We start from the raw sequence: 41,244 nt of genomic DNA, 5'->3' as shown, positions 1-41,244 counted from the left end.
AAGCCTCGGCCTTTAGGCCGAGGTAGTTGACACGGAATCATGTTTCTCATCTTGCTGAGTTCTTCTCGGATCAGCTTTGCAATCTTGAGCGTGGTTTTCTCCGGAAACTGAGTCGTGACGATCTGAATGAAACACTTCCGCGGTGTCTCTTTGTTCATCCAGTAAACCGGCATGAAGGTGTCTTTTCTGCAACAGTCGACCTTAACTAATCCTCCGCCGATTCGGAAAAATCCTGCTCTCGCAATCTCAGCTTGGATTGAGTAACCCATCTGGTTCATACGAGGAACAAGGGTTTCTGCAAAAAATTCCGCTGTCGGAGCTTGCGGCGTATATGTTCCGCCGGCGACAGAAATGTGAGATTTCATTTTCTGTACTGCTAACGGAAGAAGCACGCTTTGAAGGACCAGCGAGACACTCCCTCCTGTGTCCACAGCAAACTGATAAGTTCCTGCTTTAATCTTTTTAGGGATAAAGAGAAGATCCTCTGAACCGAGTTCAGCACCTTCAAGTTTTGCTCCGCAAATTTCGGCAGTAGCTAAAACACCGCAAAGATGCTGTCTGCGCAGACCGGATTGGTTGCGATCCTTTCGAATGGAGTGCATTTCGAATGGTTTTCCGAGAATGGCAGAAAGCGCTAAAGCGGAACGAAGAATCTGGCCGCCCCCGTGGCCGATGCTTCCGTCGATTTTTAAAGTTTCCATTTTGTTTTTTCCTTTTTACTATCTGCCATTCTTACTGCAAGAGCCGTGCCAAGTTTTCAATATTTCGATAAATCAAATAATTATCGATAAAGAGAAAATCAAACGTAATTCTAGCCTTATTAAAAACTATAATTTTATATAACTTTATATAAAAATTTATAGTCCAATGAAAAAGAAAATTGTCGTATTAGGCTTTCTGGGAACGAATCTAGATCTAGGCGGAAAGGCTCGCTGGGGACGTTGGCGTCCGACGATTTCTTTAGCTCAACAGGACGACCTTCTTGTAGATAGGTTCGAATTGTTTTATGAAAAGAACTTCTTGGACCTAGCTCAGCTGGTTCAGAAAGACTTTCAGCAAGTCTCGCCCGAAACCGAATTCAATCTCCGCGAAGTTGTTCTAAAGGATCCCTGGGATTTTCAGACAGTCTACAGCGGGATCTTCGACAATTTAAAAGACTATAAATTTGATACGGACAATGAAGAGTATTTGGTTCACATCACGACAGGTACTCATGTCATTCAGATCTGTCTCTTCCTTCTGACCGAATCACGCCATATTCCGGGAAAACTTCTCCAAACACACATGCAGAAATCTCGGAATCCGAACGGAACCTATACGATCATCGATCTTGATCTTTCCAAGTATGACAAGATTGCCGAACGATTCCATCAGGAGCAGAAAGACGGTATTCGATTTTTGAAGTCAGGGATTGAAACTCGGAATGCCAAATTCAATGAGATGATTCGTGAATTGGCAACGGTCAGCGTCAAATCTAAGGCACCTATTCTCCTTACCGGCAAAACCGGCGTCGGCAAAACCAAGATGGCTCGCCTCGTTTACGAGTGGAAGAAGCAAAAACGCATGGTTAGTGGCAATTTTGTAGAACTCAACTGCGCCACTTTAAGAGGCGACGCCTGTATGTCTGCACTCTTCGGCCATGTCAAAGGTGCATTTACCGGCGCCGTTGAAAATCGTAAGGGCCTGCTCAAAGCCGCTGACGGTGGCCTTCTCTTCCTCGATGAAATCGGTGAGCTCGGACTGGATGAACAGGCGATGCTGCTTGGAGCCCTGGAAGAAAAGCGGTTTTTCCCGTTGGGTTCCGACAGCGAGGTCACGAGCGACTTCCAGCTGATTTGCGGTACCAACAAAAATCTTTCCCTGATGGTTAAAGAGAAAAAGTTCCGTGAAGACCTTCTCGCCCGTATTCAGCTTTGGTCATTCAACATTCCTTCGCTGAAAGACAGACACGAGGACATTGAACCGAACCTGGATTATGAACTTCAGCAGGTTTCATTAACTACCGGAAATCTGTTTAGTTTTAACAAGGAAGCTAGAGAAAAATTTCTTTCTTTATCCAATTCCTCTGAAGCCTTATGGAAGTCGAACTTCCGGGACTTGTCCGGTGCGGTCACGAGAATGTCTACGCTTTCGGAAGGCGGGCGAATTACCGAAAGTGATGTCGAATCCGAATGGAATCGACTGCTCAGGCAGTGGTACCCGGAAGGACAAACAGAAAGTGAGAAACCTTCTCTGCCGCCGGTTCTTTCCGAGGAGCAATGGAAAGAACTCGATCTCTTTGACCGTTGCCAGTTAGAAAAAGTCATCGAAGTTTGCCAATCCTCCAAGAATCTCGCTGATGCCAGCCGTAAACTTTTCGCTCACTCACTTTCAGAAAAGAAGTCAACGAATAACTCAGATCGACTGAGAAAGTACTTAGCTAAATTCGGTTTGAGCTGGACTGATTTACATAAGGATTGATTTACCGAGTTAGGAGAGGACAAAGACTTATCGACTTAGATCCTAAACCACGGAAAATTTACTCAATCTGGCTTTCCTCCGGCTCAGATTCGTTTCTTCAAGTCCATACTTGAAAAATCGCAATGAAAGAACGACCTGCCATTGGTTCGTTCAAGGGAGTCAATGAAATGCCAGTACTCGCTGCCGTCGCCGTACCTCATCCGCCGCTTATTATTCCTGAAGTCGGCAGAGGCGAAGAAAAAAGAATTCAGCACACCATCAATGCCTACCAACAGGCTATGCGGTTTTTAGCCCGCTTTAAACCGGACACTGTGGTTCTGACGACTCCGCACACCGTGATGTATGCGGATTATTTTCATATTTCTCCGGGCAAGAGCGCCTGCGGCGATTTATCTCGCTTTAATGCTCCTCAAGCAAAAGTCGAAATTCCCTACGACGAAGATTTCGTTCATCAGCTTGAAAGCTACTGCCAGGAGCATCATATGCACGCAGGCACTTTAGGCGAACGCGATCCTTCTTTGGACCATGCCACCGTGGTTCCGCTTCTCTTCTTAGAAGATTATCTGAATGATTTTGAGTTGGTCAGAGTCGGTCTGTCCGGCCTTTCAATTGCCGATCACTATCGTTTAGGCGAAGCGATTTCTGCTGTTGCCGATAAAACCGACAAGCGTGTCGTGATGATTGCAAGCGGTGACTTGTCTCATAAACTCACCGCCGAAGGTCCCTACGGATTCTCGCCGGAAGGCCCTAAGTTCGATAAAGAACTGATGGAATGTTTTGAAGACGCCGACTTCCTGCGCATGATGACCATCAAGCCGGAAATCTGCGAATCGGCTGCCGAATGCGGCCATCGTTCCTTTGTCATTATGGCCGGTGCCTTTGACCGCAGAAACGTTGACGCTCACGTTCTGTCTTATGAAGGTCCGTTCGGTGTTGGTTACGGCGTTGCCACCTTTGAAGGCGAAGGTTCTGATTCGGATCGCGATTTCTTGGACAAGCTCGAAGCTATTGAGGATAAGGAATATCACGAGAGACTCGACAAAGAAGATCCGTATGTAAAACTGGCTCGTTTGAGCGTTGAAACTTTTGTGAAGACCGGCCAATACGCTCCTCTTCCGAATAATCTTCCGGCCGACATGATGGATAAAAGAGCCGGTGTGTTTGTATCTCTGCACGAACACGGACGTCTGAGGGGATGCATCGGTACAACAGAACCGACTCAAGCCAATATCGCGCTCGAAATCATCGCCAACGGTGTTTCTGCCTGCTCTCGAGACCCGCGCTTCCCGCCTGTCCAGCCTGAAGAGCTGAAATATCTTGTTTACAAGGTTGATGTCCTGGAACCGGCTGAAAAGATCTCGTCTGAAGACGAACTCGATCCGAAAGTTTACGGCGTCATCGTTGAAAAAGGAAGCCGCCGCGGCTTGCTCCTGCCGGATCTCGAAGGCGTGGACTCGGTTGCTCAGCAAGTCAGCATCGCCAAACAAAAGGCCGGTATTGCTGAAAACGAATCCGTTCAGCTTTATCGCTTCAAAGTCGTAAGACATTCCTGATATGAACCGTGAACAAGTTCTTTGTGACGTTTGTCCTAAGTTCTGTAAGCTGAGAGAAGGTCAGATCGGCTTCTGCAGAGCAAGATCCAATATCGGCGGGAAGATTGTTCCTATCAATTACGGACAGGCGACTTCCCTAGCCTTGGATCCCATCGAAAAGAAGCCGCTGATGCGTTTCTGCTCCGGAACTTATATCCTTTCTTACGGCAGCTACGGCTGCAACCTGCGTTGCCCGTACTGCCAGAATGCGTCGATTTCGATGGCGGGACCCGACAACTGCCCTCACCGCTTGATTACGCCTGAAGGCCTGACGGATCTTGCCGTTGACTTGAGCAAGCAGGAACCCAGAAATATAGGCGTTGCATTTACTTATAACGAACCGACGGTGTGTTTTGAATTTATCCGGGACACATCGAAACTTCTCCATGAAGCCGGACTGAAATCCGTGGTTGTAACCAACGGAGGCCTCGTTAGGAAGTATGCCGATGAACTTTTGCCGCACGTCGATGCTTTGAATATCGATTTGAAAGGATTTTCAAACGAGTTTTATCGGTACGTTAAGGGCGAATTCGACACCGTTAAGGAATTTATCAAAGCTGCGGTCGAACACAAATGTCATGTAGAGCTCACCACACTCGTGATCCCGACAAAGAACGACGATCCGGAAGAAATAGGACGGGAGGTTGAATGGATCGCTTCCATATCGCCTGAGATTCCTCTGCATTTGAGTCGGTTTTTCCCGCGATATAAGGTCGATGATCTGCCGCCTACTCCTGCTGAAACCATCTATCGGCTGAAGGATATTGCTGAGAAGAAGCTGAAATACGTATACACCGGAAATCTCTAACAGCTGTCGGGGGTTTTTGTTCAAGCCGTCCAAAGAAGCATTAGCAATACTTGTCCAGAGATAATTCTCAAGAACATGGCTAACGGATACACAGTTGAATAAGAAATTAGAGCTATACCTTTGTCCGACAAACTGGAAGCAAATCCTAACAGGGAGGTATTGGTTGAACATCCGGCTAAAAGACCCGCAATCGAATGGAAATTCATGTGGTAGCGGGTTCTTGCCAAAATACCGACCGTTGCCAACGGAATGATGGTGATCGGCAGGCCCAAAGCGACGTAAAAGAAGCCGCTTCCATTGAGAAACGAATTGAAGAAAGGCTCCCCGGCCGCCAACCCTACGCTGGCGAGGAAAAATGCCTGTCCCCACTCTCTAAGCATGAGATTGGCGGAATGAGTCGTGTAAGTGACTAAATGGAACCTCGGTCCGAAGTAACCGAGAAGAATGGCAGCGATCAGAGGGCCGCCCGCTAAACCCAACTGAATCGTGACCGGCATATAGGGAAAAGCAATCGGAAAGGCTCCGATAATCACACCGAAAGCCAAACCGGCAAAAATTGCCACCACGTTGGGTTTTTCCAGCTGCTTCTCTCGATTACCCATCAATGCTGCCAAACGGGCAATGGCATTTTTAGGACCTACGCAGCTTAAAGTGTCCCCCAATTGGAGGCGAAGCGTGTTGTAAGGAAAAAATGTGACGCCTGCTCTCGTTACTCGAGTGATGTTGACTCCGTCAAATCTGGACAGATGGAGATCCTCAATCATCACTCCGTTCATTTTGCTGTCAGTCACTCTGATTCTTTCGTTACGTATCGGCGAATGAGCGGTGGCAAGGTCAATGGATGGATCTTCTTCTCCGCAAAAGGCACAAACCGCAGTCTTATGTTCTGCATTGGAAACAATTCGCAGACGATCACCCAAATAAATATAGCTGTCGGCGGTAGGACTGGTAATCGTGCCGTTATGCATAACTCTTGAACAGATGAAGGGACGGCCGATTATTTCCCTGATTTCTCTCAAGGTAATGCCTTGAAGCGCTTTATTTGTTGTTTTAACGTGATAGTAAATCGGAGCTCTGTTCTTAACCTGCTGAGCTTCCTCCCAGTATTTGTCCTCCTGGGCTAAATTAACCTCAAATAACTTCTTCAGACCAAGAATGACGCCTATCACAGAAAGGATCGCAAACGGATAAGCGCAGGCATACCCGACAGTAATATCCTGCTTGGAGCCTAATGACTGAAGAGCCTCTTGTGTTGCACCGAGGCCGGGCGTGCTAGTGACAGCCCCAAACATGATGCCTAAGATCTCGGGAAGAGAAATACTGCTCGAAAATATGAAATACAGTGAGATCGTAATCAAAAGACTTAATCCGACAGCGAGCAACATCAAGCCGGTCAGCTCGAATCCGCTGCTCTTAAACGTCGCAAAGAAAGACGGACCAACCTGCAGTCCGATAAAGAAAACAAAAAGAACCAGTCCGAAATTTCTAAAGAATGCCATCATTCCCGGGTCCACTTTGACACCGGCATAACCCACGATCAAACCGACAAACAAAACACAAGTTGCGCCCAATGAAAGCCCGAAGATTTTTTTGCGCCCAAGACAAATGCCCAAGGAAATGATGACACTGTAGACAAGGAATCCGTGCGCGAAGGATGAAGTATCAAAAATGAGCGACAGCAGCCAATTCATGACGGTTGATTTTTATGGAATTTGAGGTTTCCAAAATCATAAAAAAGTTAATCTCCAAAAACAGAACCAAAACTTAGGATTTCCCTTACATTGCTCTGATTTAAATCAGCCGCCTAATGTTCTTTCTTATGGCTGCAAGCTTCGTTGTCCAACGAGATGACTCGATTTCGAAGAATCTCTTAACACCCCCTCTAATTTTGAATTCCTGTTAAGAGAGTTTCGCAATTACATTCGCTCGAAAGTAATTCATTATTTACTTTTAATAATAAGTAAAAAAGTGATGTTGTGATAATCATGGGGATAAAAATTACTAAAATTTTTATCTTATTGATTTTTAGTATTTAATACTTGAAATTGATACGAGTGATATATATCAATTTTGTTGATACATAATTGATACTAAGAAAATCATTAAAGGATCAGCATCTATTCAAGGATTTTTTGGACTTCTTCTCCTCTAACCTCTGTCTTAAAGCCACGACCAACTTCTTCTCTTCAGTTTCCGGCTTTTAGCCTCAAAAAGCGTTAACCACTTAACTAAATTGACGGCAATCACTTCCTTTCCTTTGAAAGTGTTTCCCATTGAACACTTCATTTTTTCTGCTTTTGTTAACCTGCAATCATCTCAAGGAATCTACAAGGAGCATCAAAAATGAGTTCACCCGCAATCAAGTTATTGACTGCCTCCGTCGTCCTTTGCTTCGGCTGCGCTTCTTTTGCCGCCAATCAAACGATCAATACGGACTTAGTCGTTGTCGGCGCCGGTTCTGCCGGCCTCTCTGCTGCCGTTCAAGGCGCAGAACTCGGCAAAAAAGTCGTTCTTCTTGAAAAAAATCCGTACGTCGGCGGCAACTCCCAGCACGCCGAAGGCTTGTTTGCCGTAGATTCCGAATGGAACCGCTTACGCAGCGATCCTTTGACACGCCAGCAGGCTTATGAAGCCTTTATTAAAAAACAGAACCATTTAGTCGATCCCTACAAGAACAAGGATTTCGTCGAAGGTTCCGGTGAAAACATCTCCTGGCTCGCCTCTCACGGAATTGAATTTGAAGTCCGCCGCGAAACACCGGACAAAGACAACACCTGGCACATCATCAAGAACTACAAAGGCACCAACCACGGCGCCGGCCTGATCAAAGGCATGAAAGATGCCGCCGATAAATTAGGCGTCACAACGATGGTTTCTACGCCTGCAACCGACCTCATTACCAAGGACGGTAAAGTCGTCGGCGTTGTTGCCAAAGATGCCAAAGGCAATACTTATACCATCAACAGCAAAGCCGTAATCTTGGCTTCCGGAAGCTTCGGTGACGATCCGCAGAAGGTTAAAGAATGGGGGCATCGAGATCCTGAAGGCTGGAAGAGTTCCGTGCCTATCAACAAGACCGGTGACGGAATTGTGATGGCCACTAAGATCGGTGCAGAAAGAGGCCCGGTCAGCTTCATCGGCCACCTTGGTACAGAAGGTAAAGGCATTAAGTTCCTCAGCAACCTTTATGCCGTTTCTTGGCAGCCCTTCAACCTCTGGGTCAACTCCGACGGCCAGAGATTCACAGACGAATCTACCAGCAACGCTTTCAGCGAAGCCGCCAACGGCATTTATGCTCAACACGACCATTATGGCTGGGCCATCTTCGATACCAATACAATCGACTACTGCATGACCAAGGGTATTGATTCGGGCATCGGCGTTTTGGTACCGGTCGGCACACAGCTCAAGAACCTCCAGCAGGACATCAAAGATGCATTAGCAGTAGACAGCGACGGTTTCAAAGAAGCCGACAGTATTGCTGAATTGGCTAAGAAGATCAACGTTCCTGCCAAGAACCTTGAAGCAACGGTCGCCGAGTACAACAAGACCTGCGAACTTCAGCACGATCCGATGTTCTTGAAAGATCGCCGCTATCTGAAACCGATCAACGGCAAGAAGTACTACGCTCTGAAGCTTAAGTCTTACTTCTTCAGCGCCTACGGCGGCTTGGTCACGAACAGACAGCATCAAGTTCTGGATACACATCACAAACCGATACCCGGACTCTATGCTGCCGGCTTGGAAGTCTCCAATATGGTCGGACCGACCTACCCTGACTTCTTCTCCGGCCACGCATTTGGATTTGCTTCTTATTCCGGACGCCATGCCGCAATCAATGCTGCAGAAACAATGAAATAGTCTCTTTATTCTCCTTTTGAATCGATAATTGTCTGCCCCGGGTTTCTCTATGAAATCCGGGCTTTTTTGTCTTACAACAATCTATGAAGCTATTTTCCATCCTGTTTTCCGTCCAATAGAAGCGATCGAATAGATCAAAGCTATAGAAAACCAGAGCTTCTTTGCCTATATTTGGTTACAACCATTGACATTTAACCTCCTCTGACAAACAATTGTTAGTAAAACCATGGAGGAGTTATATGTCAGGTTATCCTTTCCTCACCTTGACCGGTACCGCTAGAGAACGCGGTTATCAATACGGAAGTCAAGTCCCAGAACTCATCAAAAAGAATATTGCTTTCTATCGAACCATGTTCGAAGGATTCGGCGTACCTTGGGAAACCGCCGGGAAAATCTCTAAAAAATTTGAACCGTTTATTCGAGATTACTATCCGGAAGCTTTAGAAGAGATTTCAGGCGTCGCTGAAGGAGCCAACCTCTCTTACGAAGATATTCTGACTATCAACTGCAGAAGCGAGATTTTGTTTGCGAAACCCGACGGCTGCACGACCTTCGGAATCTTGCCGGAACAATCCTGCGACGGCCATACTTATCTCGGTCAAACTTGGGACTGGCTCAAACCGGCTCGCGACACGACGGTCATTTTGGAAGTTCATGTTGAAGGACAGCCGAAGATTTTGATTGCAGTTGAAGCCGGCATTATCGGCGGCAAAGGCTTGAACTCCGAAGGTGTTGGTGTCTGCCTTAACGCTTTAAGTACTGGCAAAGGCGGATTGGGCGTTCCGCTTCACATCCTTTATCGGGCTATCCTTGCCCAAACAAATACCAGTAATGCTTTAGAAGCAGTGACTCAGCCTCAGCGCGCAGGCTGCGGCAACTTTGCCATCGGCTCTGCTCAAGGCTTCCTGATGTGCGTCGAATACACTCCGGAAAACTTTGACGTACTGATGCCGATTGACAAGCCGATGTGCCACACCAACCACTATCTGTCTCCGCTCTTTAGACCGCAGGATACGTTCAAACGGGATTTGACGGAAACATTTGTCCGCTTGAATCGTCTGGAAAGACTCGCTTATGGTCTTAAACGCCCCTTCACTCAGAAGGATATGTGGAGAATCTTGTCCGACCACGCTAACTATCCGGATTCCATCTGCAGTCATCAGGATCCGAAGGATCCGGTCACAAGGAGATTCTGCACGATTTACACATTGGTGATGGACTTGAACGAAAGGACATTCTGCATTACCGAAGGCGAACCTTGCGATCAAAAGATCTCTAGCTATGTATTGAAGTAGAAAAGAATAACTAAGAATTATTCGAAAATTCTGATTCTTTCCAAACCGCCGGAAGAAATTTTCGCAGTTTCCTTTTTTCACAAGAAAAAATCAGCCTCCGAAGATCTCTCCTCAGAGGCTTTTGTTCAGTTAGCTTTGAAAGCTTCTACTAGAACTGGTGGTTGATACCGACGAAGATCTGCTGAACATTTTTACCAAGATAATCCGTACCGTAGCCCGTTATCAACTTGTTCGCATCGAAGTTGAAGTGCAGAGAGCTGTCGGGGCCGGCTTCAATTGCATAACCTGCATTGCTGTCATTGAAGACCGCTTCGACACCAGCATAGAGGCGAGTGCGTTTAGAAAGCGGATAGGCATACTTCGTTCCAAGAGACCAGGCGTTGGCATCATCTTTTGTCTGATTCTTCATGTAGGAAGCTGAAACCATCCACTTGCCTCCCCAGAGGGGAGTAGATGTTCCTAACTGAGCCATCCAGAACTTATCTTGAACTGCTTCATTGCTGGCAAATTTCTTAGTGAACTGGAAGACTGGTTTTGTTACACCGAAGTCATAGCTAACTGCGAAGTTCAGGTACTGGTTATGAGAAGCGTCCTTTGTCGGGCCCATCGCAACGTTGCGGTACAAATAGCTGCCCATGATGGAGAAATTGCCGTTGTCATACTTGGCAGCGTAGTTGTAAATATTGCCGAGCTTATTGGAGTCTTGTGTTCCGGCAGCATTCTGATGTTCGCCGAGCGCAACATAGAAGAAATTGGTCAGACCGAAAGATGTCGGAAGAACATACTGAATAGAATTGTCAGCACGAACCAGGCCGCCGTCCCAGCCGGTTACAGCAGCAGGTCCGGGGAAGAAGTACGGAGAGTCAGAAGAACCTAAACTCAGTTCCGTCGGATCGTACATAGCAAATACCAGGAAATGCGGCGTGTACTGACGGCCGAAAGACAATTGACCGTATTTACCGCGGATACCGACGTTTGCTTCACGGCTGAAAGCCTTACCTTCATTTCCGAAAGTCTTGCTGCCGTTATCAGCTAAGAAAGCCTGGTCTAAATTGAAGAATACCTGTGTGCCGCCGCCGAGGTCTTCGGTTCCTTTCAAACCGATATGGGAAGCTGTCAAGCCGCCGGACTGAAGACCGGTTCTCCATTCGCCGCCGGCATTGTTCACGCCGACATACATATCAACGGCACCGAAAATATCAACTTGAGCTGCTTGTGCTGCGGTACCTAAAAAAGCTGCACAAATGAGCGCGGGAAGAGTCTTTTTCATGGTTTTCTCCTTGAGGGATTGGGATATGCCTCCATCATAAAAAAGACCATCACGCCAACTTGTTAAGAGCTTAACGAAAACCGCGATTACCACCGCACAATGTTAAGTGCTTAACACTTTCCAAATCACACAAAATCTAATATGACCTTATGGCAACAGACCTCAATCATCCCAAGGAGGCAGCATGAATACTCTCAAACAACTTCCGGAATTGACGGCGTTAGTCGAAGCCGGAAAAAATCCCTTCAATCAAGTTCTCATGAATTACGTCGACCAAGGTGGAAAAACCGTCGGATTCATGTATCAGGACACACCTGAAGAAATTATCACTGCGGCTGGCGCAGCTCCCATTTACCTTCGCGGTACGACTTCGGAGGGCACGGAAATGGCAGAAGCATTCTTCCGCCAGCTCACCTGCAATTACACGAAACACACTTATAACGAAATCCTGGACGGTAAATGGGATTTCTTGGATGGCGCTGTCTTATACAACCTTTGCGACCACTCCAGACGAATCTACGACAACTGGAAGACCATCCCCGGCAATCCGGCTTATCATTTCATGTATGTCCCAAAGAAACGCAGTGAGCTCTCCAAAGATTTCTATCGTGAAGAAATCAATAAACTGATCAAAGCTACCGAAGAACACTTCGGTGTCGAAATCACGAAAGAAAAATTAGCTGAAGCCATCAAACTTCACAATGAAACACGCCGTCTGCAGCAGGAAATCTATGAAATGCAGAAAGGCGAAGAAGTTTATCTGACGGGTTTGGAACTTCTGATGGTTATGCTCGCCGGCGTCTCTCTTCCCCGTCCTGAATACAATAAGATGATGAAGGATCTGATTGCTGCGTTGAAAGCCAACGGCCCCAGAATCAAACCCAAAGTCCGTCTGCTCTATACCGGCGGACATGCCGACAATCCCGAGTTCTTCGAACTTCTGCAGCAGAATGATGCTCACGTCGTTTCTGACAACACCGGATTCGGTACCCGCGCAGCCGACGTTGTAATCTGTGAGGACGGTGATCCGCTCGAAGCCATCATCAATTACTACTTTGAAGAAAAACCGGCTGCAACCCGCCAGATGGGCACACAGGTCGAACGTATGGAACGCCTGCTTGACCTCGTCAAACAATACAAGGCTGACGGCGTTGTCGCCTCCCGACTCTACATGTGCGACCTTTGGGCATTCGAACATTTCCTGATGCGCAAGCGCCTGCATGAAAACAATGTTCCTTTCCTCGAACTCGAGGTAGATTACACGCCGGAAGGCCAAGGCCAGATCAAGACTCGCGTTCAGGCCTTTGTTGAAAGCCTCGCCGACCGTCAAACCGCTTAATAAGAAGGAAAAGAATCATGGCTGAATATGTTACCGGTCTTGAAAGAACTCAAGAATATATCGATCGTCTGCAAGGTGTGCTGCAGTTCTTTGAAACCCTTCCTCAGGAAAAACGCAATCCCGTTCAAGAAGCCGTCGTCGGTTTGATGCTCGATCATTCCAAGAACGTCTTAGATGCCGCTAAGAATCATAAGCCTTTGATGTGCACTTGGTACGGCAACTGTCAGGAAATCCTGGCCGCGATGGGTGTCGTTTATTACAACCCGGTTTTTGACCTGATGTTCCATTTGGGTCTCACTGATTATGCCGACGCCAAAGAATGCGATCGTTTTAACCTTGACGACAAAATGTGCTCGCTCGTGCGCTACGCCGTTTACTCCATGGTCAACCGCCTGCATCCTCGTCCTGACTGCTTCGTTGCTATGGCCGAACCCTGCGACGGACAGCTGATGCTGCATCAGGCTTTTGCCGAATGCGATTACCTCAAGGGCGTTCCGGTTTACACCATCGACCCGAGCTACGGACATACCGACAAGGACTTTGAGTATGTTGCCAAGCAGCTCAAGGAAATGATCTCCTTTATTGAAAAGAATACCGGCGCAAAGTACGACGTCAACAAACTGCGTGAAATCGTTGATGAAACGAACAAACAGTACGAGATTTGGGCAGAAGTTAATGAACTGATGCGCGCATCCCCGGCTCCTATGCCCTCCTTTGCAGTCGGTGACGCCTTCTGGGCTCTAACTCAGCATCTGCCTTGCGGCGATCCTCGCGCCACAGCTTTGATGGGTGCCGTTCGTGACTTTGCCAAGGCCAACGTAGAAAAAGGCGTGGGGCCCGTCATGAATGAACAAATCCGCGTCTTCTGGCCTGATCTCAATCCGCTATGGGGGGACAAACTCGGTCAGTGGCTTGCTGAAGAATGGAATGCCGTCGTTGTCAGTTCCTTCCAGCAAATGACACCTTACGAAAAGATCGATACCTCCACAGAAGAAAGCATGCTCTTCGGCTTAGCGCGCAGAGCTATTGCCGAAGTTCCGATGATTCGTCAGGGCCGCGGCTGGGTCGATGTCGTTGTCGAAGACCTTCGTAATGAAATTCAGAACAACTCGATTGACGCGGTTCTGTTCTCCGGTCATCAGGGCCATAAAGACCAGTCCGGCATCAACCAGTTCATGAAGAAGGCCTGCCGCGATATGAACGTTCCTCTGCTCTCGCTGACAACGAGCCTCTTTGACGAGCGCTATACACCGTTGGATAAAGTTAAGAGCGATATCTCCAACTTCTTCAGCGCCAACGGCTTCAAGAGAAACGTCCATTAAAATTCGAGCATTTTGGAGTGAAAACACATGATTTTTGTCGGATGCGATTTAGGTTCTACGACCGGAAAAATCGTTGTATTAGATGAGAACCTCAGCGTTCTCGGCTCCTCCATTGTTCGCTCTTCCCACGGTCCGATTAAAACTTTTGAAAAGGCCGTGGAGAAGACCGCGGAATCCATGGGTATCTCTGCCGAAGAACTGTTGACTAAATTTAAGAATGAAGGCCGTGTCGTCACTACCGGTTACGGCCGCAGCAACCTTCCCGGTTACACGGATGAAGTCTCTGAAATTTCCTGCCACGCCAAAGGCGCCAGTCATCTTTGCCCCTCTGTCCGCACGATTATTGATATCGGCGGTCAGGACTGTAAAGTTATCTCTGTTGGGCCACAAGGGAAAGTTCTGGACTTCCAGATGAATGACAAGTGCTCTGCGGGCACGGGACGTTTTTTTGAAGTTATGTCCCGTGTACTCGACATTGATCTGACACATTTAGCCGAAGAAGCCCTGAAATCCAAAAAGCCCTGCTCGATTTCTAAACAGTGCAGCGTCTTTGCCGAGTCGGAAGTCATTTCGCTCGTCAATAACAGCGTTCCGCTGCCGGATATTGCCGCAGGCATCCATGAATCTATCGCCAGACGTATTCATGGAATGGCCTTTAAGGTGGGTGTGGAAGAAGATGTTGCGCTGACCGGCGGCTGCTCAAGCAACAAGGCGCTCAGAAAAGCTTTGGAAAAACGTCTTCATCTGCCCTTAGCTGAACTCACCATGGATCCTCAGCTGATGGGCGCTCTTGGCGCAGCACTTTTTGCTAAGGAACATTTCGAAGAAGAGAAAGCTCAGGCTTCTTAAAGAGTTAAACGGGGATTCATTATGACCGACTTTAAGACAACTTTATTAGAACTCGCAGAGCCATCCGAAAAGACATATGCTTCGGAGGATCTAAAAGCATTGGAATCGAAATCCAACTTCGTCTTAAAGTCGGATGCTGTTGAAGACCTCGGGGGCCCTGAAGGTTCAGCGGTCTTTCTGGAGTATTCCGCCTCCTCAAACCAACCCTCCTTTGCCGGAATGCTCTGCGAAGACGCATCATCGAACTCTTTAGGGCTTTTTCTTCATTTTTACGGTTCAAAACTTAACGATGAACTTTTTTACCTGGTTCTGCAGAATTTTCGATCCATGCTTCGTCTTCCCGGCGTCATGGTCAAAGGTGCAGGTAAAGATCTTTGGATCCGAATCGGTAAAAAAGCTCAGGCGCAAGGCATCGGCTTAAAGGAACTTGCTGCGGTTCTTTCCGCACGCATTCAAGAAGAATTTCCTGAAATTGAATCGGTTCAAGCCTGCTTCCTTCGAGGGCAAGGACCGATTTATAAACAGCTGGACCAGGTTTCGGAAGTTTTTTATCAGAATTCTGAAAAATTAAAGGCAAAAGTCTGGGAAGACCGCGGCTTTAACTTTAAGGATTGTCACGTCCTCGGACACTGCGGCAAGTGTGCTGATAAGAAACTTTGTGCCAATGTCCGTAGAATCGGACGCTTAAGTGAAGCCCACAGAATCAGTCAATAGGGGATTAAAATATGAATAATCATAGAGTTATTGCCGTTTGCGGCAAAGGCGGTGTAGGTAAGACCGCCTTTACGACGCTTTTGACGAAAGTCATGATCGAAGATCCGCAGGCCGGTAAATTGCTGGTGGTCGATGCCGACCCTGCTTTAGGTCTTCACTATGCCCTAGGTCGCAAAGAGATCAAAACCATTGGTACGGTTCGCGATGAAATCCTCAGAGTCGCCGAAGAAGGCGATCGCCAGGCGCAGGAAGAGTTGGCCGACAAGGTTGACTATTTGACCGCCAGAGTACTCGACGAAGGCAAAGACTTTTCTTTCCTTGCCATGGGCCATATGGAATCCAAGGGCTGCTTCTGCTCGGTTAATGATTTGCTCCAGCAGGCCATCAGTTACTTAACGGATGAATTCAACACGGTCCTTATTGACGGCGAAGCAGGTATCGAGCAGATCAACCGCCAAGTCGTTGAAAAGATCGACACTCTTATCGTCCTGACTGACTCATCTTTCCGCGGCATGAAGACAATTTCTCATATCAAAGAAATGAGAGACGAAGGCCTTCTGCCTTTCTGCAAAAAGATCGGCGTAGTCTTTAACCGTACCCGCAACGATGTTTCTAAATTAGAAGCATTCGCTAAAGAGTTGGGCCTGGAGATTTTTGGGGCGGTTCCGATGGACGAAGAAGTGGAAGCTTACGATAGCGAAGGCAAATCGCTCTTAGAACTTCCGGAAAACAATCCGGCACTTGTAGCCGTTCGGCAGGTTTACAAAAAACTTTAATTGATTGATTCAAAAGCAATTCGGCCTCCTTTCGGAGGCCGTTGTCATTTAGGGATTATTTCATCTTAGCAATGTCTTCAGCTGCTGTGTCTGCAGCAAGTTTACCTAAGATCACGCCGATGGAAACGCCTTGACCGTACTGAGAAGCTGCTTCGCCGCTAACGTAAAGTCCGGGAATGACTTTACCGGTTTCGGTGACAGCACGAGCCTTCAGATCAATCTTGACGCCGCCATAGGTTGTCTGGCTTGCCGGACTGATCTTGGCGCCATAGTACGGAGCCTTGTCGATACGGCTGAAGCGGGAATCTTTGCGACCGAATTCGTGGTCGACACCGTCATCCATGCCTTTCTGATAGGCTGCAACGGTCTTAGAGAGGTTCTCGGCATTGATACCGAGTTTCTTAGCCAATGCATCTAGTGTCGGAGCTTCAACGAAGTAACCGGCTTCCTTGTATTTCTTCATCAGAGCGGCACGATCCACGGAAGCCTGATCGAAGATCAGGTAAGCATGTCCGTCCTTCTGATCTTTAATCGCTTTGCCTAAGATCGGCGTCAGGGCTAATTCGTTGACGAAGCGGTTGCCGTCTTCATTCACTAAAATTGCACCGTTGTAGCGAACGTTCGTCAAAGAGACAGCGCCGTTACCGGTTTGGTAGGCAACCGTCTGAGGTCCGGACCGATCCATTTGACCCAGCGCTGCGCCTACCTTAGTCGCCATCGCTAATGCATCGCCTGTGGCGCCGCGGCTGGCAGTTGACGGGTAACCTGCCCACATCGGCGTGTATTTAGCGACAAGTTCAGGATTTGAAGCAAAACCGCCGGTAGCCAGAATCACGCCTTTGGCATGAATGACATACTTACCGTTGTCGTGGCTGACGTGAACACCGGCAACTCGACCGTCTTTAACGTAAAGACCTTCAGCCTTTGTGGATGTGCGAGGTTCGATTCCAAGTTTGTCGAGCTGCTTCTTCATGACAGGAACCAGCATGGAGCCAAGTGCTCCGCCGTCTTTCGGTGTGTGCTGGGAGCCGTTAATCACGCGTCCTAAGTCAGCACCCATATCTACGAGCCAATCAGTTGTAGGACCGGAAAGGTCTGCTAGGTTTCGCAAGGAAGCATCATCCGGACCTTTGCCTTTGAGTTTGAGGTAGTAGTCGTCAGCGGTGTACGGTTTCTTCAAGGCCATCTGGATCTTGCTGCCGCCGGCATTAAATGCTGTGGAAGACAAAGCTGTGGTGCCGCCGATCATCGGAAGCTTTTCGATCAGTATAACGTTTAGACCTTTACGTTTGGCTTCGATGGCCGCGGCCATACCGCTGCCGCCCGCACCGACTACGACTACGTCGGTATCGGCATCTTTCAATACAGCGGCTTGATCCTTCTTCTGAGCTACAGCTTTAAGGTCGGCTTTAGAACCGCCGGCTTTCTTCAAAGCTTCTCCGACAGCCGTCAGAATAGCGTTGCTGCTGTTGGTGGCGCCGGCGACTTTATCAATGTCCAAAGACTGACGGTCAACGATTTTTGTGGGAAGCAGCTTAATAGCGGTCTCTCCGATCATCGGTGTTTCGGAGTTCTTCAAGACACGGATTTTAGTGATCGCACCATTTTCGATGGTAGTTTCGACAACGACATGACCGTTATTGCCCTTTCCTTCTGTGACATACGTTCTGGATGTCAGCGCGGCTTGAGCTAAACCGCAGGAAACCAAGCCCATGGCGAGCAATACAGCTTTAATTCTCATTTTTTCTCCTTTGATTTGAAGTGGTTGGGGCGTTTAATGCCGCTCGTTTGATAGAGAAATAGTAAAGCTGTGTGTTACACACAGGTCAAGGAAGTCAGATAATTAATCAGAGATTCGGACGCGAATCAGAATAGAAAACAGCGGTCCATCCGGTGTTTCTTCAATTGCCAGCAGACGACCAGACGAGCTGTGGGTAAAACTCATATTTAAGCTTAGGACCTTATCCAACAGAGGCTTGAGATCTTTAGGGCCGAGATTGAGGATATCGTACGTTTTGAGATAAATAATCAGGAATCGGCCTTCCGGAATTGTTTCAACTGGCGGGGTGGATTGAAGATGAAATTCCTCTAAATACTTGTGCACGATGCCGAGACCCAGCTCAACCGAATACGGGCCTCCAAAGTTCGGATCGTTCAATTCTTCTTTTGGAATTTTGACCGAAAAATGGACGAACGGAAACAACTTCGACCATTGCTGAACAATAGCAAACCGGTCCGTATGCGATTTCTTCAAGCCGAACGTATAAACGCTGTGAATCGGATCTCGACGAACGTCTTTGACGACGCCCTCCTTCCTGCACATTTCTGCTTGAGCAAGAAAGTTTTCAACTTCGGTGAGTCTTTTCTGGAGCTTTTGAAGTTTTTCGATTTCGGCACAAAGCTGCCGACTGCGCTCAGTTAACAAATGTCGTTGCTCTTTTACAGAACCGGACTGAAAGTCCTGAGCCTGAGGCAAAGAAAGTCCGAGACTTCGATTCACACGAATATTGGCCAGATACAGCAAATCCTGTTCGTCATAGTATTTGTAATTGTTTCCGGAATTCACGACGGGTTTCAGGATGCCCATATGCGTGTAATGCCGAATGACTTCGGGCGACAAACCTAACAGATCGGCTAATTTCTTAACAGTCAGCATGATCCAAATGTTGAACTCAATCTCTGCAAGAAAGAAATAGTTATTTATAAACTTAGGTAGATAGGAATATCTGAGTTAAGCGCCGGGCGCCCACCAGTCCTTCAGATTAGTAAAGATCGACCCATGGAACAGGGCGATGTTGCCATCTTTTTTCATCCAGCCTTTTTCAGTCCAATCGCTTAACGTCAATGAAACGGATGTGCGGCTGGCGGAAATAATCGAGGCGATCAAAGTTGCCGTCAGTCGCACCGGCATCGGATTCCATCCTGCGTAGTTGGGTTTGTAGTAAGACTTGATCAAAGAATGCAGAAATGCGCGAAGGCGGCTGTCGATATCTAACGTAAAACAGGCGAGCAGCGCTTCGATGTGACTTTCCTGCTTAAATGTAATGTTTTGGGCCACCTTTTCGTAGACATTAATGTCTTTTCTAATCTCTTTGTGCCAGACATCGTAAGGCAAGACCAACCCTGTACTGTTTTTGATTGTGTAAGCACTGACGTTGGCCATGGTCCCGGTCAGTCCGTCTATGTCCCCCATAGTTCTATTCGGGAGGATGAGACTTAATACGTGCTCTTTGTCCTGAGTATCCCAAAACCGATAAAGGCACAAACCTGTCAGCAGAAGGGTAATTTCTCCGTCAGGCGCTCCGTGTTTAAGCTCCTCTCCTTTCTTGAAAGTACGTTTTCTGCCCAAGCGATTGAAGATTTCGACAACCTCTGCCGGAGCTTCGGGATGGAACCATTGTTCACCAAATAGTATCTGTCTCATTTTCGTCTTTTTTCTTTTTATCGAGATAACTATAACCCCGTATATCAACATGAGATATAAGCGATTCTCCTAAATATCCGCCGTAGTCGCAGTTTAGGATAGGCTCGAAGTTCAAACACCCCACTTAAAATGATACCTGCCACCACCTCAGTGAGTTGTATGCAACCTTCAGCGCCACTCTAGCTCAGTCTGGGAGAACGGCAAACAACCCGTTTTCCTTCTCTTTTAACATGAATAAGGGACTCTCTCCTTGGGTCTGTTGGAAGGATAGAAAACTATATGCCAAATAATTTGCCTCGATTAGAAAAGGCTATTAAGCGAATCATTTGGGAACAGAAGCATAAAGCGCCCAATGAATCTCAAAATTACGTTCAATGGCTGCAGAAAATAGATGTATTCTTTACTGGCCTAACGGCGATCGCTTCTGTCGGCTCCCTGCTTGGGATCGCATTCTATTACGGTCTTAATAATTCAACGAACGAAGCGTCCGGTTTCTTGGTTGGGCTCCACGCAGCTTTATTCTTATTTACGGTAAATATTCTTCTAGGAATCTGTTTTGCTTTTAATCGATTCGTTCTCCATGCCGGTATCCTAAAGTGGATCGTAAATCTCTTAATCCTTATTAGCGCTGCGGCTTATTTCTTTCCGGCGGCTTCAAACTGGTTCGGATACATTAGCTCCAAGGAATTTCTCTTTTTTTCCTTGGCCTCATATTCGTTGGTCTTCCTCAGCGCGAAAGCCCTTGATCTAGCCAATAGCTATCGCATGAATCCTTCTCTGATTCTTGCCTCCAGTTTCATCGTTGTGATTTTCATCGGGACATTCCTTCTCATGCTCCCGAAAAGTACCAAGGAACCCATAGATCTTATCGACGCTTTTTTTATATCTACCAGTGCTGTCTGTGTCACCGGTCTGTCGCCGATCGACATCTCGCAAATATTTACGAATTTCGGCCTTCTCGTTCTCTCGGTCCTAATTCAGATTGGCGGCTTAGGATTAATCGCGTTTACCAGCGTTTTTGCTATTTTTTATGCTGGCTCTACCTCTGTCTACAACCAGCTGCTCATCCGAGACATGATTTACTCCAAATCCATGGATGCCCTTTTGCCTACTCTCCTCTATATTCTCGGCTTTACACTAAGTATTGAAACGATTGGGGCATTTTTGATTTATGTAACTGTCCCCTCCTCCCTATTTACAACGCTATCGGATAAATTAATTTTTTCTGCCTTCCATTCAATGTCCGCCTTTTGTAATGCGGGGTTTTCAAACTTAAAAGACGGGCTAAGTAATGAAGTTCTTCTTAAAGGAAACCAATTTTTCTACTTGGTTATCTGTGCGTTGATGTTTTTAGGATCCATCGGTTTTCCTATTCTCATCAATCTAAAAGATAAATTATTTTGGAAATTAAAAAATCAGCTTTTCCTTTCTACAGAAGAACAGACAAATTTCATTCGCTTTGATTTAAATACGAAGCTGGTTTTAATTACCTCTTCCATCCTGGTCGCGGCAGGAACGGTGCTTTTCCTAATTTTCGAGTATGACGGGACACTCAAAGACATGAGTTTCTTCACAAAAATTGTCCAGTCATTGTTTAATGCTATTCTTCCAAGAACTACGGGTTTTGCTTCCGTCAATCCGGCAGATTTCCAGCCTTCCACAATTCTTCTCGTCTGCCTTTTGATGTGGATCGGCGGATCCTCCCAATCCATGGCCGGAGGTGTAAAAGTCAACACGGTAGCAGTTCTATTCTTAAACCTTAAAGGCATTATCACAGGCAGCGATCAAACCGGAGCTTTTCATAGAGCTATTTCCGAAAAGGCTGTTCTGCGCGCATACGCCGTAGCATTCATCGCCACCGTTTGTGTATTTGTATTTTCTTTTATCCTGATTCTCCTTGAACCCGGACAGCCGATCAGAAGCATCATTTTTGAAGTTATGTCGGCTCTATTTACTGTTGGTTCATCCCTCGGATTAACACCGGTACTTTCAGGAGAGTCGAAGTTTGTTCTTTGTATTGCAATGTTTTTAGGGCGTGTCGGACTACTTTCTATCCTTATAGGATTATTAGGCCACCGCGGAGCAAAGGGCTGTTCTTTCCCAAACGAACACATCATCATTAATTAACTGTGAAATCCATATGAAATATCTTGTTATCGGTTTAGGCACCTACGGACGTGAGCTGGCTATCAATTTATCTTTACAAGGCAATGAAGTTATCGGTGTAGATCATCGATCGGAAAACATTGAGGCAGTGAAAGAACAACTCATGACCGTTTACGAACTTGACGCCAAGGATGAGAATTCTTTGAAGCTGCTTCCTCTTAAAAACATGGACATTGTTATCGTTGCTATCGGAGAGGATTTCGGCGCAAGTTTAAAAACGGTTGCCCTCTTGAAAAAGAACGGTGTCAAGCACATTTATGCCAGAGCCATCGACAACCTTCACCAGTCTATTCTTGAAGCATTTAATCTTGAACGCATCTTGACGCCGGAAAAAAGAGCTGCAAACGATTTAACGCTGGAACTCAGTCTGAACACCCAGTGCAGTACTTTTAACATCACAAAAGACTTCATGGTGTTGAAATTTACAGCGCCGGAAAAATTCGTCGGACACAGCTATCGGAGCATTAATTTCTCTCGGTTTGGCTTAGTCCTTATTTCTGCTGTTAGAAAAGTTACCGAAAATAATTTACTTGGACTTTCTTCTTCAAGAGAGGAAATCTTAGATTTGGAGCGCAAATCGATGGAAGAAAAAATCGCCTCCCGTGACGAAATCATCGTAATGGGGACAAGAAAAAATATCACAGACTTTCTTTCTTCGGTTCAAACAAACTGAGAAAATGGCGGGTTCACGATTTTTTTTCGAAAACGGAACAGGGGGCGGCAGCGAGAGTGTTCAGTAGTTAACGAGCCAATTTTTGGAATTAGCGTAACTTTAGGAACATAAAGCGTTAATCCTAAGGAGACATTCGTTATGTATGCAAAACTCACTCTTTCCGCCGCTTTTGTTGCACTTGCCTTTAGTCACAACGCATTAGCGGCCGACCATAACCTTTCTGCCGATATATTAGTTGTCGGAGCAGGCTCGGCTGGCTTAACGGCAGCCGTGCAAGCTGCAGAAAAAGGCAAGAAAGTTATCCTTTTGGAGAAAAATCTCGGAGTCGGAGGCAGCTCGCAGTTTGCTGAAGGATTGTTTGCAGTCGGCTCAGAATGGAATCGTCTGAGAAGCGATCCTCTTACCAAAGAAGAAGCTTTCAAAACCTTAATGGAAAAACACGGCTATGTGATTGATGCCGCTAAAACCAAAGACTATGTTGAAGGCAGCGCTGAAAACATCTCCTGGCTCGCCGGTCACGGCATCAAATTTGAAGTTGTGCGCATGACGCCGTGGGAGGCCGCAACCTGGCACGTCATCAGTGATTACAAAGGCACAAATCACGGCGCAGGCTTAATCAAAGGGCTCAAAGATGCTGCCGACAAGGCCGGCGTAGAAACCAAGCTAGGAACACCTGCCACTGAACTAATCCTGAATAAGGAAGGCGCAGTCGTCGGTGCGAAAGCTGCAGATAAGAAAGGCAATACCTACACCATCAGCGCAAAAGCCGTCATTCTTGCGACCGGCGGCTTCGGCGACGATCCGCAGAAAGTCAAAAACTGGGCTCATCGCGATCCTGAAGGCTGGAAGAGCTCTGTACCTATCGGGAAAACCGGTGACGGCATTGTCATGGCAACGAAAGCCGGTGCAGCCATGGGCAATGTTTCCTTTGTTCAGCACCTCGGCACGGAGGGTAAAGGCATTAAGTTCCTGGGAAACCTCTATGCCACATCCTGGCAGCCTTCAGCTCTTTGGGTAAATTGTGACGGCAACCGTTTCAGCAACGAAGATGTCGCCTTCTCCTTTGCTCAGGCTGCCAACGCGATCTATGCTCAGCCTCATCACTACGGCTGGTCAATTTTTGACGACAGCCAAGTCCAATACATGATGAAAAAAGGCGTGGACTCCGGCATCGGCGTATTGGTACCGGTCGGTCAGAAACTGCCGAATCTGCAGAAAGAGATTGATGATGCAGTCACTGTTAAGAGCGATGGATTTAAGACCGCTGATTCCGTTGCTCAGCTTGCCAAAGAACTCGGAGTTCCGGAGGCCAACCTTCAGAAAGCTGTGGAACAATACAACAAGGCTTGTGAGGTCGGTCATGACGGTGAGTATTACAAAGAAAAGACTTATCTTCGTCCGTTGAACACCAAGAAACTTTATGCCATCAAACTGAAAGCCTATTTCTTCAGCTCCTACGGCGGTCTGAACACCAACCGCAAACATCAAGTTCTGGATAAGAACAATAAACCGATCAAAGGGCTTTACGCCACAGGTCTTGAAGTGTCTGATATGGTCGGACCGACTTATTCCACTTGGTCTTCGGGACATGCCTTCGGATTTGCTTCTTACTCCGGCAGACACGCTGCCTTAAATGCGATAGACGAAATGAAGTAATCCGAAAAATTTAAGCGCCGAAATCAGCGCCCAAAATCGAAAAGGTCCGAGGCGAAAAACCCGGACCTTTTCTCCACCCGTTAATGAAAGCTATTTAGTGACAGCCGCATCCACAGCTTCCGCCGTGTTCTTCATGACCATGACCGCTGCATCCGCAGCCACCCTCGTGTTCTTCATGACCGTGGCCGCCGCATCCGCAGCCGCCAGCATGTTCTTCATGATGATGGCCTCCACAGCCGCAGCCACAGCCGCCGGTACCTTCAGGCTGAAGGGTTCCTGCAATCAGAGCCTCAATGACTTCGTCAGGGTTGCCAGTGACGCCGGGAAGTACATCAATACCGCTCTGAGCCAAAGAAACCAAAGCGCCTTGACCAATGCCACCGCAAATAACAGCCTGTACACCTTGAGCGGCTAAGAATTCAGCCAGCGCTTCATGACCGGAAGCTTCGCTGTCAATCACAACACTTTCAACAACGCCCTGGGGCTGTACGTCAAAAATCTTGAACTGAGGAGCTTTGCCAAAATGCTGGCAAACAACGCCGTCTTCGTAAGGGATGGCAATACGCATTTTTAATTCTCCAAAAAAAAATTGTTCGGGAATTGTATCAAGGTTATCCATTTAGATTAAATGGTGACAACCCGATGAAAATTCAAGAACGGAAAATGCAAAAAAGTTTGTCTACGCCGAAAATGGTGCTTAGCAATGAGTCGTTACGTCTGAATAGAACAATAATTCATAGAATTACGGCTCACAAAATTGATCCTTAAATCATGTCTCTCACCGAAAAGCTTTTTAAAGTCAAAGAGCGGGGCTCGTCGACTAAGACAGAATTCTTAGGTGCCGTCTCAGCCTATCTCGCAGTTTGTTATCTTTTTATCGTGGTTCCCGGCATGCTTGCTGACGCAGGAATGCCTATCGGAGACGCAACGGTGGCAACCATTTGGGCAGCCGTTCTCGGCACCCTAATGATTGCTTTTATCGCGAACTATCCCGTCGTTGTAGCTCCGGGGCTCGGGATTTCAGCGTATTTTGCGTATTACGTCTGCGGGGCCATGGGACTCTCTTGGCAAGCTGCGTGTGCAGCCGTAGTAATTTCCGGTTTTGTTTTCTTTATCTTGACGGTCACACGGGTTCGACAAGCCATCATTAAAGCAATCCCGCTGGACCTAAAACTCGCCATCGTTGCGGGTATCGGCGCCTTTATCACCATCATCGGTCTCAAGAACGCCGGTATCGTCGTTGCAACGCCTTCTACAATGATCGGACTCGGCAATATGATGCAGCCTCAGGCTTATTTGACGATTCTCGGTGTTGTGCTCGCAGGTTGGATGATGGCCAAAGGCATTCGTTTAGCAATGCTGATCACGATTCTGATCGTTGCGGCCTTAGGTATTGTTACAGGTGTCACTCCGACAGACGGAATTCACAATCTTTTCTCAGGCAGCTTCAAGATCTTCCCGACGGAAACGATTTTCCAAGTGGATTTCAAACAGATGCTAACCGTCGGTATTGTGGGCGTACTCTTCTCTATCACGATGGTGGACTTGTTTGACAATATGTCGACCCTGATCGGCTTGTCCTACCGCGCCGGCTTCATGGATAAGCAAGGCAATATTCCCGGCCTCGACCGAGCCCTGATTTCCGACTCCATCGCCACCATGGGCGCCGGTCTTATCGGTACTCCGACTTCTACCGCCATCCTTGAAAGCGCTGTCGGCATTGAAGCCGGTGCAAGAACCGGCCTCTGCGCCCTCTTCCTGGCAGGCTTCTTTGCTCTGACGCTGTTCGTCGCTCCTTTGCTGACCTTAGTTCCGGCTTTTGCGACTGCCTGCGTTCTGATCATCGTGGGTTACATGATGCTTCAAGGAACGGCTTCGAGAATTAATTTCTCGGATATCACCACGGGTCTGCCCTGCTTCTTAACCATCTTCATGATGCCGTTTACCTTCAATATTGCCACCGGCTTGGCTTTCGGCGTCATCAGCTTCGTGCTTCTGAAGCTCTTAGCGGGTAAGAAAGAAGAAATTACGCTGACCATGGCAGTTTTGGCAGTAGTTTTTGTGGGTATTTTGATCTCCCACTAAGATGCGGAAACTAACCGTTTCGAACAAAAGTTTTCAACCGATCGGACAGGAATGCCTTATCCTTGTCCGATCTGTTTTTATATGATTTCAAAAATTAAAGATGAACAGCATGCAGGAAACAAAAGCTGAACTGACTCTCGACCACTTCGGTAGTGATCCGATCACCCGTGTTGAAAACGCCCTTGCCGGTTTAAGAGAAGGCAAAGGCGTCGTCGTTCTTGACGACGAAAGCCGCGAAAACGAAGCCGACTTAATCTACTCTTCCGATCATCTGACAGAAAAGCAAATGGCTCTGATGATCCGTGAATGCTCCGGCATCGTCTGCGTCTGCCTTCGTGACGAAGACTGCAAACGCTTAGAACTTCCTCAGATGGTTGCTTCTAACTCCAACACTCAGGGTACTGCTTTTACGGTATCCATTGAAGCTGCTCACGGCTGCACTACCGGCGTCAGCGCTAAAGATCGCGTCACTACGATCAAAGCAGCAGCCAACCCGAATGGCAAACCTGAAGACCTCCTTCGTCCCGGCCACGTTTATCCGCTTCGTGCTCGCTCCGGCGGCGTGTTAGAGCGCAGAGGCCACACTGAAACAACCGTCGATTTGATGAGAATTGCCGGTCTGAATCCTTGCGGTGTTCTTTGCGAATTGATGAACGAAGACGGTACGATGGCTCGTCTGCCTGAGGCATTGGCTTTCGCAAAGAAACACGACCTTCCGATCATTACGGTTGAAGATCTGGTTAAATATCGTCGGGAAAAGAACGTCTAATCATTAAGTTAGCCAGCCGAAGAAGTTTCTTCGGCGGTAAATCGCATGATTTTTGGAGGCTTCCGATATGGAATCGGGGGCCTTTTGTATTTCCGGCTGCTGCACCTCTCACGTGTCTCAGCCTTCTTTGTAATACTTCAGCCTGAAGATGGTTGCACCTAAAGACGCGGCCACAATGATCAGAATGCCTAAGAAAGTGAACGTATCTGGAACTTCGTCAAAGAACAGATAGCCAAATATTACTGCGAAGATCACGGCACTGAACTGCAGAGAAGCGCACAGAAGCGTTTTGCCTTTCTTCCAGCCAATGTTTTGTGTCCATTGGCCGAGTGCCGTGAAGACCCCCATGAGCAGAACTGGAACCGAGAATACGTGTTCTGCCCGCAGTCCTGTTGAAAACATCAAAGTAGCCGCCCCACCGGATAAGGTACACGCCAAGGCAAACCAAAAAAGCGTCCTAATTGGCGGTTCTCCTTTCAGGCCCAGCAGTCTCAAGGAAATACTTGAACCCGAACTCAATGCTCCGGATAAAAGACCGAGGCCAACATAAAGAGCGTTTTGATCAGCAACATCAGGTCTGAGCACAAGCAAGACGCCCGCAAATCCGATTATCAAAAAGACAAACAGCATCCAAGGAATCTTTTTGCCTTTGAACTGGTACCAGCCGAACACCCAAAGTCCTAGAAACAATGGCCCCGTGTATTGGAGCGTCTGAGCCGTAGAAAGAAGAATATGCCGAGCAACCAAAATATTGATGCTCAAAGCTCCGACTCCGCACAAAGCACGAGAGAGCTGAAGTGCCGGTTCATGCGTCTTAAGCGTAGTTTTTGTGGCTGCGACAAGACAGATCGCCACTGTCAAGACAACGATGGATCGCAAAAGGAAGATTTCGTAGAAGGCCATCGACACCGGCATCGCTTTGATAGAGACGTAGGCGCTACTGATAAAAAATGTCGATAAAACGATCCAAAAAGATCCCATAGCTGTATTTCTGTATCTTCATCCCAGAGATAAAGAAATATACCGTGGACCACAACGTTTTCTTAATTTTTGAACAAAACAAAACCGGCGTCTGCTGAATATCTCAGCCGTCACGCCGGTTCTAAACCTCTAAGGAAAGGTTACTTCTTCAATGTCAGCAATTCACCGGAGAACTGACCGAGCCATCCGTCACCGAATGCATCGTGTGCATAGTGACGGAATTCGTTGCCTGCCTGCTGAAGTTCGAGTTCGTTTTCAGGCGTCATATCGCCGGTGCCAAAACCCAGCATGTCTGTAACGAATACCAAAGTACGAACTTCTTTGTCATTCTTCATGACCGGAGCAACGAGGAAGAAGTCATTGGCTTCAACGTTCTTACGGTCAGCGCCGAAGAGCTTGAAGTAATCATTAGCACGAAGGATGTTCGAGCAAAGAATGATCTTCGGGCTCTTTTCAGCGACTGCAGCCTGGAAAACCTGACCTCTCTGAGCAATGAGGAAGTTCAGGAAATCGCGGTAAGAAGGCAGTCCGGTGTACTTAGCCATTGTGACTTCGCCGTCAGGCGTCGTAACAGCGAGTTTTTCCATCCAGGCGTTCGTTGTAATCATTCCGGTGCAGAGCGGAGAAGCACTCAGCAGAAGAATCGGCTGTTTGTCTTCCTGTCCTTCGGGTTTGAAAACAAGAGAAGTTTCTGCTTCAGGATTGCCTGTAATGCTGTTAATCAAACGAGTAACGGATTCGGTGCACGGGCATGTTGTCGGCAGTGCGCGCTTTAAAGCATCAATATTCGTAACCGGATTTGCAAAGACTTTTTCCGGATCGATCGGCAGCGGGCAGCGAGCGCTGTGATCTACGACCAGCCAGATCGGGGCATTAGGGTTGCCGCCCATGCAGCCGGAAAAAGAGCTGATGTATTGAGTAAATAACTCAGGAACTTGAACCATTTCGATATCCTCCAATTAAAAATATTCTTCTTTTCGCGCCCCCGACTTTGTGCGAGAAAAACACTCGCTCATCCGAAGCTACTCATATATGAGCAACACTCAGACGAAACCTTCAAAATCGGCTGACTCGGAACAATTATTTCTTGCTGCGGCCGCAACCACATCCGCAGTCTGTGGCAACTTCTACTTCTGCATCCATCAGAGCTTCGGTTTCAGCCTGTTCAGCTTTTTCCTTGTCTTTCTTTTCGGCCTTGTGACTTACAGGACCGCAGTCGGTAGCAGCCTCGACTTCAGCGTCCATCAGAGCTTCGGTCTCGAGTTGTTCTTTCCTTTCTTCGTCTTTTTTATCTGCTTTGGTCATTGATGCTCCTCAAACATAGTTTTTGTTGAGGCCCTTCGCCTCAATTCGTACTTCACGATTCACTTTAACCTCTGAGGACTGAGATAGGTGTGAAGAGGGCCGAAAACGGGCATGGAGATATCATCCCATTACCCTTCGCTTCTCCAGAAAGAATGAATGCTTTGCCAATATGAGCGGCTACGAAGGTCTAGGTGCTGACCTAATCCAGTTGGGTTTTCGGATCAAGGAAAAAGTATTTAGGAATGTCGGCATCCTCACATGCGTCGGTATCGCACCGACAAAAACCTTAGCCAAATACTGCAACCATTTGGCCAAACACTACGCCGGGCTTAAAGGTGTGTGCAATTGGCTCGACTTAACGCCTCAAAGACAGGCAAAGGCGCTTGCCTGCGAACCTGTCTCTGAAATTTGAGGCATCGGCAGGCGTTACACCGAGCATCTCGGCAAGATGGGCATTCGTACCGCCTTGGATTTAGCCTGTGCAGATGCAGAAGCCATCCGTGATCGGTTCGGTATTACGCTTTCTATGACGGTACGAGAACTTCAGGGAACGTCTTGTATTCCGTTGGAACTTGTAAAACCAAAAAGACAGCAAATTCTGCGAAGCCGCAGCTTCAGTCATTTGATCTGCGACAAAGACGAATTGCTTGACGCCATCACTTTCCATGCATAGGAATGCGGAAGAACCTTGCGCCACGAGGGTATGGTGGCGCACACCGTCGGTATTGTCTCCTTTCCGCCGGCAGGACGTCCAGCAGCACGCTTATCCGTGTGTGGGACTTCCCTACCCGATCTCGGACACCAATACGATCATTCACTGTGCCCGACGGCTGCTCAATCAAAGTTACCGCAGAGACTTCCTCTATAAACGCACCGGCGTCTACGTCGGTGAAGTCGTTCCGAAAGATGCCGTCACCAAGGATCTTTTTGAAGAGCCGGAGACAGAACAGCAAATCATCTGTGAACTGATGGACTCCATCAACACGCGCTACGGTAAAAATACGCTCTGCTTTGCGGCTTCTAAATTAGGAAAAGACACTTGGGAAATGTCTCGCGCACGTTTAAGTCCCGGATATATCACCTGCTGGAAAGACCTGCCTCGCATCGGGCCACTCTTAGAAGAAATCGTTCCGTTCTGATCGACACATCGAAAATTCAAACCGACGGGAAAGCCAAAAGCTCGCCTGCCGATTTCGTGATCTCAATAAGCTGTTGTCAGAGAAGACCGGTCAGTACCACGGTAACAATCAGAAGCGGCGACAGAATACCGATCACGATACGAATTGCCCAGAGCAGCCAAGACTGCACGGGACCGGCACTGGTAAGCTGCTTAGCCGTCACCTTCCAGGCAATCCAAGCCGCTGCCACGCTGAAGCCAATTTCAGACAGCGGCATACCGACATTGCTCGTCAGGAAGTCGAGCAAATCAAACACGTTCTTGCCGAACATCTTGAAGTCGGACAGGGATCCGAAGCTCAGAGTGCAGAAAAGGCCGATGAACGCAGCCAAAGCCGTTGTGATCCAAGTCACGGCCGCTCGGGACAGACGGGTATAGTCCAAAAGTGAAGCCACTACGGCTTCAAGCATGGACATGGAGCTCGTAATCGCCGCCACAACCAAGCAGAAATAGAAAAGAATCGCAAAGAAAACACCGAACGGCATCTGCGAGAAAATCGCCGGCATCGTCACGAATGTCAGACCGGGACCCGCAGTCGGAGACAAATTAAAGGCAAACACGGCAGGCATCACCATTAAGCCGCCGAGCACAGCAGCCATGATCGCCAGGAATGCAACCCAAGCCGTAGAGGTTAAAAGATTGACTTTCTCGGAGAGATAGCCGGCATAAGTTACCATCACGGCCGCGCCTAAAGACAGCGAGAAGAAAGTAAATCCCATCGCGTTAAAGATCGCAGACGAGGTAAAGCCGCTCCAGTTCGGTTTAAAGAGATATTCCAGACCTTTAACGGCGCCGGGAAGCGTTAATCCTCGGACAATTAAGATGAGCATGAGGATAAAGAGCACCGGCATTAGGAATTTAGCCAGTCGTTCGATCCCTTTCTGTACGCCTAATGAAACAATCACCGCGTTGGCGAGCAAGAAGATGATCTGATAGAAGTACGCTAAGGCGCCGTTGCTCACAAACGAACCGAAGTTTTTATTGAGTTCGTCCGCATTAGAGACAATTCCGGTTCCTGTGAACGCGTCGATCAAATATTTGATACACCAGCCGCCGACGCAGGAATAAAAGCAAAGAATCGCAAAAGCGGTAACGACACCGACCGTGCCGAACACGCCCCAGTGCTTGCCGACCACTTTCTTTAATGAGCCGATCGCACCCATTCTGCCCTCTCGGCCGATGACGTACTCGCTGATGAGCATCGCCACACCGACTGTGAAGGTAAAGAGCAGATAAGAGAGAAGAAAAACAGAACCGCCGTTATTGCCGGCAAGATAAGGGAATTTCCAAATCGCGCCCAAGCCGACGGCAGAGCCTGCACTTGCCAGAATGAATCCGATTCTGGATCCCCATGTGGAATTTGAAGCCATAGTCTTAATCTTGTTGGTTTAGCTGCTGTATATGTTACAGGCTGAAACCATCACCAGAAGGATCCGAAACAACAGAATGATCAGCGGCCGTCCGGTCGACCGCTTCGACACGTATCTTCAGAGACAAAAACCTTGTCAATCAACTGATTGTTTTTATCGACATGTTCGATTTCGTAAGCAGGAAATCCTTCTTTGAATCGGTCTCTGAACTGCTGGTTCAGACAAACACCGTTAAAGCCTCCGGTCACCAAGCGATGTTTATCTTCCTGAGAGAAGTTAGCGGCAAGATTCTGAGTATGTTTGATGCGGTAGCGGATCACACCGTCTTCAGAAACACCCAGAGGCGTGACTTCGTAGCCGTCCTCACTTTCGATTTCAGGAATTTTGGCGTAAGGCGTTTTAAGGAGCTGCTGAGCCGTCTTCGGCTGATCGTGCAGGATTGAACCGATCGCCGGAAGCAGGTCTCTGGAGATATACGTTGAATTCAGGTTTTTATCGAAATTCAGGCAAGCTTTGGTTTGAATCTTCGCACTGTCAAACCGCGTCCCTTCTCCGTCTAAAAATTCGTAGTTTACGTTTCCGATGCTGTGGTCGTAATAGGACGGCGCTTCAACACAAGTTAATCCGAGCAGGAAGGTTTTGAAGTATTTCTTTTCTGCGTCTGTAAAAGAAGGGCCCTTGCGTGCAGCAAAATTTAAACGCACGTTGATGTTGGATTTTTCGTCCTGACCTAAGACAGAGGCTTTGACTCCTTCGAGCGAAGCAGAATTTGCTGTGAGTGCGGAAGCAAGTTTTTCGTTTAGGGCTTCTACGCTAAGTGCTTTTGAGTTTTGAGCTTCCTGTTTATCCGGCTGAATTTCTCCGGATTGGGTTCCGACAAATTCATAAGCCAAAATAAAAACGGCACCGACTCCGGCAATCACATAGCGATAATCCACTCCGAACCACTTCACTTTTCATTCCTCCGAACGCTCTGAGACTTACAGTCTTATATTAGTAACTTTTCCTCGCGGACAGAGCCCGAAAATCAATTTTGAGCTGCAATTTCGTGTACCTTAAATGCGCATAGAAAGGAACACAGTTGGATTTGAATCTGTATGCTTTCCTGAAAATTAACGGAGGTCTGCATGATCAAAAAAACTCTTCCTTTTCTTTTGGCTGCCGCTTTAGGCCTATCTGCTTCTGCCATGGTTCAGGCTGCCGGTACGGCGCCGAAATCTAAATCCGTGCCTTTATCTCAGCAAGTTCAGGATCTCAGAGAGACTGTACTTCAACTCCAAAAGCAAGTGGACTACCTTGAGATGCTGGTTCCGCCGTCCACAGCAGTTTTAATGCCGGACGCAAGAAAGCTATCCAGTATCCGTGTTAACGGTGCAACATTCCTAATGTCCATTGACAAACCTTCCGGAAACGCAAAAGGCAGTGATTTTGTTCTCACTATCGTCAACCCGCAAAGCATTACTTATACCAATGTCGCTTTTGATATCCGCGTGTACGGAAAGGACGCCAACGGGGACCCGAACGCTTATACAAACGCTCTGTTGGTTTCCCGTGTCACGCCGGCTCTCGCACCGGGCCAGACAACACAGTTCCGTTTTGCCGTACCGGGCATGTCGCCTGAAGACTTCACGGCCGCTTATGTTGCTTCCATGACCTTCGGGGGGATTGCCTCCCCTGCAACAGAATAGCCACTCGCTGAAAAATCATCTCAATCCGAGGCTCAAAAGGCTTCGGATTTTTTTATTTGGACGGACAGATGAGCATTAGAAGACAGATTTTATAAATTATTCAAATTGTTACCGAATACCTCTTTTGGGATACTTGTCACAAGAGCGTAAAAACCGTACCGCAAAATCATTCCTTTGTTGTTAGATAAAACCCTTAACTAACGGGGATTTATCCCATTTATTAGGAGTGACTGAATGAAAAAACCATTATATAAAGTACTGTACGTGCAAGTTCTTGCAGCCATTGTTATCGGTGTTCTTTTAGGTTTTTTCTTCCCGGATATCGGCGCATCCATGAAACCGCTCGGGGACGGTTTCATTAAGCTCATTAAAATGCTCATCGCTCCGGTGATTTTCTGCACTGTCGTCATTGGAATCGCGGGAATGGAAGACATGAAGAAAGTCGGGAAAGTCGGAGGTTTAGCCCTTCTTTACTTTGAAGCCGTCACAACGCTTGCCCTATTTGTCGGACTCTTTTTAGTAAATATACTGCAGCCGGGCGCCGGAATGCATGTTGACCCTGCAACATTAGATATGAATTCCGTCTCGATGTATGCAACAGCCGAAAAGCCTCAGTCGACTTTGGACTTTCTGTTTCATATCATTCCCTCCTCCGTTGTCGGGGCCTTTGCGCAGGGCGACATTCTCCAAGTCTTGTTCTTCTCGATCACTTTCGGCTTTGCCCTCCAGTTCTTGGGCGGCTCCCGTCACCCAGTCTACGAACTTATTAAAAAAGGATCCGACATCCTTTTCCTCATGATCAACTGGATCATGAAGGTCGCGCCAATCGGGGCTTTTGGTGCCATGGCATTTACAATCGGCAAATACGGCATACACTCTCTGCTACCGTTAGGGAAACTAATGCTGGTTTTTTATGCCACCTGCTTATTTTTTGTTTTGGGCATCCTCGGTGCGATTTGTCGCTTCAACGGTTTTTCAATTCTTCGCTATCTGGCTTATATTAAAGAGGAACTTCTCATCGTTCTCGGAACCTCGTCTTCCGAAGCTGTCCTTCCTCAAATGATTACCAAAATGCAAAAAGCCGGCGTCAGCCGTTCCGTCACTGGTCTTGTAATTCCGACCGGATACTCGTTCAATCTCGACGGAACAGCGATTTACCTTACGATGGCGGCGGTGTTTATTGCACAGGCCTGTGACATCCAAATGACCTTCACTCAGCAGGCGACGCTGTTAACGGTTCTCCTTTTAACTAGTAAAGGAGCGGCCGGCGTTTCAGGATCCGGATTTATCGTGTTAGCTGCAACTCTTTCTGCCGTCGGCGACATCCCTGTCGCCGGTTTAGCACTAATCCTCGGCGTGGACCGTTTCATGAGCGAAGCAAGGTCCATTACCAACATGATCGGCAACGGTATTGCCTGTGTTGTCGTCGGTCGATGGGTGGGAGAATTAAACAAAGAACAGTTAACCGATACGTTAAGTAAAAAAGGCAAAGACGTAAATCTCTTGGACGAGCTCGAAGACGAGATCGAATCAGAAATCGGAGATGTCCTTTCTCCTCAGCAGGCTTTGGCTCCGATATCTATCAAAGAATCAGCCGAACAAAGATAATTTTTCAAAAATTTGACAGTTAAAAAGCCTTGGAACCCACAAAAGGATCCAAGGCTTAATTAATGCCGTTATGGTTAACCGCAGTTAACAACCATTGATCTTCCGGATCAGGCCCTTAAACATTTCAAATCCGATCTCAAGAGCGGCCTCATCAGCATCGAAATCCGGCTGATGATGACCTGCCGTTCGATCGGCCCCGATCACAAAATAAATACATTTTCCGAAAAGCTGCTGAATACGCTTAATTATGATCGAGGCATCTTCAGAGCCTCCGAAATCGGAGTGAGTCGTGACTGCTTTAACAAGGGGACATTGACTTGCAACCTCTTTGAGATATTCAACAAGCTCCGGGTCATTCTTGATGTCATATACCGTCCCAAGATCTTCAATCGAAAGTTGAACATCCAATGACTGAGCTGTTCCTTTGAGTATTTCTTGAGTTCTCTTCACTAGGTAGTCATTAACCTCTGTCGTTTCTCCTCTGAGATCAATCTCCATGTAAGCTTGATCCGGAATAATATTTCGGCCGCGTCCGCCTGAGAGCTTTCCAACATTGATCCGAGACGCTCCTTTACTGCTTCTTGAAATCCCCTGAAGGAGCATGAACGCCGAACAGGCTGCTGCAAGGGCGTTTTTCCCTGCTTCGGGCTCACTCGCACAGTGCGCAGCCCGACCTTTGAAATCAACATTGAACTTGGTTCCGCACAGGAAGCCATAAGGATCAATGACAACTTCACCTGTACGAGCCATCATTCCGACATGTGCGGCTGCAAAATAATCGGCCTCATCCAACAAGCCTGAAGCCGAAACCGCTCTGGCCCCGCGAGAACCTTCTTCCGCTGGCTGAAAAAGAAGAATAATCTTTCCTCGAAGTTTGGCTCGCTGTTCGGAAATCCATCTTGCAAGCACTAAACCGATTGCCGTATGAAAATCGTGTCCGCAGGCATGCATACAATTATCATGCCGCGAACGAAAACCCAGCAGATTCGGCAAATGCTGAGCGTCCTCCGTTTCCTGAATCGGAAGAGCATCTATATCAAAACGCAAAACGAACGTTGGTCCGGACTTATGAGTCTCAAAAGTCGCCATTACGCCGGTAAATTCGTCAAGAATGTGAATGAACTCTTTGGGAACGCCATTGTTTAAAGCACGTTTCGTACTGCTTTTGACCTCTTCTTCATCTCGATTCAAAACGAAAGCTTCGTTCAAGATCTCCTTGCCAAGTCGTAGCTTGAACGGCAAAGTCATCAACTGCTGATAGATGTACCAAGTCGTCTGGAACTCGGTCCAAGCTGTCTCAGGATAGGTGTGCAAGTTTCGTCGGTGTTGTTTGAGGAGTTGTGTTATTTGTGACATATTCAATAACCTTTCACACCGTGGAATCCTTTCTTTTCGAAGGTTCGCACGGTGTGAAACAGTGGTTCTTATGGAAGCATGCAGTGCTAACGATGTTCTCGAATCACTTCCGCCATTCGGGATAAAGCTGTCGCAACCGTCCGACGGTTTGGACCATAGGAGAAGCGAACCAAATGGCTATAAGGTTCTTTTGTCGGACGGTTGCGGTAAGGACGAACATCAAAGAAATGACCGGGCACAGTGATAACCTTTTTCTTAAGGCATTCATGGAAGAAGTAATCTGCATCCGTTAGTTTTCCCGGAAGGTTCTCAAGCGAGGCCCAAACATAAAAAGTGCCTAGAGGCTGCGGATCGGGGACTCTTATTCCAATGGATTGGAGTCCGTCAATCATGAGCCTGCGTTTAACTGCAAATTCTTTTCTTGTGGCAAGCAATTCAGCTTCTGCGTGTCCGGAAGAAAGCTCTTCAATTGCCGCTCTCTGAACGATCGTCGACGGACCGCCGTCAACAGCGCTGGCAGCTCTGTTAACCATTTCAATTAAGTATTTAGGTCCGACCATCCACGCAGCTCTCCAACCGGGATAGCGAAATCCTTTAGTCAGTCCGTCAAAGACAACTACAGGATCTTTATTAACATCTTCGATAAACGGCAGCACCGAAACCGGTTCTTTCGAGGGTGAACCATCCTCTTCATAGGCAAATGTCGCATAAAATTCATCACATCCGAGAAGACAATTTTCTTTACGGCAAATGTCCACATAGTTGGCTAAAGATCCTCCTTTTACTGATTGACCGGTAGGATTGCATGGATTTGAGAAGATATAAGCGTCCGGTCTGTATTGTTTAATGAATTCGGAAAATTCTGTGTCGGAAACCATGAAACCATTTTTCTCTTGCGCCCTTAACTCAATCAATTCGCAAGAATGACGCAGAGGGTACAAGTAATCTTCATAAGCGGTATAGTCCGGATTTTTATAGGCTATCCGGCTGCCGTCTTTGAAAATACTAAATAGGCGCGTCAAAGCTAACCGTCCGCCGGAAGCAAAAGATATGTTTTCCGCCGAATACGGTTTCAGACCACGACGATAGGTTCTATTAATCCAATCAGCGACCGCAGCTCGAACCTCGGGGGTTCCCCCGACCGGACCGTAAGCGGCGTCGATCGGTTCTTCTAAGCTGACTGAATTAATTCTCGGAGGCGCTCCCGTGATCTCTCCGACCTCCGGCTGCCCCTGACCGACATTGCACCATTCCGGATGCCCATTGTAAAAACCAAGCTTGGAGGCTTCATGGATTGTCCAAATCACACCCATATACGGGACAAATCTGGCCATAGGAAATAAAGATGAGGGATTTTCAAACATATAGTCTCCAAGAAAACAAGGACTTCGGAATAGTTTCCTTCATGTTAGGAAAAAGTAGAACTCATGAAAATGTATGATTTCCAAATCCTAAGTTGTTCTTTCGTACAACTTGTTCATTGGTATTATTACCAAGACTTAATTGTAGGAGTCGCTATGAAACTGTACGACCGAAAACTCAGTTGGAAGATTTTTTGTTTAATAGGTCAAGGTCGAACACTGAGTCATGCTGCGCAGGAATGCGGAATTGACCTGCCCTATGCCTCGAGGCTGATTTCCAAATTAGAAGACGAATTAGGCTTCTTCTTAGTACTTCATCGTCCGCGCCCGATGAAACTCAGTGAAAACGGAATAAAGATTTTTCCGTTCGCTGAAGAATTCGTTGCCGCGCAAGACCGTCTTGAAAATGAATGCCGAGAAATCGGCGTTAATCTTCAGAAGATACCTAAACGCAGTATTCGTATTTCACTGCCGATTAATCTTAATAAGGAACCTCTCTTAGAAAAATTGGTCAACTATGAGCGACGAGAAGGTAGCGGTGTAACTTTCGAATTTTCTGCAGATATGGGGCTGAGGGCACTAATAGAACGAGAAACCGATATTTCTGTTGGTTTTTATCGCAAGGAGGAACCAACCCTTACTTGCAGGCAAATTGCGGAGTACCGTTTTCCCCTGCTTGCCTCCAAAAAGTATCTGGCAGAACATCCGGCTCCTAAAAAAGCTCAGGATTTAGAAAAACACGTCCTGCTTCTTCGCTATAAGACAAGCCCGGCTTTTTCTCCGATCCTCTTGAAGAAAAGTGCAAATAAAACTTCAGATCCAAACACCAGCATTGATCTGGAACGTTTGCCACATGTCTTAAAAGGCGACGGATCGTACTGCAGAAGTATGCTTTTAAAAGATGTCGGTATCAGTGTTGATTTAACATTAGGTGTTGTGGCAGAAGAGATTCAAAGCGGGAAGCTGGAGCTGGTCTTGCCCGCCTGGGGCAGGCCGGATGCACCTCTCTGCGTTTACTGTCGTAATTCTAATTCAGAAAGTCCGTTATATCGTGAAGTTATAGATTTGATATCGACAGAAATTTCAAAGATCGTCTCTGAAGAAAGGGCTCTTTTCGATCAACTGGCCTCCCGCTCCTTGGGCTAACCTGTGGTTTTAATCCTGTCTTGAGGTGCTTCATATTCGAGCACCTCATTTTTTTTCTTTTTAGGTTAACCTATCCAAAATCAGTCAACCTCAGGTGACTCTGAAACTTTTTTATCAACAGGGCCCGTAAAACACCGTCATTCATGACGGTGATATAAGGGCCTCACAGATTCGTGGTTCGGCATATTTTGATACCTAATTTGTCGGTGGAAATCGAGAGCCCATCACGGCTGATTGCGGAATAAGAGAAACGGAACCAAAGATACTTCACCCAAAATTTATCTCGGATTTTACAATATCGTTTTTCCCGATGATGCAGCCTATCCGACTTCGTTACAATAGGTCATCACAGTGGGGGAACATAAGTGTTAATAAGGCGCGGTTTTAAATTCGAACTAAAACCAAACGGGATGCAGAGTCAACTGATGAAGCAATTCTGTGGCTGCGCCCGTTACGTCTACAACCGCACCTTATCCCTTGAAAGGTCGCTCTACAAAAAAGACAACAAGCACTCCTTCAAATACGCTGAGGCAGCCAATAGACTTCCTGAATGGAAAAAGAAAAATCCTTTCTTAAAAGAGTGTCACAGTCAAGTTCTTCAGCAATCGCTGAAGGACCTGGATCAGGCTTACACCAATTTCTTTCGGAAGCGGGCTAATTTTCCAAAGTACAAGGAAAAATTCCGGAATGACTCCATCAGATTTCCCCAGGGCGTTGAACTTGATGAAGTTAAACAACAGATCCGACTGCCGAAAATCGGCTGGATGGGATATCGAAAAAGCAGGGATATCATCGGAACCATTAAGAATGTCACTGTCAGCCGGCGCGGGGAGAAATGGGATGTCAGCATACAGACTGAGTATGAAGTCGTCTCATCTGCTCCCAATCCTTCTGAAATAGGAATAGACATGGGTGTCAAACGTTTTGTGACTATGTCAAACGGTGACTTCGTTGAACCTCTAAACGCTTTTAAGCAGGAGCAGGAAAAACTTGCCAAGCTGCAAAGGAAACTTGCGCGGCAAAAGAAAGGAAGCAGAAACAGCAGAAAGACAAAGCGAAAAATTGCTCGATTGCACCGCTATATAGCCGACAGCCGAAGAGATTTTCTTCACAAGACCTCTACAAAGATAGCTAAAAACCACAGCATCGTATACGTTGAGGACCTTAAGGTCTTGAACATGTCCGCTTCTGCCAGCGGAACAAAAGAATCGCCGGGCAAAAACGTCAAACAGAAGAGTGGACTGAATCGATCAATTTTGGATCAGGGATGGTATGGCTTTTTCCGGATGCTCTCCTACAAATTAGAGCGGAGAGGCGGAAGGCTGATAAAAGTAGATCCCAGAAACACGAGCCGAACTTGTCCTCGATGCGGGTTTGTCTCTGCAGAGAACAGAAAATCGCAAGCGACCTTTGCATGCATTGGCTGCGGTTACCGCTCCAACGCAGATGAGGTCGGAGCGATAAATATATTAAGGGCCGGGCAGGCCCGGTTAGCCTGTGGTATGAGTGGTGCAGTAAGGCCGCTGTCAGCAGGAACCCAAAGAGACCGACTGCAGCATTAGGCTACGGCCGCTGCAGAGGTGGTATGGAATCCTTGTCATTTATGACGAGGAGGATGTCAACATCATTGATGTCACAGCCAAAAAGCAGGCTAAAGTCAATTGTTTGATTTTTGGAGTGGTTTTCATATTTCTTCCGAGGGACCTATCTACTGCATTAGTCTCGCCGGCTTCTGGAAATGCGTGGAAACACTGTGAGCCACAGAAGTTATAAAAAAAAACCGCTTTTTTATACCAACAGGGGTTACTAAGGGGAGATTACTGAATCAAAAAATAGCCTTTCTATTATCGTTTTCTTGCACGCTTCATCCCATGCCATGCTAGGTCCTTTCTTGCACTTCGCTTAAAAATCTTGACAGAAACTGTTTTCAACTTAACAGTGCATTCGTATAACTATTTTCAAATAGATAGCGCAAACTTGGCATAGTTCTTGCATAGATTATTTTGAAACCTAGCAGAATCATCCAACCAATAATTAACCTGACTAGTTTTCAAAGCCTCAATAAACCAACTTAAATGCGTCATAGCTGTGCAAGGATGCCCTAAATTGGTGCGACTGCTCGATGATGGCGCAAAGAAAGGAAAAGTGATGAAAGAACTTCTAATGATGAAGGGAGCCAAGACTTTAGTCGAT

At 47.2% G+C, this 41,244-nt stretch carries 37 protein-coding genes (1 of these 37 cut by a window edge); 23 read left to right on the top strand and 14 right to left on the bottom strand.

From position 1 onward, the window contains the following. Positions 1-701: RNA 3'-terminal phosphate cyclase (locus HMPREF9439_RS13430; RefSeq protein WP_008863846.1), on the bottom strand; the 701-nt coding region annotated here is incomplete at its 3' end. A 166-nt stretch (positions 702-867) separates the two neighbouring features. On the opposite strand from HMPREF9439_RS13430, the gene rtcR reads away from it, so the two are divergent. From rtcR to amrS, 3 genes are all read left to right on the top strand, one after another. Next, entirely contained in the window at positions 868-2,460 is a 1,593-nt protein-coding gene (gene rtcR / locus HMPREF9439_RS04195; RefSeq protein WP_008863845.1) for an RNA repair transcriptional activator RtcR, read from the top strand. Between the two features lie 122 nt (positions 2,461-2,582). After that, a complete protein-coding gene (amrA, locus tag HMPREF9439_RS04190) occupies positions 2,583-4,013 on the top strand; it encodes an AmmeMemoRadiSam system protein A (RefSeq protein WP_008863844.1) in 1,431 nt (476 codons plus the stop codon). A gap of 1 nt (position 4,014) precedes the next feature. Next, the gene (gene amrS, locus HMPREF9439_RS04185) at positions 4,015-4,860 is read left to right on the top strand and encodes an AmmeMemoRadiSam system radical SAM enzyme (protein ID WP_008863843.1); all 846 of its coding nucleotides are present in this window, start codon (positions 4,015-4,017) and stop codon (positions 4,858-4,860) included. 20 nt (positions 4,861-4,880) lie between these two features. On the opposite strand, the gene HMPREF9439_RS04180 is transcribed toward amrS, so the two are convergent. Then, positions 4,881-6,551 (bottom strand): putative transporter, encoded by a 1,671-nt coding sequence (locus HMPREF9439_RS04180; protein ID WP_008863842.1) that lies wholly within the window; start codon positions 6,549-6,551, stop codon positions 4,881-4,883. Positions 6,552-7,203: 652 nt separating this feature from the next. Between HMPREF9439_RS04180 and HMPREF9439_RS04175 the strand changes: the two genes are divergently transcribed. Both HMPREF9439_RS04175 and HMPREF9439_RS04170 read left to right on the top strand, forming a co-directional pair. Continuing rightward, positions 7,204-8,721, top strand: coding sequence for an FAD-dependent oxidoreductase (locus HMPREF9439_RS04175; protein WP_008863841.1), 1,518 nt, complete (start codon positions 7,204-7,206; stop codon positions 8,719-8,721). Between the two features lie 239 nt (positions 8,722-8,960). After that, positions 8,961-10,016 carry an acyl-CoA--6-aminopenicillanic acid acyl-transferase gene (locus HMPREF9439_RS04170; RefSeq protein WP_008863840.1) on the top strand — a complete coding sequence of 352 codons (1,056 nt, stop codon included), beginning with the start codon at positions 8,961-8,963 and terminating at the stop codon, positions 10,014-10,016. Between the two features lie 148 nt (positions 10,017-10,164). Here HMPREF9439_RS04170 and HMPREF9439_RS04165 read toward each other — a convergent pair whose 3' ends face one another. After that, the gene (locus tag HMPREF9439_RS04165) at positions 10,165-11,286 is read right to left on the bottom strand and encodes a porin (RefSeq protein ID WP_021867411.1); all 1,122 of its coding nucleotides are present in this window, start codon (positions 11,284-11,286) and stop codon (positions 10,165-10,167) included. A 184-nt stretch (positions 11,287-11,470) separates the two neighbouring features. On the opposite strand from HMPREF9439_RS04165, the gene HMPREF9439_RS04160 reads away from it, so the two are divergent. Genes HMPREF9439_RS04160 through HMPREF9439_RS04140 form a run of 5 tightly spaced genes read left to right on the top strand, consistent with a single transcriptional unit; the run spans position 11,471 to position 16,286 of the window. Further along, a complete protein-coding gene (locus tag HMPREF9439_RS04160; protein ID WP_008863838.1) occupies positions 11,471-12,625 on the top strand; it encodes a 2-hydroxyacyl-CoA dehydratase subunit D in 1,155 nt (384 codons plus the stop codon). 17 nt (positions 12,626-12,642) lie between these two features. Next, complete coding sequence (locus tag HMPREF9439_RS04155; protein ID WP_008811260.1) at positions 12,643-13,947, top strand: 2-hydroxyacyl-CoA dehydratase family protein; 1,305 nt, start codon at positions 12,643-12,645, stop codon at positions 13,945-13,947. A gap of 27 nt (positions 13,948-13,974) precedes the next feature. After that, the gene (locus HMPREF9439_RS04150) at positions 13,975-14,796 is read left to right on the top strand and encodes an acyl-CoA dehydratase activase (protein ID WP_008863837.1); all 822 of its coding nucleotides are present in this window, start codon (positions 13,975-13,977) and stop codon (positions 14,794-14,796) included. 21 nt (positions 14,797-14,817) lie between these two features. Next, positions 14,818-15,510: a hypothetical protein gene (locus HMPREF9439_RS04145; protein ID WP_008863836.1), complete on the top strand. Its 693-nt coding sequence runs from the start codon at positions 14,818-14,820 to the stop codon at positions 15,508-15,510. 11 nt (positions 15,511-15,521) lie between these two features. Beyond that, positions 15,522-16,286, top strand: a complete 765-nt coding sequence (locus tag HMPREF9439_RS04140; protein ID WP_008863835.1) for an ATP-binding protein — start codon at positions 15,522-15,524, stop codon at positions 16,284-16,286. Between the two features lie 55 nt (positions 16,287-16,341). Here HMPREF9439_RS04140 and HMPREF9439_RS04135 read toward each other — a convergent pair whose 3' ends face one another. From HMPREF9439_RS04135 to HMPREF9439_RS04125, 3 genes are all read right to left on the bottom strand, one after another. Beyond that, a complete protein-coding gene (locus HMPREF9439_RS04135; RefSeq protein WP_008863834.1) occupies positions 16,342-18,027 on the bottom strand; it encodes a flavocytochrome c in 1,686 nt (561 codons plus the stop codon). Between the two features lie 102 nt (positions 18,028-18,129). Continuing rightward, on the bottom strand, positions 18,130-18,942 hold the full coding sequence (locus tag HMPREF9439_RS12885; RefSeq protein WP_008863833.1) for a MerR family transcriptional regulator: 813 nt from the start codon (positions 18,940-18,942) through the stop codon (positions 18,130-18,132). Positions 18,943-19,017: 75 nt separating this feature from the next. Continuing rightward, a complete protein-coding gene (locus HMPREF9439_RS04125) occupies positions 19,018-19,710 on the bottom strand; it encodes a Crp/Fnr family transcriptional regulator (RefSeq protein ID WP_021867416.1) in 693 nt (230 codons plus the stop codon). A 279-nt stretch (positions 19,711-19,989) separates the two neighbouring features. Here HMPREF9439_RS04125 and HMPREF9439_RS04120 point away from each other — a divergent pair, with 279 nt between their 5' ends. From HMPREF9439_RS04120 to HMPREF9439_RS04110, 3 genes are all read left to right on the top strand, one after another. Continuing rightward, complete coding sequence (locus HMPREF9439_RS04120) at positions 19,990-21,837, top strand: TrkH family potassium uptake protein (protein ID WP_008863831.1); 1,848 nt, start codon at positions 19,990-19,992, stop codon at positions 21,835-21,837. A 13-nt stretch (positions 21,838-21,850) separates the two neighbouring features. Next, on the top strand, positions 21,851-22,549 hold the full coding sequence (locus HMPREF9439_RS04115; RefSeq protein ID WP_008863830.1) for a potassium channel family protein: 699 nt from the start codon (positions 21,851-21,853) through the stop codon (positions 22,547-22,549). Positions 22,550-22,687: 138 nt separating this feature from the next. After that, positions 22,688-24,205 carry an FAD-dependent oxidoreductase gene (locus HMPREF9439_RS04110; protein ID WP_008863829.1) on the top strand — a complete coding sequence of 506 codons (1,518 nt, stop codon included), beginning with the start codon at positions 22,688-22,690 and terminating at the stop codon, positions 24,203-24,205. 94 nt (positions 24,206-24,299) lie between these two features. On the opposite strand, the gene HMPREF9439_RS04105 is transcribed toward HMPREF9439_RS04110, so the two are convergent. Beyond that, complete coding sequence (locus HMPREF9439_RS04105; RefSeq protein WP_021867418.1) at positions 24,300-24,773, bottom strand: NifB/NifX family molybdenum-iron cluster-binding protein; 474 nt, start codon at positions 24,771-24,773, stop codon at positions 24,300-24,302. 203 nt (positions 24,774-24,976) lie between these two features. On the opposite strand from HMPREF9439_RS04105, the gene HMPREF9439_RS04100 reads away from it, so the two are divergent. Together HMPREF9439_RS04100 and ribB are read left to right on the top strand one after the other, a co-directional pair. Then, complete coding sequence (locus HMPREF9439_RS04100) at positions 24,977-26,290, top strand: NCS2 family permease (protein ID WP_008863827.1); 1,314 nt, start codon at positions 24,977-24,979, stop codon at positions 26,288-26,290. A gap of 109 nt (positions 26,291-26,399) precedes the next feature. Beyond that, positions 26,400-27,059: a 3,4-dihydroxy-2-butanone-4-phosphate synthase gene (gene ribB / locus HMPREF9439_RS04095; RefSeq protein WP_050789274.1), complete on the top strand. Its 660-nt coding sequence runs from the start codon at positions 26,400-26,402 to the stop codon at positions 27,057-27,059. Positions 27,060-27,176: 117 nt separating this feature from the next. Here ribB and HMPREF9439_RS04090 read toward each other — a convergent pair whose 3' ends face one another. The 3 genes from HMPREF9439_RS04090 to HMPREF9439_RS04080 form a co-directional block, all read right to left on the bottom strand. Then, positions 27,177-28,040, bottom strand: a complete 864-nt coding sequence (locus HMPREF9439_RS04090; RefSeq protein ID WP_008863824.1) for a DMT family transporter — start codon at positions 28,038-28,040, stop codon at positions 27,177-27,179. Positions 28,041-28,180: 140 nt separating this feature from the next. Next, positions 28,181-28,984: a hypothetical protein gene (locus tag HMPREF9439_RS04085; protein WP_008863823.1), complete on the bottom strand. Its 804-nt coding sequence runs from the start codon at positions 28,982-28,984 to the stop codon at positions 28,181-28,183. A gap of 136 nt (positions 28,985-29,120) precedes the next feature. Then, the gene (locus tag HMPREF9439_RS04080; RefSeq protein WP_008863822.1) at positions 29,121-29,345 is read right to left on the bottom strand and encodes a hypothetical protein; all 225 of its coding nucleotides are present in this window, start codon (positions 29,343-29,345) and stop codon (positions 29,121-29,123) included. 127 nt (positions 29,346-29,472) lie between these two features. Between HMPREF9439_RS04080 and HMPREF9439_RS04075 the strand changes: the two genes are divergently transcribed. The 3 genes from HMPREF9439_RS04075 to HMPREF9439_RS04065 are packed head-to-tail and all read left to right on the top strand — an operon-like array spanning position 29,473 to position 30,484. Beyond that, positions 29,473-29,757, top strand: a complete 285-nt coding sequence (locus HMPREF9439_RS04075; protein ID WP_337437547.1) for a Y-family DNA polymerase — start codon at positions 29,473-29,475, stop codon at positions 29,755-29,757. A 36-nt stretch (positions 29,758-29,793) separates the two neighbouring features. Next, positions 29,794-30,018: a DNA polymerase Y subunit UmuC family protein gene (locus tag HMPREF9439_RS04070; protein WP_008863820.1), complete on the top strand. Its 225-nt coding sequence runs from the start codon at positions 29,794-29,796 to the stop codon at positions 30,016-30,018. Next, on the top strand, positions 29,993-30,484 hold the full coding sequence (locus tag HMPREF9439_RS04065; protein ID WP_167535254.1) for a DUF4113 domain-containing protein: 492 nt from the start codon (positions 29,993-29,995) through the stop codon (positions 30,482-30,484). The genes HMPREF9439_RS04070 and HMPREF9439_RS04065 overlap by 26 nt, the downstream gene beginning before the upstream one ends. Positions 30,485-30,560: 76 nt before the next feature. Here the strand turns inward: HMPREF9439_RS04065 and HMPREF9439_RS04060 are convergent, their stop codons facing one another. Together HMPREF9439_RS04060 and HMPREF9439_RS04055 are read right to left on the bottom strand one after the other, a co-directional pair. Then, the gene (locus HMPREF9439_RS04060) at positions 30,561-31,892 is read right to left on the bottom strand and encodes a sodium-dependent transporter (RefSeq protein WP_008863818.1); all 1,332 of its coding nucleotides are present in this window, start codon (positions 31,890-31,892) and stop codon (positions 30,561-30,563) included. An 80-nt stretch (positions 31,893-31,972) separates the two neighbouring features. After that, positions 31,973-32,845 (bottom strand): hypothetical protein, encoded by an 873-nt coding sequence (locus HMPREF9439_RS04055; protein ID WP_008863817.1) that lies wholly within the window; start codon positions 32,843-32,845, stop codon positions 31,973-31,975. Between the two features lie 174 nt (positions 32,846-33,019). Here HMPREF9439_RS04055 and HMPREF9439_RS04050 point away from each other — a divergent pair, with 174 nt between their 5' ends. Both HMPREF9439_RS04050 and HMPREF9439_RS04045 read left to right on the top strand, forming a co-directional pair. Then, on the top strand, positions 33,020-33,580 hold the full coding sequence (locus tag HMPREF9439_RS04050; protein WP_021867752.1) for a hypothetical protein: 561 nt from the start codon (positions 33,020-33,022) through the stop codon (positions 33,578-33,580). Positions 33,581-33,814: 234 nt separating this feature from the next. Further along, entirely contained in the window at positions 33,815-35,188 is a 1,374-nt protein-coding gene (locus HMPREF9439_RS04045) for a dicarboxylate/amino acid:cation symporter (RefSeq protein ID WP_008863814.1), read from the top strand. Positions 35,189-35,272: 84 nt separating this feature from the next. Here HMPREF9439_RS04045 and HMPREF9439_RS04040 read toward each other — a convergent pair whose 3' ends face one another. Then, complete coding sequence (locus tag HMPREF9439_RS04040; RefSeq protein ID WP_008863813.1) at positions 35,273-36,544, bottom strand: amidohydrolase; 1,272 nt, start codon at positions 36,542-36,544, stop codon at positions 35,273-35,275. 86 nt (positions 36,545-36,630) lie between these two features. Then, entirely contained in the window at positions 36,631-37,908 is a 1,278-nt protein-coding gene (locus tag HMPREF9439_RS04035; RefSeq protein WP_021867749.1) for a pyridoxal phosphate-dependent aminotransferase, read from the bottom strand. 63 nt (positions 37,909-37,971) lie between these two features. Between HMPREF9439_RS04035 and HMPREF9439_RS04030 the strand changes: the two genes are divergently transcribed. From HMPREF9439_RS04030 to HMPREF9439_RS04020, 3 genes are all read left to right on the top strand, one after another. Continuing rightward, on the top strand, positions 37,972-39,051 hold the full coding sequence (locus HMPREF9439_RS04030) for a LysR family transcriptional regulator (protein WP_008863811.1): 1,080 nt from the start codon (positions 37,972-37,974) through the stop codon (positions 39,049-39,051). Between the two features lie 365 nt (positions 39,052-39,416). Next, entirely contained in the window at positions 39,417-40,613 is a 1,197-nt protein-coding gene (locus HMPREF9439_RS04025) for an RNA-guided endonuclease InsQ/TnpB family protein (RefSeq protein ID WP_157645823.1), read from the top strand. Between the two features lie 586 nt (positions 40,614-41,199). Next, positions 41,200-41,244: the start of an aminopeptidase gene (locus HMPREF9439_RS04020; protein ID WP_021868592.1), read on the top strand. Its footprint extends 924 nt past the window's final position; only the first 45 of its 969 coding nucleotides appear in the window; it begins with the start codon at positions 41,200-41,202; its stop codon lies off the right edge, out of view.

Source organism: Parasutterella excrementihominis YIT 11859, from assembly GCF_000205025.1.
GTDB lineage: Bacteria > Pseudomonadota > Gammaproteobacteria > Burkholderiales > Burkholderiaceae_F > Parasutterella > Parasutterella excrementihominis.
Note: the sequence above shows the minus strand (reverse complement) of the source record. Positions and strands in the feature narration are given on the sequence as shown.

Bases quoted from the DNA above. Each gene is read 5' to 3' on its own strand.
- rtcR (WP_008863845.1), top strand. From the start codon at position 868: ATGAAAAAGAAAATTGTCGTATTAGGCTTTCTGGGAACGAATCTAGAT.
- amrA (WP_008863844.1), top strand. From the start codon at position 2,583: ATGAAAGAACGACCTGCCATTGGTTCGTTCAAGGGAGTCAATGAAATG.
- amrS (WP_008863843.1), top strand. From the start codon at position 4,015: ATGAACCGTGAACAAGTTCTTTGTGACGTTTGTCCTAAGTTCTGTAAG.
- HMPREF9439_RS04180 (WP_008863842.1), bottom strand. From the start codon at position 6,551: ATGAATTGGCTGCTGTCGCTCATTTTTGATACTTCATCCTTCGCGCAC.
- HMPREF9439_RS04175 (WP_008863841.1), top strand. From the start codon at position 7,204: ATGAGTTCACCCGCAATCAAGTTATTGACTGCCTCCGTCGTCCTTTGC.
- HMPREF9439_RS04170 (WP_008863840.1), top strand. From the start codon at position 8,961: ATGTCAGGTTATCCTTTCCTCACCTTGACCGGTACCGCTAGAGAACGC.
- HMPREF9439_RS04165 (WP_021867411.1), bottom strand. From the start codon at position 11,286: ATGAAAAAGACTCTTCCCGCGCTCATTTGTGCAGCTTTTTTAGGTACC.
- HMPREF9439_RS04160 (WP_008863838.1), top strand. From the start codon at position 11,471: ATGAATACTCTCAAACAACTTCCGGAATTGACGGCGTTAGTCGAAGCC.
- HMPREF9439_RS04155 (WP_008811260.1), top strand. From the start codon at position 12,643: ATGGCTGAATATGTTACCGGTCTTGAAAGAACTCAAGAATATATCGAT.
- HMPREF9439_RS04150 (WP_008863837.1), top strand. From the start codon at position 13,975: ATGATTTTTGTCGGATGCGATTTAGGTTCTACGACCGGAAAAATCGTT.
- HMPREF9439_RS04145 (WP_008863836.1), top strand. From the start codon at position 14,818: ATGACCGACTTTAAGACAACTTTATTAGAACTCGCAGAGCCATCCGAA.
- HMPREF9439_RS04140 (WP_008863835.1), top strand. From the start codon at position 15,522: ATGAATAATCATAGAGTTATTGCCGTTTGCGGCAAAGGCGGTGTAGGT.
- HMPREF9439_RS04135 (WP_008863834.1), bottom strand. From the start codon at position 18,027: ATGAGAATTAAAGCTGTATTGCTCGCCATGGGCTTGGTTTCCTGCGGT.
- HMPREF9439_RS12885 (WP_008863833.1), bottom strand. From the start codon at position 18,942: ATGCTGACTGTTAAGAAATTAGCCGATCTGTTAGGTTTGTCGCCCGAA.
- HMPREF9439_RS04125 (WP_021867416.1), bottom strand. From the start codon at position 19,710: ATGAGACAGATACTATTTGGTGAACAATGGTTCCATCCCGAAGCTCCG.
- HMPREF9439_RS04120 (WP_008863831.1), top strand. From the start codon at position 19,990: ATGCCAAATAATTTGCCTCGATTAGAAAAGGCTATTAAGCGAATCATT.
- HMPREF9439_RS04115 (WP_008863830.1), top strand. From the start codon at position 21,851: ATGAAATATCTTGTTATCGGTTTAGGCACCTACGGACGTGAGCTGGCT.
- HMPREF9439_RS04110 (WP_008863829.1), top strand. From the start codon at position 22,688: ATGTATGCAAAACTCACTCTTTCCGCCGCTTTTGTTGCACTTGCCTTT.
- HMPREF9439_RS04105 (WP_021867418.1), bottom strand. From the start codon at position 24,773: ATGCGTATTGCCATCCCTTACGAAGACGGCGTTGTTTGCCAGCATTTT.
- HMPREF9439_RS04100 (WP_008863827.1), top strand. From the start codon at position 24,977: ATGTCTCTCACCGAAAAGCTTTTTAAAGTCAAAGAGCGGGGCTCGTCG.
- ribB (WP_050789274.1), top strand. From the start codon at position 26,400: ATGCAGGAAACAAAAGCTGAACTGACTCTCGACCACTTCGGTAGTGAT.
- HMPREF9439_RS04090 (WP_008863824.1), bottom strand. From the start codon at position 28,040: ATGGGATCTTTTTGGATCGTTTTATCGACATTTTTTATCAGTAGCGCC.
- HMPREF9439_RS04085 (WP_008863823.1), bottom strand. From the start codon at position 28,984: ATGGTTCAAGTTCCTGAGTTATTTACTCAATACATCAGCTCTTTTTCC.
- HMPREF9439_RS04080 (WP_008863822.1), bottom strand. From the start codon at position 29,345: ATGACCAAAGCAGATAAAAAAGACGAAGAAAGGAAAGAACAACTCGAG.
- HMPREF9439_RS04070 (WP_008863820.1), top strand. From the start codon at position 29,794: ATGGGCATTCGTACCGCCTTGGATTTAGCCTGTGCAGATGCAGAAGCC.
- HMPREF9439_RS04060 (WP_008863818.1), bottom strand. From the start codon at position 31,892: ATGGCTTCAAATTCCACATGGGGATCCAGAATCGGATTCATTCTGGCA.
- HMPREF9439_RS04050 (WP_021867752.1), top strand. From the start codon at position 33,020: ATGATCAAAAAAACTCTTCCTTTTCTTTTGGCTGCCGCTTTAGGCCTA.
- HMPREF9439_RS04045 (WP_008863814.1), top strand. From the start codon at position 33,815: ATGAAAAAACCATTATATAAAGTACTGTACGTGCAAGTTCTTGCAGCC.
- HMPREF9439_RS04040 (WP_008863813.1), bottom strand. From the start codon at position 36,544: ATGTCACAAATAACACAACTCCTCAAACAACACCGACGAAACTTGCAC.
- HMPREF9439_RS04035 (WP_021867749.1), bottom strand. From the start codon at position 37,908: ATGTTTGAAAATCCCTCATCTTTATTTCCTATGGCCAGATTTGTCCCG.
- HMPREF9439_RS04030 (WP_008863811.1), top strand. From the start codon at position 37,972: ATGAAAATGTATGATTTCCAAATCCTAAGTTGTTCTTTCGTACAACTT.